Origin of the sequence: Marinobacter gelidimuriae (genome assembly GCF_000372805.1) — a bacterium.
Classification (GTDB): domain Bacteria; phylum Pseudomonadota; class Gammaproteobacteria; order Pseudomonadales; family Oleiphilaceae; genus Marinobacter; species Marinobacter gelidimuriae.
Genome location: NZ_KB889876.1, coordinates 1 through 55053 on the forward strand (window position 1 = coordinate 1; position 55053 = coordinate 55053).

At 56.2% G+C, this 55053-nt stretch carries 57 protein-coding genes and 4 pseudogenes; 24 read left to right on the forward strand and 37 right to left on the reverse strand.

From position 1 onward, the window contains the following. The 3 genes from A3OI_RS0107030 to A3OI_RS0107040 all read right to left on the reverse strand — a co-directional run. Positions 1–667 (reverse strand): YeeE/YedE thiosulfate transporter family protein (locus tag A3OI_RS0107030; protein WP_018403593.1); only part of this gene is annotated, 667 nt, incomplete at its 3' end. Positions 668–678: 11 nt separating this feature from the next. Further along, positions 679–1635: a sulfurtransferase gene (locus A3OI_RS0107035; RefSeq protein WP_018403594.1), complete on the reverse strand. Its 957-nt coding sequence runs from the start codon at positions 1633–1635 to the stop codon at positions 679–681. Positions 1636–1738: 103 nt separating this feature from the next. Beyond that, on the reverse strand, positions 1739–2374 hold the full coding sequence (locus A3OI_RS0107040; protein ID WP_018403595.1) for a YbhB/YbcL family Raf kinase inhibitor-like protein: 636 nt from the start codon (positions 2372–2374) through the stop codon (positions 1739–1741). Between the two features lie 162 nt (positions 2375–2536). Here A3OI_RS0107040 and A3OI_RS0107050 point away from each other — a divergent pair, with 162 nt between their 5' ends. Together A3OI_RS0107050 and A3OI_RS0107055 are read left to right on the forward strand one after the other, a co-directional pair. Next, positions 2537–3280 (forward strand): spermidine synthase, encoded by a 744-nt coding sequence (locus A3OI_RS0107050; protein WP_018403597.1) that lies wholly within the window; start codon positions 2537–2539, stop codon positions 3278–3280. A 211-nt stretch (positions 3281–3491) separates the two neighbouring features. Continuing rightward, positions 3492–4829 carry an NAD(P)/FAD-dependent oxidoreductase gene (locus A3OI_RS0107055; protein ID WP_040474964.1) on the forward strand — a complete coding sequence of 446 codons (1338 nt, stop codon included), beginning with the start codon at positions 3492–3494 and terminating at the stop codon, positions 4827–4829. On the opposite strand, the gene A3OI_RS0107060 is transcribed toward A3OI_RS0107055, so the two are convergent. Both A3OI_RS0107060 and A3OI_RS0107065 read right to left on the reverse strand, forming a co-directional pair. Continuing rightward, entirely contained in the window at positions 4792–5205 is a 414-nt protein-coding gene (locus tag A3OI_RS0107060; protein ID WP_228702920.1) for an EAL domain-containing protein, read from the reverse strand. The two genes, A3OI_RS0107055 and A3OI_RS0107060, sit on opposite strands and share 38 nt — an antisense overlap. A 537-nt stretch (positions 5206–5742) precedes the next feature. Then, a complete protein-coding gene (locus A3OI_RS0107065; protein WP_014869454.1) occupies positions 5743–5970 on the reverse strand; it encodes a formate dehydrogenase subunit delta in 228 nt (75 codons plus the stop codon). Between the two features lie 339 nt (positions 5971–6309). Between A3OI_RS0107065 and A3OI_RS24620 the strand changes: the two are divergent. Continuing rightward, a pseudogene (locus tag A3OI_RS24620) lies at positions 6310–6471 on the forward strand (IS1595-like element ISUnCu23 family transposase); the annotation flags it as partial. A gap of 2 nt (positions 6472–6473) precedes the next feature. Here the strand turns inward: A3OI_RS24620 and A3OI_RS0107075 are convergent. Beyond that, a pseudogene (locus A3OI_RS0107075) lies at positions 6474–6689 on the reverse strand (MFS transporter); the annotation flags it as partial. A gap of 351 nt (positions 6690–7040) precedes the next feature. Between A3OI_RS0107075 and A3OI_RS0107080 the strand changes: the two are divergent. From A3OI_RS0107080 to A3OI_RS0107090, 3 genes are all read left to right on the forward strand, one after another. Continuing rightward, positions 7041–8807, forward strand: a complete 1767-nt coding sequence (locus A3OI_RS0107080; RefSeq protein ID WP_018403601.1) for a potassium/proton antiporter — start codon at positions 7041–7043, stop codon at positions 8805–8807. 65 nt (positions 8808–8872) lie between these two features. Continuing rightward, positions 8873–9436: a L,D-transpeptidase family protein gene (locus A3OI_RS0107085; protein ID WP_026224054.1), complete on the forward strand. Its 564-nt coding sequence runs from the start codon at positions 8873–8875 to the stop codon at positions 9434–9436. A gap of 263 nt (positions 9437–9699) precedes the next feature. Further along, positions 9700–9981, forward strand: coding sequence for an Lpp/OprI family alanine-zipper lipoprotein (locus A3OI_RS0107090; RefSeq protein WP_018403603.1), 282 nt, complete (start codon positions 9700–9702; stop codon positions 9979–9981). Between the two features lie 282 nt (positions 9982–10263). Here the strand turns inward: A3OI_RS0107090 and A3OI_RS0107095 are convergent, their stop codons facing one another. After that, positions 10264–11175, reverse strand: coding sequence for a LysR family transcriptional regulator (locus A3OI_RS0107095; protein ID WP_018403604.1), 912 nt, complete (start codon positions 11173–11175; stop codon positions 10264–10266). Between the two features lie 139 nt (positions 11176–11314). Between A3OI_RS0107095 and A3OI_RS0107100 the strand changes: the two genes are divergently transcribed. Continuing rightward, positions 11315–12238 carry an acyltransferase gene (locus A3OI_RS0107100; protein WP_018403605.1) on the forward strand — a complete coding sequence of 308 codons (924 nt, stop codon included), beginning with the start codon at positions 11315–11317 and terminating at the stop codon, positions 12236–12238. Here A3OI_RS0107100 and A3OI_RS0107105 read toward each other — a convergent pair. The 19 genes and pseudogenes from A3OI_RS0107105 to pilG form a co-directional block, all read right to left on the reverse strand. Beyond that, entirely contained in the window at positions 12186–14162 is a 1977-nt protein-coding gene (locus A3OI_RS0107105; RefSeq protein ID WP_018403606.1) for a ribonuclease R family protein, read from the reverse strand. The genes A3OI_RS0107100 and A3OI_RS0107105 overlap by 53 nt on opposite strands. A 312-nt stretch (positions 14163–14474) precedes the next feature. Next, the gene (locus A3OI_RS0107110) at positions 14475–14924 is read right to left on the reverse strand and encodes a DUF411 domain-containing protein (protein WP_018403607.1); all 450 of its coding nucleotides are present in this window, start codon (positions 14922–14924) and stop codon (positions 14475–14477) included. A 100-nt stretch (positions 14925–15024) separates the two neighbouring features. Then, positions 15025–17634, reverse strand: coding sequence for a heavy metal translocating P-type ATPase (locus A3OI_RS0107120; protein ID WP_018403608.1), 2610 nt, complete (start codon positions 17632–17634; stop codon positions 15025–15027). A gap of 3 nt (positions 17635–17637) precedes the next feature. Then, positions 17638–18069, reverse strand: coding sequence for a MerR family transcriptional regulator (locus A3OI_RS0107125; RefSeq protein ID WP_018403609.1), 432 nt, complete (start codon positions 18067–18069; stop codon positions 17638–17640). Between the two features lie 80 nt (positions 18070–18149). Next, on the reverse strand, positions 18150–18458 hold the full coding sequence (locus A3OI_RS0107130; protein ID WP_018403610.1) for a hypothetical protein: 309 nt from the start codon (positions 18456–18458) through the stop codon (positions 18150–18152). 12 nt (positions 18459–18470) lie between these two features. Further along, a pseudogene (locus A3OI_RS21755) lies at positions 18471–18719 on the reverse strand (EAL domain-containing protein); the annotation flags it as partial. After that, positions 18696–18869, reverse strand: a complete 174-nt coding sequence (locus A3OI_RS24625; protein WP_407635517.1) for a hypothetical protein — start codon at positions 18867–18869, stop codon at positions 18696–18698. The gene A3OI_RS24625 and the pseudogene A3OI_RS21755, both read right to left, overlap by 24 nt. A gap of 109 nt (positions 18870–18978) precedes the next feature. Beyond that, positions 18979–19401, reverse strand: a complete 423-nt coding sequence (locus tag A3OI_RS0107150) for a CoA-binding protein (protein ID WP_018403614.1) — start codon at positions 19399–19401, stop codon at positions 18979–18981. Positions 19402–19485: 84 nt separating this feature from the next. Next, on the reverse strand, positions 19486–20058 hold the full coding sequence (gene folE / locus A3OI_RS0107155; RefSeq protein ID WP_018403615.1) for a GTP cyclohydrolase I FolE: 573 nt from the start codon (positions 20056–20058) through the stop codon (positions 19486–19488). A 41-nt stretch (positions 20059–20099) separates the two neighbouring features. Next, positions 20100–20351 (reverse strand): diguanylate cyclase domain-containing protein, encoded by a 252-nt coding sequence (locus A3OI_RS24420; RefSeq protein ID WP_018403616.1) that lies wholly within the window; start codon positions 20349–20351, stop codon positions 20100–20102. A 198-nt stretch (positions 20352–20549) separates the two neighbouring features. Next, positions 20550–21356 (reverse strand): iron chelate uptake ABC transporter family permease subunit, encoded by an 807-nt coding sequence (locus A3OI_RS0107165; RefSeq protein WP_018403617.1) that lies wholly within the window; start codon positions 21354–21356, stop codon positions 20550–20552. Next, positions 21349–22131 carry a zinc ABC transporter ATP-binding protein ZnuC gene (znuC, locus tag A3OI_RS0107170; protein ID WP_018403618.1) on the reverse strand — a complete coding sequence of 261 codons (783 nt, stop codon included), beginning with the start codon at positions 22129–22131 and terminating at the stop codon, positions 21349–21351. The genes A3OI_RS0107165 and znuC overlap by 8 nt, the downstream gene beginning before the upstream one ends. After that, positions 22128–22631, reverse strand: a complete 504-nt coding sequence (locus A3OI_RS0107175) for a Fur family transcriptional regulator (protein WP_018403619.1) — start codon at positions 22629–22631, stop codon at positions 22128–22130. The genes znuC and A3OI_RS0107175 overlap by 4 nt, the downstream gene beginning before the upstream one ends. A gap of 80 nt (positions 22632–22711) precedes the next feature. After that, entirely contained in the window at positions 22712–23173 is a 462-nt protein-coding gene (locus A3OI_RS0107180; RefSeq protein ID WP_018403620.1) for a chemotaxis protein CheW, read from the reverse strand. Next, positions 23170–29652 (reverse strand): Hpt domain-containing protein, encoded by a 6483-nt coding sequence (locus A3OI_RS0107185; RefSeq protein ID WP_018403621.1) that lies wholly within the window; start codon positions 29650–29652, stop codon positions 23170–23172. The genes A3OI_RS0107180 and A3OI_RS0107185 overlap by 4 nt, the downstream gene beginning before the upstream one ends. Positions 29653–29736: 84 nt before the next feature. Then, on the reverse strand, positions 29737–31797 hold the full coding sequence (locus tag A3OI_RS0107190) for a methyl-accepting chemotaxis protein (RefSeq protein ID WP_018403622.1): 2061 nt from the start codon (positions 31795–31797) through the stop codon (positions 29737–29739). 94 nt (positions 31798–31891) lie between these two features. Continuing rightward, positions 31892–32437, reverse strand: a complete 546-nt coding sequence (locus A3OI_RS0107195) for a chemotaxis protein CheW (RefSeq protein WP_018403623.1) — start codon at positions 32435–32437, stop codon at positions 31892–31894. 20 nt (positions 32438–32457) lie between these two features. After that, positions 32458–32820 carry a twitching motility response regulator PilH gene (gene pilH, locus A3OI_RS0107200; RefSeq protein ID WP_018403624.1) on the reverse strand — a complete coding sequence of 121 codons (363 nt, stop codon included), beginning with the start codon at positions 32818–32820 and terminating at the stop codon, positions 32458–32460. Positions 32821–32852: 32 nt separating this feature from the next. Beyond that, positions 32853–33245, reverse strand: coding sequence for a twitching motility response regulator PilG (pilG, locus tag A3OI_RS0107205; RefSeq protein WP_018403625.1), 393 nt, complete (start codon positions 33243–33245; stop codon positions 32853–32855). A gap of 298 nt (positions 33246–33543) precedes the next feature. Here pilG and gshB point away from each other — a divergent pair, with 298 nt between their 5' ends. From gshB to A3OI_RS0107240, 7 genes are all read left to right on the forward strand, one after another. Beyond that, the gene (gshB, locus tag A3OI_RS0107210; protein ID WP_026224056.1) at positions 33544–34497 is read left to right on the forward strand and encodes a glutathione synthase; all 954 of its coding nucleotides are present in this window, start codon (positions 33544–33546) and stop codon (positions 34495–34497) included. Positions 34498–34540: 43 nt separating this feature from the next. After that, a complete protein-coding gene (locus tag A3OI_RS0107215) occupies positions 34541–35404 on the forward strand; it encodes an energy transducer TonB (protein WP_018403627.1) in 864 nt (287 codons plus the stop codon). After that, complete coding sequence (locus A3OI_RS0107220; protein WP_018403628.1) at positions 35401–35967, forward strand: YqgE/AlgH family protein; 567 nt, start codon at positions 35401–35403, stop codon at positions 35965–35967. Before A3OI_RS0107215 ends, A3OI_RS0107220 begins: the two co-directional genes overlap by 4 nt. After that, positions 35960–36382: a Holliday junction resolvase RuvX gene (gene ruvX, locus A3OI_RS0107225; protein WP_018403629.1), complete on the forward strand. Its 423-nt coding sequence runs from the start codon at positions 35960–35962 to the stop codon at positions 36380–36382. The genes A3OI_RS0107220 and ruvX overlap by 8 nt, the downstream gene beginning before the upstream one ends. Positions 36383–36454: 72 nt before the next feature. Continuing rightward, positions 36455–36958: a bifunctional pyr operon transcriptional regulator/uracil phosphoribosyltransferase PyrR gene (gene pyrR, locus A3OI_RS0107230; protein ID WP_018403630.1), complete on the forward strand. Its 504-nt coding sequence runs from the start codon at positions 36455–36457 to the stop codon at positions 36956–36958. A 58-nt stretch (positions 36959–37016) separates the two neighbouring features. Beyond that, positions 37017–38042 (forward strand): aspartate carbamoyltransferase catalytic subunit, encoded by a 1026-nt coding sequence (locus A3OI_RS0107235; protein ID WP_018403631.1) that lies wholly within the window; start codon positions 37017–37019, stop codon positions 38040–38042. Further along, positions 38039–39373 (forward strand): dihydroorotase, encoded by a 1335-nt coding sequence (locus tag A3OI_RS0107240; protein ID WP_018403632.1) that lies wholly within the window; start codon positions 38039–38041, stop codon positions 39371–39373. The genes A3OI_RS0107235 and A3OI_RS0107240 overlap by 4 nt, the downstream gene beginning before the upstream one ends. 114 nt (positions 39374–39487) lie before the next feature. Here the strand turns inward: A3OI_RS0107240 and A3OI_RS0107245 are convergent, their stop codons facing one another. From A3OI_RS0107245 to rsmD, 7 genes are all read right to left on the reverse strand, one after another. Next, positions 39488–41020: a phosphoenolpyruvate carboxykinase gene (locus A3OI_RS0107245; RefSeq protein ID WP_018403633.1), complete on the reverse strand. Its 1533-nt coding sequence runs from the start codon at positions 41018–41020 to the stop codon at positions 39488–39490. Between the two features lie 180 nt (positions 41021–41200). Continuing rightward, a complete protein-coding gene (gene hslO, locus A3OI_RS0107250; protein WP_018403634.1) occupies positions 41201–42055 on the reverse strand; it encodes an Hsp33 family molecular chaperone HslO in 855 nt (284 codons plus the stop codon). Positions 42056–42092: 37 nt separating this feature from the next. Further along, positions 42093–42503 (reverse strand): ribosome-associated heat shock protein Hsp15, encoded by a 411-nt coding sequence (hslR, locus tag A3OI_RS0107255; protein ID WP_018403635.1) that lies wholly within the window; start codon positions 42501–42503, stop codon positions 42093–42095. Between the two features lie 40 nt (positions 42504–42543). Further along, entirely contained in the window at positions 42544–43233 is a 690-nt protein-coding gene (yrfG, locus tag A3OI_RS0107260; protein WP_007348247.1) for a GMP/IMP nucleotidase, read from the reverse strand. A 99-nt stretch (positions 43234–43332) separates the two neighbouring features. Beyond that, positions 43333–43665: a hypothetical protein gene (locus A3OI_RS0107265; RefSeq protein WP_018403636.1), complete on the reverse strand. Its 333-nt coding sequence runs from the start codon at positions 43663–43665 to the stop codon at positions 43333–43335. A gap of 198 nt (positions 43666–43863) precedes the next feature. After that, positions 43864–44676 (reverse strand): bifunctional DNA-formamidopyrimidine glycosylase/DNA-(apurinic or apyrimidinic site) lyase, encoded by an 813-nt coding sequence (mutM, locus tag A3OI_RS0107270; RefSeq protein ID WP_018403637.1) that lies wholly within the window; start codon positions 44674–44676, stop codon positions 43864–43866. Positions 44677–44748: 72 nt separating this feature from the next. Beyond that, positions 44749–45405, reverse strand: coding sequence for a 16S rRNA (guanine(966)-N(2))-methyltransferase RsmD (gene rsmD / locus A3OI_RS0107275; protein ID WP_018403638.1), 657 nt, complete (start codon positions 45403–45405; stop codon positions 44749–44751). Positions 45406–45549: 144 nt separating this feature from the next. Here rsmD and ftsY point away from each other — a divergent pair, with 144 nt between their 5' ends. The 6 genes from ftsY to A3OI_RS0107305 all read left to right on the forward strand — a co-directional run bounded on the left by ftsY (position 45550) and on the right by A3OI_RS0107305 (position 51661). Continuing rightward, positions 45550–46641, forward strand: coding sequence for a signal recognition particle-docking protein FtsY (ftsY, locus tag A3OI_RS0107280; protein ID WP_026224057.1), 1092 nt, complete (start codon positions 45550–45552; stop codon positions 46639–46641). Between the two features lie 40 nt (positions 46642–46681). After that, positions 46682–47368, forward strand: a complete 687-nt coding sequence (gene ftsE / locus A3OI_RS0107285; RefSeq protein WP_018403640.1) for a cell division ATP-binding protein FtsE — start codon at positions 46682–46684, stop codon at positions 47366–47368. Beyond that, entirely contained in the window at positions 47361–48347 is a 987-nt protein-coding gene (gene ftsX, locus A3OI_RS0107290; RefSeq protein WP_018403641.1) for a permease-like cell division protein FtsX, read from the forward strand. The genes ftsE and ftsX overlap by 8 nt, the downstream gene beginning before the upstream one ends. Before the next feature lie 133 nt (positions 48348–48480). Next, on the forward strand, positions 48481–49341 hold the full coding sequence (gene rpoH / locus A3OI_RS0107295) for an RNA polymerase sigma factor RpoH (RefSeq protein WP_018403642.1): 861 nt from the start codon (positions 48481–48483) through the stop codon (positions 49339–49341). Positions 49342–49530: 189 nt separating this feature from the next. Continuing rightward, the gene (locus tag A3OI_RS0107300; RefSeq protein ID WP_018403643.1) at positions 49531–50211 is read left to right on the forward strand and encodes a response regulator transcription factor; all 681 of its coding nucleotides are present in this window, start codon (positions 49531–49533) and stop codon (positions 50209–50211) included. Further along, positions 50198–51661, forward strand: a complete 1464-nt coding sequence (locus A3OI_RS0107305; protein WP_018403644.1) for a sensor histidine kinase — start codon at positions 50198–50200, stop codon at positions 51659–51661. Before A3OI_RS0107300 ends, A3OI_RS0107305 begins: the two co-directional genes overlap by 14 nt. 8 nt (positions 51662–51669) lie before the next feature. Here A3OI_RS0107305 and A3OI_RS0107310 read toward each other — a convergent pair whose 3' ends face one another. The 3 genes from A3OI_RS0107310 to A3OI_RS0107320 all read right to left on the reverse strand — a co-directional run bounded on the left by A3OI_RS0107310 (position 51670) and on the right by A3OI_RS0107320 (position 52937). Further along, on the reverse strand, positions 51670–51939 hold the full coding sequence (locus A3OI_RS0107310; RefSeq protein ID WP_018403645.1) for a hypothetical protein: 270 nt from the start codon (positions 51937–51939) through the stop codon (positions 51670–51672). Positions 51940–52187: 248 nt separating this feature from the next. Further along, on the reverse strand, positions 52188–52661 hold the full coding sequence (greB, locus tag A3OI_RS0107315) for a transcription elongation factor GreB (RefSeq protein WP_018403646.1): 474 nt from the start codon (positions 52659–52661) through the stop codon (positions 52188–52190). A 15-nt stretch (positions 52662–52676) separates the two neighbouring features. Then, positions 52677–52937, reverse strand: a complete 261-nt coding sequence (locus tag A3OI_RS0107320) for an acyl-CoA-binding protein (protein ID WP_018403647.1) — start codon at positions 52935–52937, stop codon at positions 52677–52679. Between the two features lie 358 nt (positions 52938–53295). Here A3OI_RS0107320 and A3OI_RS0107325 point away from each other — a divergent pair, with 358 nt between their 5' ends. The 4 genes from A3OI_RS0107325 to A3OI_RS0107340 all read left to right on the forward strand — a co-directional run bounded on the left by A3OI_RS0107325 (position 53296) and on the right by A3OI_RS0107340 (position 54820). Then, positions 53296–53589 carry a type II toxin-antitoxin system RelB/DinJ family antitoxin gene (locus A3OI_RS0107325; RefSeq protein ID WP_018403648.1) on the forward strand — a complete coding sequence of 98 codons (294 nt, stop codon included), beginning with the start codon at positions 53296–53298 and terminating at the stop codon, positions 53587–53589. After that, positions 53582–53863 carry a type II toxin-antitoxin system RelE/ParE family toxin gene (locus tag A3OI_RS0107330; RefSeq protein WP_018403649.1) on the forward strand — a complete coding sequence of 94 codons (282 nt, stop codon included), beginning with the start codon at positions 53582–53584 and terminating at the stop codon, positions 53861–53863. The genes A3OI_RS0107325 and A3OI_RS0107330 overlap by 8 nt, the downstream gene beginning before the upstream one ends. 160 nt (positions 53864–54023) lie before the next feature. Further along, positions 54024–54317 (forward strand): helix-turn-helix domain-containing protein, encoded by a 294-nt coding sequence (locus tag A3OI_RS0107335; protein ID WP_018403650.1) that lies wholly within the window; start codon positions 54024–54026, stop codon positions 54315–54317. Between the two features lie 236 nt (positions 54318–54553). Then, entirely contained in the window at positions 54554–54820 is a 267-nt protein-coding gene (locus tag A3OI_RS0107340) for a hypothetical protein (RefSeq protein WP_018403651.1), read from the forward strand. A 99-nt stretch (positions 54821–54919) separates the two neighbouring features. Here the strand turns inward: A3OI_RS0107340 and A3OI_RS22650 are convergent. Beyond that, positions 54920–55053: pseudogene (locus tag A3OI_RS22650) on the reverse strand (IS1595 family transposase); the annotation flags it as partial.

Consider the following 55053-nt stretch of genomic DNA (forward strand, 5'->3'; position numbering starts at 1 on the left):
GCAGTTCATCCCGTTCAATCGAGCCATGGGCCTTGCGCTCAATGCGGTTGACCCACCAGGTAAGCAGCCCGAGCGCGACAAACTGCACCAGGATCGCGCCGCTGACGCCGAAGGTGTTGACCAGTGGCACCGGATCGAACCCTGGCTGATCCAGCCACCAGGGCAGATGAATGGAACCGAGAACGGTACCGGCGATAAAGAACACCAGCGTCACCACCATCCGTATATTACCGGCACCAACGGTGAACAGGGTGCCGGAGCCACAGCCACCACCCAGTTGCATCCCCATACCAAACAGGAAAGAGCCCAAAACCAGAGAGGTACCTACCGGCGCCACCGCACCCACCAGACCTTCCTGGCCACTGTGCAGCATGGGCACCATGATCAGTGAGGTCACGCCGAACAGCAGTAACTGGGCCCGCATGCCGGCACCGCGCTTTTTGACCACCAGATTGCGCCAGCCGGCAGTGAAGCCAAAAGCTCCATGGTAGAGCGCCATACCAAGCACCGTGCCCACCGCAAAAAGTGCCACCATGAACGGCGCCGTTTCCAACCAGATCAGCCCACCCAACAGGGCAATGCCGACCAGAGCGATTGATACGATAAAACGGTCCACCAGCCAGCCCGGTTCTTGAAAACCAGGCTGTAAAACTGCGGAATCAGTCATTGCTTACCCACTCAGTTAAACCAGTCCAGAACTTTACCCAATCCTTTTTTGGCAACCTGCATCGGCCGATCGCTGTCTTGAGACCACTCGGCCATGGAGCCGTCATACAGCGCCACTTCGTCAAATCCGGCCAGTTCACTCAGCACAAACCAGTCGGTGGCGGCCCAGTGGGCGGTATTGCAGAAGGCAATAGCGCGCTTGTCGCGATCCAGACTGGTGCTTTGCAGCTGGCCGGCAATGGTGTCGGAGTTCAGGTACCAGGCTTTGCCCTGTTGGCTGAGAAAGTTCTGATGGGGAAGATTCATCGCACCAGGAATGGTGCCAGCAGCTTTGGTCGCCGATGATTTTTCCTTACCGGTAAAATAGTCCGCCGGGCGGGCATCTACCAGCTGGCCTTGATTCTGGCGGGCGTCGTCCACTTCCTCAAGCGTGGCCAGCAGCTTCGGTTGCAGCTCGCCTTTGAAAGCACCGAAAGGACGCTGGGCGCCTTCACCACTGGCCACTTCAAATCCGGCCTCGTTCCAGCCGGCGAAGCCGCCGTTTAAAATGGTCACCGCATCGTGGCCCAGCACCTTGAAAGTCCAGTACACCCGCGCCGCGCTGCCAAAGTCGGTGGGGCCGGTACCGGCTGGCACGAGTACAACCGTGTCACCATTATTGATGCCCAAACCGCTGATCAGCCGCTCCAGGCTGGATACCGGAGGCATAACGCCGGTTACGCCATCACGGCTTTCGCGCCAGCCGTCGTCGGTGTAGCTGCTGTAAACCGAACCAGGGATGTGGGCTTTGCGGAAACTACTGCGATCGCCGCCATTGTCGATGCCAGAGCGGATATCCAGGATGACCAGTTCAGACTGCTGGCGCTGCTGTTGCAGCCAGTCGGCCTCCACCAGCGGAGGTAAGTCGCGGTCAGCGGCTGTTGCCAGCGAGCTGAACAGTATAAGGAAGGAAACAAGAAAACGGGCCATAACACCACTCCACACAAGGGTTCTAACAGAATGGCATTATGGCTTAGTCAAAAAGGAATTAATACACGTTTATTTATTCCTTTTTAGAATAAGATAATAGTGCTTACCTTTGGCATTCGGGCAAATCCGGGTTCAGGGTATAGGTACCGGTCACTCGCGCGCTGGCCAATACATGCCCTTTCATGGCATTACGCACGGTAGCACCGTCGAATTCTCCGCTAAGCCCCAGAGTTTCTATATCTAGGGCGTGTACCTCGTAGTGGTAATGGTGCAGCAGCTCATCATTCCAGGGCGGGCACGGCCCATCATAGCCAAAGTAGGTGCCAGCCATATCCGGATTACTGGCCAGAAACTGGGTAAAGTTGTTCACACCGCGCACGCCTACCGGGCCGCCGCCGAATTCTTTGCCCTTCGGAGTAACGCCGTCGCTGTCTTCGCCTTCCGGCAGGCAGCGCATGCGAGCAGGAATATCCACCAGCAGCCAGTGGAAGAAGTCCACCCGCGGGATGTCTTTGGAGATGGTTTTACCTTCCTGATTGGCATCGTCTGCGATGCTGGGCACGTCTGGATCAAACATCACAATGGCAAAGCTGCGCGTGCCTTCCGGCACTTGATCCCAGATCATTTCCGGGCTGCGATTAGCACCAAAACTCATGTGATCGTCTTCATTGAACACGCCGAAGGCAAACTTCTCTGATACAGGTTTACCGTCTTCAATTCCTGACACTGTCAGTTTCACGTCAAATCCTCCTTAGCCCTGACCACTTTTGGTCAGTGATTGATCGTCAACGTTTTTCACCACCATTGTGGCAGAATTCCAGCGAATCTGTGATACAAAGGCCAACCATATCGCCTGTGTCTTTTTTATCAACCACTACCGCATGGAATTATTGTCAGCCTTATGTTCAATGAAGGAGAAATTATTCACCACGTACGCGACGCCCTGGGCAGCGTGCTGGTCATCGACGAGCGCAAACACCGTGTTTTGACGTTCAACTCCATTTTTGAACAAAGCAAAATAGATCGCCGCACACCTCATCTGCCCGTGCACGAATACAATCGCGCCATGATGCTGCCCGCCGCCTTCCATATGCCGGCCCGGGTAACCGTTCTGGGCCTGGGTGGAGGCGCGCTGGCGAGTGCTTTTCATCATCTGAACCCCGAATGCACCGTACACGTGGTCGAACTGCGACAGATTGTGGTGGATGTGGCCCGGGAATTTTTCAGCCTGCCGCAAACCGACCGCATGCAGGTTACCGTCGCCGACGCCCGCGTTGCGCTGGAGCAACTACCCGACGCCAGCAGCGATATGATCCTGGCTGACCTGTACAGCGCCGATCGTATGAGCCCTGCCCAGTCGCAGCGGGTTTTTATGGACAGCTGCGCCCGCGTATTAACAGACGACGGCTGGCTGGCACTGAACTACCACCGCCCACCCGTACCCAACGACGCCTGGTTCCGCCAGCTGAAGAAACACTTTCCGGTATTGCTGGTGTTCCGCAGCAAAACCAACAACACCGTGCTTTACGCCAGTAAACAGCCACTTGAAGCCATAAATGCTAAAGATCCGAAGCTGAACGTTCTGGAGCGCACGCTGCCGATTGGCTGGCGGAAACTGATGGCCAAAGTGAGCCGCCTGGAATAAAAATGAGTCGCTTGGAATAATGCGCACCGCGCCTCTGATGTCTTTACAAGTGCAATAACTCAGCAACATTGCTTACACGGTGTTCATTGTTTGCTAGCGCATGGCGCGTTAATATCCCAAGCTTGCCATGGGTCTCAGTAACGACAACAAAGCGCTTTTATACGCCGGCAGCAAGAGCGCTTTGTTCTCTTTTCTGTAAAGGCCCAATGCGATGGTTGCTCCGAGAAATAAATCCCATAATAGTAGTCCTCACCACATAGTCATCGTTGGCGGCGGTGCCGGCGGCCTTGAATTGATCACCAGCCTTGGCAACACATTGGGGAAAAAAGGCAAAGCCCGCATTACCCTGGTTGATGCCGGTCTGACACACGTCTGGAAACCTCTGCTGCACGAAGTTGCCTCTGGCTCCTTGGACGCCAATGCCAACGAAATCAATTACCGCGCCCACGCTCGCAAACATCATTACGAATTTCAGCTCGGCCGCATGAGCGGCCTGAACCGCGCCACCAAAACTCTAGTGGTTGCGCCATTTATGGGTGAAGGCGGCGTAGAAGTGGTGCCCGAAAGGGAAATTGGCTACGACACGCTGGTGATTTCTGTAGGCAGTACCGCGAACGATTTTGGCACCCCCGGGGCTCAGGAAAACTGCCTGTTTCTGGACAGTCTGTTACAGGCCCGACGCTTTCATAACCTGATGTTGAACGCCTTTTTGCGCAAAAACCACGAAGCTCAGCAAGGCCGCCAACACCGCCTGCACATCAACATAATTGGCGCCGGCGCTACCGGTGTGGAGTTGGCAGCCGAATTGCGCCTGGCCTCGCGCGAACTGCCGGTGTACGGCATGAACCACCTGCGTGCGTCTGACGTGTCTATTTCAGTGATTGAAGCGGCCGACCGTATTTTGCCTGCGTTGCCCACACGACTGTCTTCTGCGGCAACTCGCGAGCTGGAACATCAGCACGTAAAGGTGTTGACGGGCCAACCGGTCAGCGAAATAAAAGAAGACATTATTGTGATGAAGGACGGCACCGAGCTGCCGTCCTTCATGACCATATGGGCTGCTGGCATCAAGGCACCTGTGTTTCTGAGTAAACTGGAAGGTATGGAAGTGAATCGTAGTAATCAATTGGTGGTGCTGCAAACCCTGCAAACCACCCATGACACAGATATTTTTGCCCTTGGCGATTGCGCCGCCTGCCCTCAACCAGGCTCGGAGCGCCCGGTGCCCGCTCGCGCCCAGGCTGCACACCAGCAGGCCGACGCGCTGTTCAAAACTCTGTGCAACCGCCTGCAAAGCAAAGCCGCCGTGCCATTTGTCTACAACGACCACGGCTCGCTGATCAACTTTAGCCGCTACACCACCGTAGGTAACCTGATGGGAAACCTGTCAGGCCGTAGCATGTACATTGAAGGCAAGGTAGCGCGACTGTTCTACGTGTCTCTTTACCGCATGCACCAAGTAGCACTGCACGGCTTTCTGCGTACCGGCGTTATCTGGTTGATGGACAAAATCAGTCGTGCGATGCAGCCGCGTTTAAAGCTGCACTAAGATTTTCAGAGACGGATTGTGGAGCCAAACGGGAACCTATTAACGCTTCTGATAAGCCTCGGCCCAGGCCAGAGCAGCATCTGCCGGTAGGGGCTTGCTGTAGACAAAAACCCTGAGCTTGCTCACAACCCATGTCAATCAGCTTGTCCTGCATGGCCTGAGTTTCAATGCCCTCTGCCACTACCCGGCGCTTAAAGTTCTTTGACAGGCTGATGATGGATTTTACGATCATCTCATCGTCCGCATTGGTGAGCATGTCGCTCACAAACGAACGGTCGATTTTGATTTCCTGCGCCGGCAGGCGGCGAAAGTGGTCAAGCGAGGAATAGCCTGTACCAAAATCATCCAGCCTGGCTATCGCTTTCAAACCCGTCACTTATCAACACGTCGTCTGACAGCATTGATGTATCGATCAGGCTATTCAGCCGTTCGAACAACAAACCCCTTGTTTTGCGCTGCTGAGAGCGATCTGCTGATTCCGGGCTCCACGAAATATCGGTTATGGCGCCTACGCGTAGATAAGGGTATCGAGTTCATGACGAAATTATGCGGGAATGTCGCAGGTCGACCGGAGCCCTGATCAGTCGTTGGGCTAACCGGTGCGGCTTATCGATTTCACACAGAAACTACAGAAACTACAGAAACTACAGAAACTACAACAGGCCCGCATAGGAATTGGTATGCCCGTCGACGAAACCGGCTGCAATCCGGCTTCGAGACAGCGGCAAGAAGGCTGATTTTTGGGTACTATTTTGGGTAGCGGCGGTTTATGCCTGGTCGATCCGCGAGGTTAAACTCTTGAAAAAATAGCACTTTCAGCCACTTTTTTTATCCCCCATGACACATCCGAGCTAGAGCCTGGCGCTGGCAAAAGGGGATAGCAACGTACGCGACGTTGTGGTGCAGCAGAAAGCTAAGATACAGCCTGCAGCTTAGCGATGGTTTTTTGCGCCAACGGCGACAACTCCGCTCCTTCGCTGTTGGCATAAGCGATCACCTGCTGCTTCATGCTGCGAGCCCAGAATTTCTGCAGGTGGCCGGCGGCAACGTCGGTCACCTGGTCGTCGTCACCGTGGTGCAGGTTGTTGGCAATAATCTGGTCGATCATTTTGATCAGGTTGGTTATTTGCTGGTCACTCACAAGGTATTCTCCTGAACAGTGTCGTCAACGGGGGCGTAGATGACGTGGCGGCCCGGGCGGGCAAAAGCCGATAAGGTTCATGCCGCTTTCGCGGGCTTCTCGGATAGCAAGCGCCGTAGGGGCTATGTTCTCGTAAAATGTTGAACGTGTACTAGAATTACAGAAACCGTAGCAAACCTTCGGAGGTTTCCGATGAACCAGGCGCAATTTACCCAGCTCAGTACTGTTATCGATTCTCTCAGTCCCAGTCAACGACATCAGCTGCTCGATAGGCTGCAGCACCCGGAAGCTATACCCGATATCCTCGAACACCTTGAACAAAATCTGCAATCCCACCTCCAATGGCTCCGGCGTTTCAACGGTGTCGCAACCAAATATCTGCCCCATTATCTCGGCTGGTTTCGGTGGTTTGATCAGCAAACCTCAGAAATATCACAACCGTCTGATTTTATGAGCGATTTCATTAGCTCTGAAGCTAATCAACATTTAATGCGAACATAGCCCACCGGGTCTCCAGCCGTCACCAAATTGGCCATAGGCAGCCAAAACACCGAAAAGCCGTAGGCCATGCCGATGCAAAGATGAATCGCCAGCGCCGCAGTGGGCACCAGCCAACGATTGAAATTGGGGCCTGCAACCGTGTTTTCACGGTCAAAAAAACCAGGTTTAGAGCGCGCCTCGTCGCCGTTTTGTAAACGGTCTTGTGTTATGCCGTCCATCAATCACCTCTATTTTGTTGTTGTCGTTTTGTTATTTTTTACAGCTTGAAACTGATCACCCAGTACTGACATATGCACGCTAAAACATATATCGTTGACTGATAATTAAACGAAGCTGAGTATTAATGTAATTCTTTAGATAGTCAAACAACAAATAGGTATTTAACGTATGAATTTTTTTGCATATATACGCCTCTCGGCAACCGTCTTTTAAAGCAAAACAACACCCGCGACACACTCGGCGTAACCCGCATCAACTCTGCTTGTTAACCGTGCCGGCTATGGGCAGACTTACAGCAGGCCAACGCGATCCTTGCCTGGCTTGCTTGCCATTCTTGATATGGAGTTGTGATGGACCCGATGCTCACCCTGGTGGGTGCCCTGATGCTGGTGATCAGCATTGTTTTAAGCCCGCTATCCAGCCGGGTGGGGATGCCTGTACTGCTGATTTTTTTGGTGGTCGGCATGATGATGGGCGAAGACGGGCCAGGCGGCATTCGTTTTGATGATTACCAGCTGGCGTTTCTGATCGCCAATCTGGCCCTGGGCGTGATTCTGTTAGACGGTGGTATGCGCACACGTGCTGAAACCTTCCGTGTTGGCCTGCGCCCCGCTTTGGTGTTGGCTACCCTCGGTGTTTTTCTAACCGCTGCCGGCGCAGCCGTAGTCGCTTGGTGGGTGTTTGATTTGCATTGGATGCTAGCGCTACTGATCGGCGCCATTATCTCGTCTACCGACGCTGCGGTGGTGTTCTCGATGCTGCAAGGCAGCGGCATTCATCTCAACGAGCGTGTCAGCGCCACGTTAGAAATCGAGTCTGGCAGCAACGACCCCATGGCCATTTTTCTGACGTTGCTGATGGTCACGCTGATTGGCAACGCAGGTGAGAACAACGTTGGCCCCGCCCTGCTGTTACTGGTGGAACAGTTTGGTATTGGCAGCATTGCCGGATTAATCGGTGGCGTAGCCGTCGTCGCACTGGCCAATCGGATGCGCCTGGCACCGCCGCTTTACCCACTGCTGGTAGCCGCCGGTGGTATTGCGGTATTTTCCGCCACTAACGCTCTGGGCGGCAGTGGCTTTTTGGCGATTTACCTGACCGGTGTGGTCATTGGTAACCGGCCTGTACGCATGATGCCGATGATTCTGCAGGTGCACGACGGTCTGGCTTGGCTGGCGCAGCTGTGCCTGTTTCTTATGCTTGGGCTTTTGGTGGCCCCGTCGGAGTTACTGCCCCTGGCGGGCGGAGGTCTGATATTGGCGCTGGCGCTTATTTTCGTGATTCGACCACTCATTGTAATGGCCACACTCTGGCCATTTGGTTTCAACCGCCGTGAGCTGGGTTTTATCAGCTGGGTAGGCCTGCGCGGTGCGGTGCCTATCGTGCTGGCACTGTTCCCCATTATTGCCGGCCTGCCAGACGCGCAACTGGTGTTCCACGCCGCCTTTTTTATCGTGCTGGTGTCATTGCTGGTTCAGGGCACCACTATGGCGCCTTTGGCGCGCTGGCTAAAGCTGGAAGTACCGGCCGACAACGCGCCGCTTCGTCGCTTTCCTCTGGACGCCCCGGGCGCCGACGATCATGAATTAATGCTGTTTCCATTGCGGGGCAAAAACTGGGAGCTGCCGCGGCGCCTGGACCAGCTCAAATTTCCAGATAACACGGCGGTGGCCGGCGTATTCCGAAACCGATTGTGCCTACAATCACAAGCCGATCTTGAAGTGATTCAGGGCGACATTATCGCCGTATTTGCCACGCCAAGCGTTTTACCGGACCTGAACAAATCACTCAGCGGGGCCTACGCTCCCGGCCACTTGGCCGAACGTGCGTTCTTTGGCGACTTTGTGTTGAACGGCGACGCTCTGCTGGGCGATGTAGAGCAGGTTTACGGCATTGAATTTGATGAACTGCCGCCCGACTTGTCACTCGCTGAATGCTTTGCCCAACGTACTAAGGGCCGCCCGGTTATTGGCGACCTGGTAGCTCTGGGGCCGGTTACGCTGGTGGTGCGTTCAATGAACGGCGACACCGTTGCCAAGGTAGGCCTGAAAATGGACGCCCAGCAAAACGCAGCCGAGGCAAAACATAACAACACCAAAGATGACAAAACCCATTAACAACTGCACCTTCAGTCATGATATAAACATTCTGAATTAACATTAATCATTGGTAAGTCGGTTTTATGAGTATGGGTCGATTGTTTGTTTTATGTTCACTGCTGCTGACTTTGCTCACGCCCCAGGCCCTGGCTTCGGATTTGCTGGCGCGAGCAGACACCCGTCTTCCATTTCCGCATTCGTCAGACATCGACCAGCTACCGTCCATCACCAAAGTACTGGTGCAAAAAGGCGAGCGTTCACTGCAGTTGCTCAGTGGTGAGCAGGTTATCCGCCAATATCGCATTTCACTGGGTGACAATCCCCAGGGCCACAAGCTTTACGAGGGCGACAGCCGCACCCCCGAAGGCGAATACTCCCTGGACTGGCGCAACGCCGGCAGTTCATTTTACAAGTCTATTCACATTTCCTACCCCAGCGCCAAAGACCGTGAAATGGCCGAAAACTGGGGCCTGAACCCAGGCGGCAGCATCATGATTCACGGCCTGCCCAACGGAACCGACGACGATTTTGCTTTTGCTTTTTTTGGGCTTGATTGGACTGACGGTTGCATTGCCGTCAGCAATCAAGAGATTGATGAAATCTGGCAACTGGTAAGCGATGGCACCCCGATTGAAATCCTGCCCTGAGGCCCTTGTTGGAAGTTAAGCTAAGTGCCGACATTAGAATAGTTTTCTGACATGAAACGCCGTGTAAGATTACGTTGTTGTCATAAGCTTCGGACATTTACCTACGCTTAGTTAACATTTGGTGGCAGACTGATTTACACTATCGGCTGCTTCGGTGGTTAATCGCTTATCAGACCTGTATTGGCAGGAGGCGAGTTGACGGGATGTCAGCTACATTGATTATCGGACTTCGGGAAATACAACGACTAATAAGGGGACTTGCAATGCGTAAACTGACGATCGCTGGGTTTGCACTGGCAGCTGCTTTGACTGCTGGTTGTGCCACTACTGATGACGCCGCTATGAGCGAAGCCAATGCTACAGCTAATTCAGCTGAGCAAACGGCTGAAAATGCAATGAACACCGCCAACAGCGCCGCCAGCTCTGCCCGCTCTGCCAAGCAGACAGCTGAACAAGCTCTGGCTGCTGCCAAAGCTGCTCAAAAATCCGCTGACGAAGCCAACGAGCGCGCCAAGCGCATGCTCGACCGGGCCAGCAAGAAGTAAGCTTTGCACTATAAAAAAGGCCGGTAACTCCCAAGCCACTCGCCTTATGGGTGGCTGAGGGTTTGCGCCAAGTGGTGCTAGTAAAAAGCCAGCGATTGAATCGCTGGCTTTTTTATTGCCCCTAAAAACTCAACTACTTTGCTTGAAGACCCCCCAGCTGGAGTTGCGTTAACGTGTTGTACTAGGCATCCATCAGGTCGTAACAATGGGTCACTCGTCGGCTAGTCACTTCTGCCAGTGGAATGGCAACCTGGCTGTCAACCTATGAATGATATCGATTGATTATTGCATCATTCCATCCATGGTGGCCGCCACCGCGTTTATCTGGTTGCGCAACCAGCGGTGGGCAGCATCGTTCTGATAGCGTTGGTGCCAGATCATCAACAGGGTAAAGGGCTTGTAGTCGAACGGCAGTGGCACCCAGGCGGCCCGCGACAACAGCTGCTGAGCCATACGTTCCGGCGCCACTGCCAACATGTCGGTACCGTATAAAAGGCTGGCAAGGGCCGAGAAGTTTGACACGCTCACTCTCTTGGTGCGGCGCAGATTGCGGGCACTCAAGGCTTGGTCCAGCCCCGGCTGTTCGGCGGAACCCAGCATCAGGCTGATGTGGTCGGCTTTGAGGAAATCGGCCAGGGTATGAGGCGGCTCGCGCCGGGCCGGATCATAAAACACCACCATGCGGTCGGTCATCAAGCCACGTTGCATAATATCGCTGGCTTCCGGTGGGTGCGGCGACACAATCAGATCGCAGGTTTCCTGGCGTAACAGCTCGGCGCCGGGAATGCCGGCGGCGATCACCTGCAGGCGAATGCCCGGCGCCTGCTCACGCAAAATAGCCAGCAAGCCGGGCAGCAAAAGGTCGCGCTCATAATCGTTGGCGGCGATGGTAAACACCAGCTCTGCGGTTTGCGGGCTGAACGGCGGGCCGGAGGACAGCGCGCGCAAATCATCCAGCACCTGACGAATGTGCGGGCCGGCCTGCTGGGCATAACGGGTAGGGGTAATGCCACGCCCGGATTTAACAAACAGAGGGTCACCCAAAGCCTGGCGCAAACGCTCCAGGGTGTGACTGACGGCCGACTGGCTAACCCCAAGCGTTACTGCGGCCCGCGATACGCTGCCTTCGTCCAGCACCACCAAAAAAGTGGCCAGAGCGCGCAGGTCCAGATTGAAAGGTTCAACAGGGTTCATCAGCGGGAATCCGGTGTCAGTGCCATAATAATGTCATTACGATACCACGCTGGTAACAGTAGAGGGCATTCGCCTCTGCCCAAGACCCAACGTGGTTGTTATGATTAGCAGTTATGAATTTTCAAAATGGAATGAACCCATGCTCAGTTTTTTACCTGCGCCGGTGATTGGTGTACTGAACTCGTTGCTGTTGTTACTGAATACCCTGGTGTGGTGCCTACTCTTATATATTCCGGCGCTGTTGAAGTTGATTATTCCCCACAAGGGTTTTGGTGTGCTGTGCACCAAGCTGATTATTCGCGTGGCCGAAATTTGGGTAGCTTGTAACAGTGGCTGGATGAAACTCACCCAGGGCACCCGCTGGGAAGTGACCGGGGCCGAAGAGCTGAAGCAGGAAAGCTGGTATCTGGTACTTAGTAACCACCAGAGCTGGGTGGATATTCTGGCCATGCAGCGGGTTTTTCACGGCAAGGCACCGTTTCTGAAATTCTTTCTGAAGCAACAGTTGGTGTGGGTGCCGGTGATCGGCTTGGCCTGGTGGGGGCTGGATTTCCCGTTCATGAAGCGCTATTCGCGCCAGTATCTGGTAAAGCACCCCGAAAAACGCGGTGAAGATATGAAAGAAACCCGCCGCGCCTGCGAGAAGTTCCGTCACACGCCCGTCAGCATTATGAACTTCGTAGAAGGAACGCGCTTTACGCCGGCCAAGCGTGCCGCCCAAAAATCACCCTACACTCACCTGTTACCGCCAAAAGCTGGCGGTGTTGGCTTTGTGTTAGACGCTATGGGTGATTCCGTCAAAACACTGGTGGACGTAACGATTGCCTACCCCGGCGGTGCGCCGACCTTCTGGCAGTTCCTGTGCGGCCAGGTGTCAGAAATTAAAATGGAAATTCACACCGTTGCCATTCCCGACAACCTTAAAGGCCGCGATTACATGGCCGACTCTGAATACCGCCGCAACGTAAAGCTTTGGCTTGCCGAACAGTGGCAAGCCAAAGACCAGCGCCTTACGCGGATGCTGGGACAGGCTCCTGCTTCTGCTCCTGAAACGTCAGATTGATCTGACGGCGTTCGTCATCTACCCCGGCCAGGCGCACCGTAACGGCCTGGTCGAGTTGGAAGATGCGGCCATTTTTGTTGTGAATCAGGCGCAGGGTGATCGGGTCAAAACTGTATTTGCCATCCAGGTCACGGCAGCTGACAAACCCTTCCAGGCCGTTGCAATTTAAGCGCACAAAAAAGCCGGCGGGAATGGTGCGGCTGATAACGCCGCCCATGTCATCATCGCCCAAGGTTTTTGCAAAGTCGCTTTTTAGCCAGTTCTCTACGCTGTTGGCGGCTTGGCGAGCCTGTATCAGAGTCGCCTGAAGCGTGCTAAGGGCGTTGTTATCCAATTCTTCCAACGGCGCCTGCCAGATCAGCGATTTGATCACCCGGTGCACGTAAAAGTCGGTGAACTTGCGTAGCGGTGAGGTGAACGTGGTGTAGGCAGCAAGCCCCATACCCTGGTGTGGTGCGGGGCTGAAGGCCAGCTCGGCGCGGGCCAGTTGGCGCGCGACAATGGATTTTACCGGGACGTCCACGTTCAGGCTGTCGGCGGTTTTCATCAGTGTTTTGAAACTCTCTGCCTGGGCAACGTCCAGCTCGGCAAGCTGTGGCAGGTGTTGTTCCAGCAGCTTGCGGATGTTGTCATGACGGTCGGCGCGCAGGCCACTGTGACAAATAAACAGACCTTTGTTGTGCTGCGACAGAAAGTCGGCGGCGCAGCGGTTGGCCGCGACCATGCACTCTTCTACCAGGCGGTGAGCTTCATTTTGAACCGTGGGTTCAATGCTGCGAATACGGCGGTTTTCGTCCAGCCGCAGGCGGAACTCCGTGCGGTCACCATTAATAAGAGCGTGTTCGACGCGCCAGCGACGCAGCGCGGTAGCGGCCTGGTGCAGCTGGTCCAGGCTGTTAGACACGGCTGGCGACAGAGCTTTAATGTCGTCGTCTTCGCGGCCGTCAATCAAGTTGGCAACCAGTTCATAACTGAGCTTGCCGTGGGAGCGGATGCTGGCCTGGTGAAAACTGTAATCGCCCAGACTGCCATCGTTGTTAACCTGCAGATCGCAAACCAAAGCCAGGCGCGTAGTATCGGGCTGCAGCGAACACAAGCGGGTGCTGGCGGCATCGGGCAGCATCGGCAGCGGCTCGCCCGGAAAGTAAATGGCGGTGGCTCGGCGCATGGCTTCGCGTTCGGTGGCGCTGCCTGGCTCAATCAGTGCGGTGGGGTCGGCAATCGCAATCGACAGCGCCCAGCCGGTGGCATTTGGCACCGCCAGCAGGGCGTCGTCCATGTCTTGGGTGCCCGGGCTGTCGATAGTGACATAGGGCTGCGAGCAGCGGTCTTCTCGCCCTGCGCTGTGTGCGGCTATCGCGTCTTCACTGAGCGCTTGGGCGTGTTGCTGCACTGCCTCTGGCCATGCGTCAGACAAATCAAAACCGGCCATGGTCAGCGCCCGCTCAATACCGGCATCGCCGGCCTGGCCTATTACCCGCAGTACCCGGGCCTGGCCTTTGCCGTCTTTGATCGGGTGGCGGTGCAGGCGGCAATATATGTAATCACCGGGCTGGGCGCCGTTACGCTCTTTTGGCGGTATGAAGATCCAGCGGTTAATGCCCGCCGTTTCCGGCACCACAAAATGGCCTTTGCCCCTGACCTGGTAGCGGCCTACGAAGGTATCCAGCGAGCTGTTTAACAGCTCTTCTACCACGCCTTGGGTTTTGCCTTTCTCAACATCCTGTTCGATGATGTTGATACGGTCGCCGGGAAGCACTTTTTGCATTTCCTCGGGCGGAAGAAACACATCTCTGCCATCGTCCATGGCAACAAAGCCAAAGCGGCCATTGGTTGCTTTTACGGTGCCGGAAAAAACCACTTTGTGTTCTTCGATATCAGATTTCAGCTGGCGCAACTGGCTGAGAGCGTCGGCATTAAGCATGAAGTAACCTGGCTGATAAAAAAATGAATGTTGCCGCGCAGTATAACTGTAAAGGGGCAATGAGTCAGACCCGTTAGGCAATGAGAGCGTCGCTGATGCTTTATTTGTTGGGTCAGGCCGATTTGGAGTTCTAGCGACCTGCTTACCCCAGCGCTCGATACTAAAGGAAATAATTACCAAGCTATATAAAAATGTCGCGGTGCTTTATACGTTGCGCTTGGAGTAAGGGCAGGCTGTCATTGTAATTCATTATCAGCTCGATCGGGGCGCGTTGGCCGGCACGGCGCAACCTCGCCCCGAATCGTGCGGTCATCAGTTGTGTTCGGTGAACACCCGGGTCTGGCCGTTGGTGTTGAATAACAGCACTTGGTACGGATCTTTGCGATCGCCCATTTCCATTCCCGGTGAGCCTGCAGGCATGCCCGGCACGCTCAAGCCACGGGCTTGGGGCGCTTGGCTTAACAGGCGTTTGATGTCGTCCGCCGGCACGTGGCCTTCAATCACGTAATCGTTGATAAACGCGGTGTGGCAACTGGCCAAAGCCGGTGTCAGGCCGGCTTCGATTTTCACCGGCGTGACATTGTCGACTTCGCTGACTTCCACCTCAAAACCGTTGTCCTCCAGGTGTTTGATCCAGTCGGTGCAGCAGCCACAGGTGGGCGATTTGTATACGTGAATGTTGTGCTCAGATTCGGCGCTTGCCAGGGCCGAGCCAAAGCTCAGGCTAGCGCCCAGTAACATGGCTAGAGTACGTTGCTTCATAAGTGTTACCTCTTCGTTTTGGTGTCAGTGGGCGCCAACCAGAACCACCAGACGACGGCGGCCATCAGCGCTAAACCTGTGAGGTTGACCAAAAAAGATGTCATTGGCTCTGTTCCTGTTTGGCGGAGCTGTCTAATTTGCGACTGGTTTTGAACAGTCGCAGCCGGTTAGCGTTGGTAACCACGGTAACCGACGACATCGACATGGCTGCACCGGCAAGGATCGGGCTTAACAGAATGCCCCACAATGGATACAGCAAGCCAGCGGCAATGGGAATACCCAGGCTGTTATAAATAAACGCGCCGAACAGATTCTGGTGAATGTTCTTCACCGTGGCGCGGGATATTTCGATGGCGTCGGGAACCCCGTGCAGGGACCCGCGCATCAGTGTAATGGCGGCGCTTTCAATGGCCACGTCGGTGCCGGTGCCAATGGCAAAGCCAACATCGGCGGCGGCCAGAGCCGGGGCATCGTTAATGCCGTCACCCACCATGGCGACGGTATAGCCTTTTTTACGCATGTCATTAACCACGTCGGCTTTGTCTTCCGGCAACACTCCGGCACGATAATCGTCAATACCGGCACTGGCGCAGATGGCTTTGGCGGTGGCGTCCACATCGCCGGTGACCATCATCACTTTGATGCCGGCTTGATGCAACCGTTCAATGGCGGCCCGGGAGTCGGGTTTGATGGCATCGGCGACGCCAATGACGCCCAGCACCCGGGTGCCCAAGGCTACAAACAGCGGGGTGCCGGCGTTGTCGGTAATACTTTGGGCGGCCTGGTCCAACGGGGTTACATCCAGCCCTTCATCTACCAGCCAACGCCGGTTGCCCAGGCGCAGGGTATCGCCATTGTGTTGCCCGGCTACACCCTTGCCGTTGAGGCTGTCGAAGCCGGTTATGTCGGCCGGTTGAATAGTGTCCTGCCGGACTTTTTCCATAATGGCGTAGGCCAGCGGGTGCTCTGAATACTGCTCAAGACCGGCGGCCAGGGCCAGCAGATGAATTTCGTTACCGTCTACTACATGCACTTGGGTAACCGCGGGTTTGCCGGCAGTGATAGTGCCGGTCTTATCCAGAATGACCAGGTTGATCTTGCCAGCGGTTTGCAGGGCTTCACCCTGGCGGATCAGCGCGCCGTATTCAGCGGCTTTGCCGACGCCGACCATCACCGACATGGGCGTGGCCAGCCCCAAGGCGCAGGGGCAGGCGATGATCAGTACGGTGGTGGCGGCCACCATCATGTGCGCTACTGCCGGGTCTGGCCCCAGATTGTACCAGGCGAGCGCGGCGGCTATGGCGATTAGCATCACACTGGGCACAAATACTGAGGAAATTTTATCCGCCAGGCGGCCTATCGAGGGCTTCGAGCCCTGGGCTTTTTTTACCAGCCGGATAATTTGCGCCAGGGCCGTGTCGCTGCCTACACGGGTGGCTTCGTACACAATGCTGCCACGGGTGTTCAACGTGCCGGCAGACACTTCGTCGCCTTCGCCTTTACTGACCGGCATGGGCTCGCCGGTGAGCATGCTTTCGTCAACGCGGGTGTTGCCTTCGCGCACTACACCGTCCACCGGCAGCTGTTCACCGGGCCGAACGCGAATCTGGTCGCCTTTACGCACCTGCTCTATGGGCAGGTCCTGTTCCTGGCCATCGCGGATCACGCGGGCGGTTTTGGCGCGCAGATCCAGCAGCCGGCGCACGGCTTCGGAGGTTTTGCCTTTGGCGCGCAGCTCTAAGGCCTGGCCCAGATTGATCAGACCGATGATCATCGCCGAAGCTTCAAAATACACGTGGCGCGCCATTTCTGGCAGGGCTGCGGGGAACACCGCCACCACCATGGAATAGATCCACGCGGTGCCGGTACCCAGCGCTACCAGGGTGTCCATATTGGCGTTGTGGTGGAGAAAGGCTTTCCAGGCGCTGGTGAAAAAATGGCTGCCGGTGGCAATCATCACGCCCAGGGTCAGAATGCCCAGATTGATCCAGATGGTCTGGTTGCCGGCATCTATGGTCATCGAGCCGAAACCCAGGCCCCAGATCATCAGGCCTACACCCAGTGACAGGCTGACCGCCATTTTTACCAGCAAGGTGCGGTAGCGTTTGCGATCTTGCTGCTGGCGGCGTTCGTCTGCGGTGTCTGGATCTTCAATCACGCTGGCGCCGTAGCCGGCGCTTTCGATGGCGTTGATCAGTGCTTGTGCGTCTGCTTGACCGCTGGCGCTGGCCGTATTGTCGGCCAGGTTCATGTGGGCGTGGGTAACGCCGCTAACCGACTTCAGGGCTTTTTCGATGCTGCTGACGCAAGACGCGCAGGTGGCACCGGTGACCGCCAGCTGAATTCCGTCGTTACTGTCGTTGCTGTCGCTGGCGGCGCTGGCCGTCTCTGGCGCAGGGGCCTCTGCTTCCTCAGCGTTACCTTTTTCGCTGCGACCGGATGGCGTTATCTTGCTGGCACAGCAGTTTTTGGCGGCGGGCTCGGCATGGAGAATCTTCGACGGGTAGCCCGCTTCGGTGATTCTTCGGGCAGCGTCGGTGGCGTCAATGCCTGCGGGCAAGGTGACGGTTTTCTGCTCGATGTTCACATCCACCGCGGCACTGTCGGTGACCAAAGGTTCTAATGCCACGCGGATTTTACGGGCGCAGCCCTGGCAGGTGGCACCGGCAATGCTGAGCCGATTCTCGGTGTTAGCGGTTGTGCTGTCCATAATTCAGAGTTCCTCCGTCAGGTTAGGTTCGGCCTGATCCCAGTGTTCAATTAAACGGCAGATGGTATGGCCGTCTGGTGTGCCATCGGGCATGTCTCGCCAAGCGTCCAGGGCCTTTTCCATGCGCTGGTGCAGTTGTTGGAGCTCGTTAATCTGGAGTTCAACCTCGGCCAGGCGTTGTTCAAACAGGCCGCGCACCATGGGACAGGGGGAATGCTCGTCGTCGGCTTGGTTCAAAATGTCGCGGATCTCGGGCAGGGAAAAACCGAGCTGGCGGGCCTTACGGGCAAAACGTAGGCGGCGCAGATCATCGCTGGAGAAATGTTGGTAGTTGTTCGCCGGATCGCGGCTGGGTGCCAGCAGTTTTTCGCGGGTGTAGAAGCGTACAGTGTCGGGCGTTACCCCAGCGGCACGGGCCATGTCTTTTACTTTCATAAACTACCCCGTCGCCTTTTACGATGAGTGTAGCTTAAAACCTGTTAGCCGCTCATAGGTCAAATGTTACGAACGTGTTGTCAGCCTTTGGCGCGGAGAAAGCAGCCGCAGTGCTTGCACTGCTCCGGAACCATCAGTTTGGCTTGCCAGCCCAGCTTTTCGCTACAAGCGGGACAGGTCAGCTTTAGCTGCATAGCCACTATTGGCGCCACCAACAGCACCAGAATGATGCCCAGCCCGCGCCAATCATCGCCGCTAGACAACCCCAGTTGGCTGCTGAACACCAGAATGATGATTAACGCCGTAAAGGCGAACAGAAAATAATTGCGGTTCCACCGTTCCCAGCGGCGCAGGCGCGCGTCTTGTTCGGTGGTCAGATAATGTGCCATGGAGTCTCACGGTTAAAGTGGGTTTTCAGCGTATTGCGGCTTCAGCCACTGCTCCAGCTGGTCGGCGGGAATCGGACGGCTGATCAGATAACCCTGAGCCACATCGCAACCATGCTGGCGCAGAAAATTGAGCTGGCTGGTAGTTTCTACGCCTTCGGCTACCACCTGGATGCCCAGATTGTGGGCCAAATTGATAATTGCAGAGGTAATGGTGGCATCGTCCTGGCGTTCGGTTACCTAGGTGATGAATGAACGGTCAATCCACTCGATTGCCTGGTAAATCTTGAAATCTTGCAAATGGTTGCGGACATCCCTGCGCCACTGGGCTTCGCTAATGGCCATTATTTCGGACTCGGTGTCCAGATGCGCCTGAATCTGGCGACTGCCTTGCTGGCTTTGGCCAAATCGCAAACCTAGGGCCAGCAATAAAAATAAAAAAAGATAAACACCGGCAGGACTGGGTGCAAAAGCCCTTTTTCCACAACACGCTGTGTTGAATCGGTGTTTTTCATCGGGCTCTCTAGGGTCGGTGTATAAGCTGGGGTATTTCCATTTTTGGACAGCGGTCCATCACCACTTTCATGCCCGCCTGTCGCGCGCGCTCGGCGCCTTGGTGATTAATAACGCCAATTTGGAGCCACAGGACCGGAATTTTCATGGCGATGGCCTGGTCGATCACCGCGTCGGTGCGTTGCGGAGCCAGGAACAAATCCGCCATGTCTACTGCGACCGGCAGTGATTCAAGGTCCGCATAAACGGTTTCACCCAGCAGCTGCTGGCCGGCCAGACCGGGATTAACGGGTATTACCCGATAACCTTGCTGCTGTAAGTAATGCATGACCTCGTGGGAGGGGCGGTTGGTTTTTTCACTGGCGCCCACCAACGCTATGGTGCGGACCTGCTGCAGAATGTCGAGAATCTGCGAGTCAGACGTCTCGGGCATGATGTAACGCTCCTGTCAAAGAAGAAAATAACAATGTAAGTGCTACAAGTTACCTAGTGTCCCGTCTGGCCAATGTGAGCCTGATCAACGGTTGGTACTGATCAAATTAAAAAATTCCAGGCGGGTGGCTTGTGATTTACGGAACTGACCTAGCATCATTGACGTCTTCATTTTCGAATTCTGTTTTTCGACGCCGCGCATCATCATGCACATGTGCTGGGCTTCGATCACGACGGCCACGCCCTTGGCATTGGTCACACTCTCTACCGCTTCGGCGATCTGTCGAGTTAGATTTTCCTGGATTTGCAGACGCCTTGCGTACATATCCACAATGCGCGCGAATTTGGACAGCCCCAGGACCTTGCCCTGGGGCAGGTAGGCAATGTGGCACTTGCCGATAAAAGGCAACATGTGATGTTCACACATGCTGTACAGCTCTATGTCCTGTATCACCACCATTTCGTCCATGGCGGATTCGAACACCGCGTTGTTGACCAACTTGTTCAGATCCTGCTGGTACCCGCGAGTTAGAAACTGCATGGCTTTGGCCGCGCGCAGAGGCGTGTTTTGCAGGCCTTCGCGGTCACAGTTTTCACCTAAGCCATTAATAATGGCGCGGTAGTGGCCGGCAAGATCGTCTGTCAGGGAATTGCTCATAAATACGGGTCCGATTTTCTGAGTCTGGCGAGGGCAGCAGCTTAAGGCAAATTGGCCATGATCTCTATGGGTAAGCGCCTTAGCGGTTCAGCTGTCGCCCTGAAGGCCAGTATCTCGGCTTCGGGTAGGCTGGTTTCCGGCAGCAGCACCATGAACTCTTCGCCGCCAATACGAAATATGTGGTCGTTGTCACGCAGGCGGTTGCTCAGCAGGCGTGCTATGCCTGTGAGTACAGTGTCACCGGTGTGGTGGCCAGTTCTGTCATTTCCTGCTGCAAGCGCCCCACCAGCCATGCAAAAATCAGTGCGAACAGACAGGTCAGCCCTAACGATGTGCTGATGCGCCAGAACTCTGACAGGGGGAATACGTAAAAAGCCATGAGCGCCTGGGTGATGAATTCATGGAATTGGTGGAAAAGCGCCAGTGGAATTCAGTGATGCAGCCGCTGTAGCCCCTGCGTTTGGATGCGAGAACCCCTCTGTTAAGCCGACTTATGCACGTTGTTTGCCGCCAACCGCGGATATCAGCAGAAAACAGCTGAATGCGGTAACCACCACCGACGGCCCCGCCGGTGTGTCCAGTTCCCATGACAGGGCCAGCCCGCCGGTCACGGCAATAAAGCCGAACAGCATCGCCATGGCCACCATCTGTTCGGGTGTGCGTGCCAGGCGCCTTGCGGTGGCGGCGGGAATAATCAGCAGCGCTGTAATCAGCAGCACGCCGACAATTTTCATGGCCACTGCAATAACAATAGCAAACATCAGAATCAGGGCCAGCCGCAGGCGTTCTACCGGCACCCCTTCAACCCGCGCCAGTTCTTCGTGAATGGTGCTCATCAGCAGGCCACGCCATAGCAGTGCCAGCAGGCATAAAATGGTGGCGGCACCGCCGTAAATCCACCATAGATCGCTGCGGCTCATGGCCAGCAGATCGCCAAACAGCAGCCCGGTCAGGTCCATTCGCACTGAGGGCATAAAGCTCAGGGTGACCAGCCCAATGGCCAGCGCACTGTGGGCCAGTATGCCCAGCAGGGTATCGGTGGCTAAGGTTTTGCTGCGGGAAAACAGCACCAGCGCCAGAGCCAACCCCAAGCAAGTGATAATCACCCCGACATTAATCGGCACCTGAATCACAAAGCTCAGGGCAATGCCTAGAAGCGCCGAATGGGCCAGGGTATCGCCAAAATAGGCTAGCCGCCGCCAAACCACAAAACAGCCCAGAGGCCCCGCGACCAGAGCCACACCCAGGCCACCAATCAGCGCACGCCAGAAAAAATCATCCAGAATGCTGTCAATCATGATGGTGCCCTGAGCCGGTTGGCGCTGCTTTCGCTTCGCTGAGTGAACTGACGTTGCCGTGCAAGTCATGGCGGTGATTGTGATGGTGATGGTAAACCGCCAGTGACTCGGCGACGGCGGTGCCGAAGGTTTCAATAAAGGCTGGGTCGTGGGAGATGTCTTCCGGAAAACCGCTGCAACACACATGCTGGTTCAGGCAGATGACTTTATCGGTGGCAGCCATAACCAGATGTAGGTCGTGGGAGATCATGATGACGCCGCAGTTGAGCTCGTCTCGGAGTTGGCGCACCAGGTCATAAAGTGCGGCCTGGCCGTTGATGTCGACCCCTTGGGCGGGCTCATCCAGTACTAGCAGGCCGGGCTGGCGTGCCAGCGCCCGTGCCAGCAGCAAGCGCTGTTTCTCGCCGCCAGATAGGTGATGCACCGAGGCTGCCGAAAGGTGAGCCACACCGGTGCGCGCTAGCGCCTGTTTACAACCTTTGCGGTCGCAGCCGCTCAGCGCCATAAAGCGCTCTACACTCAGCGGCAACGTGGTTTCAAGGTTCAGGGTTTGTGGCACATAACCGATCACTAAACCCGGTTGCAGGCTAATCGAACCAGACGTGGCCTTCTGGATGCCCAGAATGGTTTTGATCAGGGTGGTTTTGCCGGCTCCGTTGGGGCCGATAATGGTGATGATATCGCCGCGCTTTATACTCAAAGACACCCGATCAACAATCAATCGGTCATTGAGCGTCACCGATACCTTGCTCAGTTCTGCCAAAACCTCGTTCATGATGGCGTCGGCTGATCAGTGCTGTCGCTCTCACAGCGCGGGCACAAGCCGGCAATTTCCAAAGTAATCTGTTCTACCTGAAACGTTTCGGCTGTGGCGGCTTGGTTGATAGCAGCGGTTATGTTCGGGGCGGCTAACTCCAGCACGTTGCCACAGCTGCGGCAGATCAGAAAGGTGCCGCAGTGGTGCTGGCCCGGGTGGTCGCAACCGGTGAACGCGTTAAGCGACGCAATACGGTGTACCAGGCCGTGCTGCTGTAAAAAATCGAGGGCGCGATACACCGTTGGTGGCGCAGCCTTGTGGCCATCGGCGCTTAACTGAGCTAGCACATCGTAGGCGCCCAATGGTTTGTGGGACTGCCAAATCAGCTCCAGCACTCTTTCCCTGACGGGGGTTAGCCGCGCCTCGTTACGCCGGCAGCTTTCCCTGGCCTGGGCCAGGGCCTGATCAACGCAAAGATCATGATTATGGGGGCGATAGGGTAAAGCGCGGGCGGGCATGGCAAGTATCCGATAAAATTTGCAACATTATAACAGTTGCCATCCGTGCTGCCAGAGTTTCCGCACCGTTGAGTGAGGCATCAGCGTAATTGCTGCGCCAGGCTTTCCAGATACTCCAGATTGGGAATCCAGGCGCGCTCGCCGTCTACTTCGACTTCCATCAGGTCGGCAACGCCGGTTGGACTGTCCAGGCGCTGAATCTGGCTTTGATTAATACGATTCTGGCTGGGTATGCCCTGAGTCATCAGAGCAATAAAGGGCTGTTCGCGGTGTTCTTCGACGATGCTGTTAAGAATAACCACCCGGCCGCGGCGATTATTCGGTTGTGCCAATTGGCCGCCGCTGGCTGCGTCGTAGGATATAACCGGCAGCCTTAGCCCGCGCCATTCCAGATGGCCGGCCAGCCAGGCGGGTGCGTCGGCGCTTGAGTTGATGTCGGGGCTGTAGTCCACCACTTCAGCCAGCGATACGTTGGGCAGTAACAGCTGACGGCCGATCATCGGAATCATGACGCAGGCCAGGGTCTGGTTGTTATCGCTCATAAGTTACCTGTCAGCCTGCGGATGGTTTCTAGCAGAGTTGTTTCCTGGAACGGCTTACCCAGATATTCGTTAACGCCAATGGCTAATGTACGCTCACGATGTTTTTCTCCGGTACGGGAGGTAATCATGCAAATGGGTGTATTTCGCAGAACGTCGTCGTGGCGAACAAAGCCGGCCACTTCAAAGCCATCCATGCGCGGCATTTCAATGTCCAGCAGGATGATATCAGGCTGGTAATCCTGCAGCTGGGCTACGGCATCCAAACCATCTTTGGCGGTAATCACTTCCATACCGTTGCGCTCAAGCAGGCGCGACGTCACTTTACGCACGGTTACGGAATCATCGACCACCATCACCAGGGTGGCGCGCTGGTGAAGTCGCGGTTTCTGGCGCGGCTGGCCCGCTTTGCCGCTGGCGTGCTGCTGCTGCTGCTCTGACAGTATGTCGGAGCGGATCATTGCTGGCAGATCAAGAATGACCACTACATTTCCGTCACCCAGAATGGTGCCGCCGGATACGCCACGCACAGAGTTGAACTGAGGCCCGAGAGATTTCACCACAATTTCGCGGCTGCCCACCAGGCTGTCTACCTGCAGGGCCATAGGTTGCTCTGCGCCGCGCACCAAAATAACCGGCAGTGGCAGTGCCTGGCCCTGAAGCTTGGGCTGGTGTTCGCTGTTTAGCAGATTGCCCAGATATTGCAGGCGATACTCCTGACCGGCGTACTCGTACAGTGGCGCATCGGGCTTGTAATATTCTTCCAGCTCGTAAGTGTTCACCCGCACTATGCCTTCAATGGTGTTCAGCGGTATGGCGTAGAAATTGTCGCCGCTGGTGACCATCAAGGCACGGTTAACCGACACGGTAAACGGTAGCCGAACGGTAAATGTGGTGCCGTGGCCGGCGCTGGAGTGAATGTCGAGACTGCCACCCAGCTGTTTGATTTCTGACGCTACCACGTCCATGCCAACGCCTCGGCCGGATACCTGGGTAATCTCCTTGGCGGTGGAAAAGCCTGGTGTCATGATCAGCTGCAGAATCTCGCGCTCGGTCAGCACATCATTCGGGCCGACAAGGCTCTGACTGACGGCTTTGCTGCGCACCTGCCCGGTAGAAATGCCGGCACCGTCATCCCGCATGCGCAGAACAACGTCGCCGCCTTCGCGTTGCAGCGACAGGCTGATTTCCCCTGTTTCTGCTTTGCCTGCGGCCAGACGCTCTTCGGGCGTTTCAACGCCATGGCCCAGCGCGTTGCGCAGCATGTGCTCCATAGGCGCAATCATCCTTTCCAGAACGTTGCGGTCCATTTCGCCTTCGGCGTTGTACACCTCAAAATTGGCTTTCTTGTCTAACTCGGCGCTGATTTGGCGCACAATACGGCGTAAACGCGGCACCACTGAGGCGAACGGAATCATGCGGGTCTTCATCAGACCTTCTTGCAGTTCCGTATTGATACGTGACTGCTGCACCAGCAGGGTTTCGGTGTCGCGAATCCGGTCGGCCAAGGTCTGGCGCAGATCGATCAGGTCGGAAGACGATTCCGACAGAGCCCGCGATAGCTGCTGTATAGACGAATAACGGTCCATTTCCAGCGGGTCGAAGTCTTCACCATAATCGGGTCCGAGTTCTTTTTCGGCGCGGAACAGAATCTGGGTTTCGGTTTCGATATCCATGCGCCGCAGCTGTTCACGCAAGCGCTCAATTGTGGCGGCCATCTCTTCCAGAGTGTGGCTGAAGTCGCTGGTTTGCTGTTCCAGACGGCCGCGGGCAATACTGGTTTCGCCCGCCAGATTAACCAGGTTGTCAAGCAGCGGTGCCGACACCCGAATGGTTTCTTGCGTGGCGCGCAGGGTCCTGCGGGTTTGCGCGCGCGCCGGCTTTGGCACTGCAACAACGGGCAGTTGCTGCTGCTCTGGTGCCGGCGCTGGCGTTTCTTGTGCAGCTTCCTGCTCTACTTTCTGTTCCACTATCGCAGGCTTTTGAGCCAGCGCTGAAGGCTCGGTCTGTTGCGGCGGATGCAGCTGGTGCACCTGCGCGATCAGATCCTGTGCCGGCGGGCAGGCTTTGCCGGTGGCAATTTGTTCTACCATGGCCGCGAGGCGGTCGTGACAGGCAAACAGAGGTTCGTACAACTCTGGCCCGGGCTTCAGTCCGCCCCGCGTAATCAGCTCGAACAAATCCTCCAGAGCGTGTGCCAGATCACCCATGGCGTCTGCGCCCGCCATTCGTGCGCCGCCTTTCAGGGTGTGCACGTCGCGCTGCAATTCGGCGGCAAGCATGCTGTTTTCGGGATTCTCGCTCCAGCTGTGCAGTGCGCTGCCGGTGGCGTTGATCAGGTCATAGGCTTCTTCCAGGAAGATGCCCATCAGTTCCGGGTCGGTGGTTACGCTGTTGGTGTCGTGTGCGTCTGGGCTTGGCTCCGGTTGCAAAGCAACCGAGGAATGATCGGCGCCAGCGCTTGCAGCGTTGCTGGAATAACGTTGTATTTCTGCGATCAGGTCGGGCGCTGAGCGCGGACTGTCGCCATTTTCCAGCGTTTCTACCATGCTGGCCAGACGGTCGTGACAGCTGAACAGCAGGTCAGACAGCACCGGCGATATTGCCAGTTGTTGCTGAACCAGCCCTTCGAACAGGGTTTCCAGTTCGTGGGCCAGATCACCAATACTGCCCACTTTGCTCAGGCGGGCACCGCCTTTGAGGGTGTGCAGGTCCCGTTGCAGCAATCGCAGTAAATCGTGATTGCCGCTGTCCTGACTGAAGCGCTGAAGTGCGTCGGCGGTGCTGTCGATCAACTCGCGGGCTTCTTCCTGAAAAATTTCCAGCACTTCGTGATCTATGTCGTCTTCCGTATCCGGCGTGTAGGGCGGCACGGGTGCTTCAAATGCTGTCTCAGCAGCTGCCGGTTCGTTGTCTATGTTTTGGTTTAGGTCTTCGTCTTCCTGGAACTCGGCAAGGAAGGCGTCGCTGGCCAGAACATCATCGGTAAGATCCATGATTTGCTGGCGCAGCGGATCTGCGCTGTCGATGGTCAGTCCGGCGGCGGCCTGGTCCATCATGTTGATTAGCTGCTCATGGGCCAGGTGCAGGCAGGCCTGAAGTTCGGGTTTTGGCTCGCGGTCGCTGTCAGCCAGAACGCTGTAGCTGCCTTGCAACGCCGCCGATAACGTGGCTATGTCGTCCAGGCCGGTAATTTCGGTAGCCGCGGTCAGCAGCGTCAGTTCGTGACGCAGCTGTTCAAGGGCCTGGCCATTAGCGGGGTTGGCAATCCAGCTGTCCAGTATGCTGCTGGCGTTAAGCACGATGTTGATGTCGTCGCTAACAAAGAGTTCTAGCAAAGCGGAGCGGCTATTGGCCGACGATGGCTGGGTATCATCGTAGCTGGCGCCCGTTAAGGTAGCGCGAGCCAGCTGTGCCAGTTGCTCCAGGAACTCGCGGCTGCCCGGCAATTCTGCCAGTGGCTGGCTGTGAAGTTGCAACAAGCCCTGGTTCAACAATGACACGCTTTGCTCTAGCAAGGAGATAGCATCGCGGTCGCACCGTTTGTTTTCAGCGCGGGCGTCTTTCACAAAGCGCTCAAGGGGGGTAACCAAATCGGCAATGGGCGTTATGCCGGTGGTGTGAGCGCTGCCTTTGAGGGTATGCAGTGCCCGTGTTAGTTCGTCGGTATAGGCCGTGGTTTGTTTGTCTGCGGCACTGGCAATATAGGCTTCCACCGTTTTTAGGTGAGACAGGGCCTCGCTCTCGAAAATGTCCAGCAGAAGCGGGTCTACGTCTGACTCGTCGTCTGGCTCTGGCCCTGACTCGGGCGACTGCAGAACATCGCCCGTGGCGGCTTCGCTTGCGGCAACTGCACCAGAGGCAGCCAGCACGTCTTTGCCGTCGGCCAGTGCATGGGCGCGGGCTTGTGCTTCATGGGTGTCAACGGTTGCGGTGCGGTGTTGTTCAAAATCGCTGACCAACGCCGGCAAAATCGCGATAACATCGCTAAGCAGAGCGGCAACGGCGTCACTCATGCTGCGGCTGCCGTCAAGCACCCGGTTCAGCAGATTTTCCACAGACCATGCCAACTCACCGATCACGTCGGCGCCGACCATGCGGCCGCTGCCTTTAAGGGTGTGAAAGGCGCGGCGCACTTCACCCAAGGCGCTGCGATCGCCATAGTGACGCAACAACATAGGCATGTATTCATCAATACTGGCTAATACTTCACCGGCCTCTTCGATGAAAACTTCCAGGATTTCGTCGTCAATCAGCTCGCTTTGCGGGTTATCGGTGCGGCGAGTGGTAGTGATGGCTTCGGCACGAGCAACCAGGTTGGCAACATCGCCCTCCGGGTTGCCGGCGCGGAACTCATTGATCAGCTGCGGTAGATGCGCGTTGGCGTCAGTGACCAGAGAAAACACGTCATCGTTGGGTTTGACCGTTTGATCAATCAGTTTGTTCAGCAGGTTTTCAACCGCCCAGGCCAGTTCGCTCAGGCTGCTGGCGCCCACCAGGCGGCCGCTGCCTTTAAATGTGTGATAGGCGCGGCGTATTTCGGCCAGCGCTGCACGGTCGTCGTGATTGCGCTGTAAGCGCGGATAGTGTTCGTGGATGGTCGCCAGAACTTCTTCGGCTTCCTCGATGAAAATACCAACAATTTCGTCATCCAACAGTTCGTCTGGGGGTACACCCGTGTCTAAGATGGGCGCTGATACGGCGTCCAGCAGGGGTGCGTCCAGCAATGGCGCGTCCACCAGGGGAATGTCGGCTTCGTTGATGTCAGCTCTGGGGCGCCAGGTAGGCGCCTTGCCTGCCGGGAAGCCCAGGCTTTCGAGGCTGATTTCCGCCACCCGCAACACGCTGTCGTTGTCACGGATCCCGTCATTCAAGCGTTCCAGATAGTACTCGATACTGGTAACAGCATCGGCCAGGGTATCCAGTTCCTGCCCGTTGGGCACCTCGCGACCGCTCAGCAGCACGTCGCTGATGTAGCGTTCCATGGCTTCCAGCAACTCGCTGGCACGCTCAAGCGGTATCAACCTCAGACCACCGCAGATGCTGTGCAGCAGCGCCGGCAGGTGTTCAATCTCACGGGTGTCCCACTGTGAGGCAATAAAGTTGACGACGGCCGATTTGGCCTGTTCCAGAGTGTTGCGGGACTCCTTCAGCAGTGCACCGTTGGCGTCCCCCAGCTCCCGCGAACCGTGGTTCAGCAGGTCGCGCTGGCCGGTATCTTCATGCTGGCCGTCCTGGCCCAGATTAGCCAGACTGGCTTCCACATAAAGCAGGGCGCTGGCGATGTCCATCAGCGTGTTACCGGATACCCGCTGATCCTGACGGGCCAGCTGAGTCACCAGGTCAATCTGTTCATTGACCACTTTACGCGGCACGCCCAGACCAATAACGGCAAGGGTGTTGGCGACCTGCTGCAAACCTGGCAGCAGGTCTTCGAGCTCTTCGTTGCTGCGCAGGTCGGCGCGCACGAACAGGTCCAGCGAATCTTTGAGCTTGGCCAGTTCTTCGTTGAGGGCGAGCACAACAGAATGGATAGCATCGCGATTAGGACCGCTGACCCGTGAACGTGCTGCATCTACATCATCGTCAGAAGGTAATGCCTGGGCTAGCTGGTAATCAGCGCGCAGGGCTTCTATGCGTGGCGAATCGAGTTCGCGGGCGCGGGCTACGTAATACAGTAGATTTTTGAACAGAGCCTCTGGCGCCGGCTGTGCCAGGGCCGTGCCGGGATTTTCTGTGAGTTGGCGAATTTCGCTGTCGAGTTCCCGCAGCAGCGACTTTACCGCCGCGTTGACCGGGTTGGCTTTAAGCTGAAGTGTTTCGACAAAACCAGCGGCGGCTTTCCACAGCTCACCCCGCGGCGTTTTCTGACATAGCCGAACCAAGCGTTTGATTACTTTTTGCATGTAATCAAAGTTGGGGCCCAGGTCGGCTTCCCGCACCACTCCAGCCAGCGCGAACTGATACATTTGCCGCAGTTTGCGTACATGGTCGCGCACTTTTGGCTCTTGCAATCGGTCGTCTTTTATTTCACCGCGGGCGCGCGCCGACGTCATATCGGGCTTGAACAAAGAGGTGTCAGATAACAATGCTTCGCCGCGTGCGGCACGCAGATCATTCAATAGGGGTAGTAGCACCAGCGGGAAATCATCACTGCTTCTGTCAATATGGTCGAGGTATTGCGGCAACTGCAGAATGGCCTGCATCAGCACTTCAACGGCTTCGTTTTCGCTGTCAACCTGGTTGCCCAGAATGGCCTGGGTGAGTTTCTCCATCTCTTCGGTGAGCAGGGCTGCACCGTAGAGCTCAACCATCTGCAATGTGCCGTGTACCTGGTGGAGATAGTTCAGGCAAAAGCGCAAGCGGGCCGTATCTTTACGGTTGTCCACATAACTTTCCAGAGCCTGCTGGCCCTGAGTCAGCGTACTCTGTATTTCACCCCGAACCCAGTCGAGGGCGATACTGTCATGGTTATTGCCCATAACCTCTCCGGTTATTCGTCGTTGCTCTCTGCATTACGGTTGTCTGGAGCATTTGCCATTGCTGCTCCCACCTCTGATTCAGACTCAGCTCACCAGCGGAACCTTGGTGTCTGCTACTTCGTCTTCTTCTGGAAGTTTGAAACCTGCTACCGAGGAACGCAGCTCGAAGGCCATGTCTGCCAGATTACCGATCGAGTAAGCCGTGGCATTGGTGCCCGATGAGGTCTGCGAGGTGATTTCCTGAATGACGTTCATGGTATTGGAAATGTGCGAAGCAGAAGAAGACTGTTGGCGAGCCGCATTGGAGATGTTCTGAATCAGCCCCGCGAGGTTCGTGGAAACGTTTTCGATTTCTTCCAGGGCGACACCTGCGTCTTGCGCCAGGCGGGCGCCACGGACTACTTCGGCAGTGGTGTGCTCCATCGAGATAACCGCTTCGTTGGTATCTGACTGGATGGTTTTTACCAAAGCTTCGATTTGCTTGGTGGCGGCAGAAGACCGTTCTGCCAGCCGTTGTACTTCGTCCGCAACTACGGCAAAGCCACGGCCGGCATCACCCGCCATAGAAGCCTGAATAGCGGCGTTCAGCGAAAGAATGTTGGTCTGGTCGGCAATGTCGTTGATCAGCGACACGATGTCGCCGATTTCCTGGGATGATTCGCCCAGGCGTTTGATGCGCTTGGAGGTTTCCTGAATTTGCTCGCGAATATTGTCCATGCCGCGGATGGTGTTCTGCACCACGTCGGTGCCTTTTTTGGCGATGGCAACCGAGCGTTCCGCTACCGCAGACGATTCTGCGGCGTTAGACGATACCTGGTCGATGGATACGGCCATTTCGTTAACCGCTGCCGAGGCGCCGGCAATTTCCTGTGCCTGGTGCTCGGAAGCGTCGGCCAGTTGCATAGCCGTAGACTGGCTTTCCTGGGCCGCTGTAGCAACTCGCACAGCGGTACCACGGATTGCCTGCACCAGTCCGCGCATCTGGTCGATAGCGTAGTTGATGGAGTCGGCGATGGCGCCGGTAAAGTCTTCGGTTACCATGGCTTCTGCGGTCAGGTCACCGTCGGCCAGGTCGGCCAATTCGTCCAGCAGACGTAAGATGGCGTTCTGATTCTGGTCATTCTGCGCTTGGGTTTTGGTCAGTCGGGTCTGGGATTCGCGATAAACCGCCAAACCAATGAACACGACGGTAGCAATCACTGCGGCCAGCAGCGCAAAGGCAAGAGTAGGGCTGATGACTCGCGCGGCCGAAAGGTCACGCAGTTCTGTGGCCAGTTCGGACAGTTCTGCGAGCAGAATTCCGGAGTTTTCGAAGATGTCGTTAGCGGCGTTGGAGACTTTGAACAGATCGGGAGACGCCTGCAATACCGCATCGGCGTTGCTGGCAATGAACCCGAACAGCTCGGAGACCGCCCCGAGCCCGTAAAGTGCATCTTCGTTGGCAACGCGGGTGATGGCCAGCGCGTTGTTGCCGTCAAGCTGGCCGTTCAGTACGCGGCCAAACTGGGTGGCGTCGGTCAAAAAGCGGTCGGCGGCGGTCACCGCGTCTTCGTCACCGGAGAGCACGTTGTTCACTGAGCGGAACATACGCTCAGCCAGCAACGACTGACGTCGCGCCAGAGCAATCTGGGCTTCCGGGGCACCGCTGTCCTGAAGAACCATAGAGACGTCTTCGTATTCAACCTGCATCTGCGGGATGATTTCACTGAGGGTGTTGGTCACCTCCCGCATGTTCATGACCGAGTCGCGGGTGGCCAGAATAATGTCGGCGTTTTCGCGCACCGAATCCCAGTGCTGCTGCACATTGCTGGCAGCTGCGGCTTCACTGGCGGGCAGGCCAGTTTGCGGGTCGCCCTCGGTCAGATTGCTCCAGAGCTGGCGGAAGCTGTCGCGGGCGTTGCTCAGCTGGTCAAACGCGCTGGCGTTGCCACTGACGGCCTCGGTGGCGTTTTTGGCGATCTGCTGCGACAGCACTCTCAGCTCGGCGGTGGTGTTCGTGTATTCGCGATCGTACTGGCTGTCGCGGTTAACCATGAACAGCACCACAACCAGTAATACGGTGAGGGCGATCAGCACGGTAGTCAGCCCGGCAATCAGTTTGTTGCCACCTTGTCTGCTACCGAGTCTTCCGGCTTTGTTTTTCATCTTCTGGCTCCCGGCCTTTGTTCTGAAATGGACAAGTCTGTTGGTTCGGAATGGGTGCGGTCACAGGCTGATAAGCCTGCCACGGCCGTTGCGATCAACGCTGTGCAACGTCAAGAAAGCGTTCGTCACCGAGCAGCTCGGTAGCCGAGAACACATTCCAGGTTTCCCCGTCGCGCGTATAGCCGCCGGCCACAAAGGGTTGAATACGATCAGGAACACCGCTGGTGTCTGATGTGAAATTCTCTGCGCCGAAATATTGCATGCCTAGAACCGAGTCAACAACCAACCCACTGAACAAGTCGTCTTTTTCAACCACTAGGACCCTTCGTTGGCGTGGGCCGGTGCCGGAGCGGGGCAGTTCAAAAAAAGCGTCAAGATCGACCAGGGGCAATAATCGGCCGCGCACGTTGGCCGCTCCCATCAGAAACGGGCGTACGCCTGGTATCTGGGTAAAACGGGGGACATGCAGTATTTCGGTAACCTCGCCCATAGGCGCAACGTAGTGTTCACCAGCCAGCATAAAACCGATTCCATTCCATTGTTCGGCCGTTTTTTCCTGCTCTGGAAGGCCTGCTGATAACTGACGGCTGCGTAGGGCTATGTTCGTCAGAACAGCAAAGGGGGCAGTCTGGGCAGACATACGTACTCCGTGTTTGAAAATCAGCCAATCAGGCTATTGATGACCTGAATCAGATCGTTCTCATTAACCGGCTTGACCAAATAACCTTTGGCACCCTGCCGAGTACCCCAAACCCGGTCTGTTTCCTGATCTTTGGTGGTCACAATGATGACCGGAATCGATGCCGTTTCCGGGGCGCGGGTTAGCTGGCGGGTGGCTTGAAAACCGTTCAGGCCCGGCATGACGACATCCATCAGCACCAGGTCCGGGGCTTCCGAACGAGCTTTGGCCACGCCATCGGCGCCATTGTCTGCGATCAGCACTTCGTGCTGGTGCTTTTGCAGCATGGTGGTGATTTTTTTCACCTCGGTGGGCGAGTCGTCAACAATAAGAATGCGAGCCATGATGTCCCCAATGAGTTCCGGAAATGTCAGAATTAGTGCTGCGCCTGCGGCACGAAATGACGAATGGTATTAAGCAGTTCGTCTTTGCTGAATGGTTTGGCCAGATACTGATCGGAACCCACAATACGGCCTTTTGCCTTGTCAAACAGGCCATCTTTACTGGACAGCATGATTACCGGCGTTTTCTTGAAAGTGGAGTTGTTCTTGATAAGGGCGCAGGTCTGGTAACCGTCCAGCCGCGGCATCATGATATCAACAAAAATAATGTCGGGTTTGGAGTCGGCAATTTTGGTCAGAGCATCGAAACCGTCAGTCGCGGTTATGACATCACAGCCAACTTTCTTTAAAAGGGTTTCGGCAGTGCGACGAATCGTTTTGCTGTCGTCGATTACCATGACTTTCAAGTTCCCGAAGTTGTCGTCCATTGTCCAACTGCCTTGCGCTCAGCGACTGTATTGTTAGCAAACCGGGGTTCTAGCACAAACACCAATGTTGTCCTATGAACTCCGCTCCTTTATAAAGTATAGGTGCCCGAATAGACAGTACTTGTTCGTCAATAAACGTACTTTTGTCTGCCCCATCACGTTATGGGCTGAGGATTTCTGCAGATGCATTCACGGCTCGGGTACAATACCATCTGAACTGTCAGCATAGCACTATGTGAAAAGCCTGCTTTGCAGACCGGTTCGTATTTTTAAACCCCCGGCAATAGAAAGAGACGTTATGACAGTCCGACTCGGTATCGTGATGGATCCCATTGACAGGATCCAGTTCAAAAAAGACAGCTCGCTGGCCATGCTTTGGGCCGCTCAACAACGGAGCTGGCAGTTGGTTTATATGGAACCGGAGGACATGTACCTGAATGGCGGCCAGGCTCGGGCCCGCAGCCGCAACCTGACTGTGCGGATGGACCCAAACGACTGGTATAGCTTTGAATCGGAAGACGATATTGCCCTGGGCGATCTGGACGTTATTTTGATGCGCCAGGACCCCCCGGTCGATCGTGAATTTCTGATGGCCACCTATATCCTGAGCGCCGCTGAAGTGCAGGGCGCGCTGGTGGTGAACCCGCCGGCTACTCTGCGTGACTGCAACGAAAAGCTGTTTGCCACCCAGTTTGAAGACCTGACGCCGCCGCTGATTGTCACTTGCTCTTCAGCGCGCTTACGCGCGTTTTACGCCGAGCACAAAGACGTCATCATGAAGCCAATCGATGGCATGGGCGGCAGTTCTATATTTCGTATTAAAGAAAACGACGGCAACCTGGGTGTGATCATTGAAACCCTCACTGAACACGGCACCCGGCAGGCTATGGTGCAGAAGTTTGTGCCCGCAATCACACAGGGCGACAAACGCATTCTGATGATTGAAGGTGAGCCCGTACCCTACGCGTTGGCGCGCATACCCTCTGCCGGTGAAAACCGCGGTAATCTGGCTGCCGGTGGCCGCGGTGAAGGCCGCGAATTGACCGACCGCGATCGCGAGATATGTGCCCGGGTGGCTCCGGTGATAAAAGCCAAGGGCCTCATGTTTGTGGGTCTGGACGTGATTGGCGATTACCTGACCGAAATCAACGTAACCAGCCCCACTTGTATCCGCGAACTAGACGCCGCCTTTGGCATTGATATCAGCGCGATGTTGATGGATGCCATTGCCAAACGGCTGCAGCAGCGCTGATTGTTTAAAACGGCATTAATTTGATGGTTCAAGAGCAACGGGAATGGCAGTTCAGGTAAGCGATGTCGATCGGTTTTCGTTCACCCTGTTTATGGCTTTGGCGATTCACGGGGTAATTGTGTTGGGCATTACTTTCGCGCCCGAGACACCGCCGCCATCGGCGCAGACCATGGAAATTACCCTGTCGCGTTTTGCCGATGAAAAAGCGCCGGAAAAAGCGGATTTTCTGGCACCCACCAATCAGCAGGGCAGCGGCACCGAAGAACAGGCGAAAGAACTGACCAGCCCGCAGCCGGTGGAACTGAACCAGACCGAAGTGGCGCCGGTTCAACCCGAGCCTCAGGCGCAGCCCGAACCACAGGCGGTGCAACAGCAAGCGGTGGTGAGTACCAAGGCGCCCAGTGCAAGGCAAGTTGCCAAGCCAGAAATTCGCGCCGAAGCAGTGAAAGAGCTGCCAACAAAGCCAACGCCAAATCTGCTGCAGCGCAGCCTGGAAATTGCCAGTCTGGAAGCCCGGCTGGATGCCCGGCAACAAGCCTATTCACGCAAACCCCGTGTGCTGCGGGTAACCGCGGCTTCAACGCTTCAGTCCAGCAACGCCTGGTATGTTCAGAACTGGGTCAGCAAGGTTACCAGAGTGGGTAACATGAATTATCCCGCCGAAGCCCGGAACAGCGGTCTTTATGGTGACTTGCGTTTGCTGGTCACACTGCGCAAAGATGGCAGTCTTAAGGAAGTTCTGGTGGTGCATTCGTCCGGGAGCACTTTACTGGACGACGCGGCCATTCGCATTGTGAGGCTTGCGGCGCCCTATCCGCCATTCCCCGAGGAAATGAGCCGCAATGTTGATGAACTTGAAATCATACGTACCTGGTCATTCCAGCAGCGGGGGCTGACATCCGGATGAGCGATACTGCCAATACAACGGACAATTTCCGCAATCATTTTCTGGTGGCGTCACCGTGGATGAGCGACCCGCGTTTTCACGGCGCGGTGATCTATGTGTGTGAACATTCCGCCGAGGGAGCGCTGGGTTTGACCGTGAACCAGCCGCTGGACATACACTTGGGGGAAATCCTGGAACAGCTCGACATGCGCGGCGGCGAACTGGATTTGCCGGTGTTTGCCGGCGGCCCGGTGCAGGCCGAGCGCGGTTTTGTGCTGCACAACCCCGGGCAGCGCTGGCAGCATACCGCGGAAGTGACCGCAGACATCTGGCTGACCACCTCGCGCGACATATTGGCCGACATTGGCGCTGCCAAGGGACCGGATGAATTTCTCGTGGCCCTGGGTTACGCCGGTTGGGGTGACGGTCAGTTGGAAGCGGAGTTGGGCGGCAATACCTGGCTGACGTGTCCGGCGAGCCCGGACTTATTGTTTCGTACGCCCTGGAGCCGTCGCTATCAGGCGGTTTTGGCCAGTATGGGCATCGACATTAACCAGCTTAGCGAGACCACAGGCCATGCATGAAGCCGGCCAGCGCCGCGTTATGGCGTTTGATTTTGGCACCCGCCGCATCGGCGTTGCCGTGGGCCAGGAAATGCTCGGCCGCGGCGAGCCACTGACCATGATCGCGGCCCGTGATGGCACGCCAGACTGGACCCAGCTGGGAAAACTGCTGCACGAATGGCGCCCTGACTTGGTGGTGGTAGGCCTGCCGCTGAATATGGACGACAGCGAAAACGAGATGTGCGTCCGCGCTCGCAAATTTGGCAAGCGCCTGCACGGGCGCTTTCACGTAACCGTGGAAATGGTGGACGAGCGCCTGACCAGCTATCAGGCCAAAGGTGAAGTGATGGCCGCCGGCGGTAGCCGCAATTATGGGCGCGATGGTATAGATGATCGCGCCGCGGTGCTGATTCTGGAAACCTGGTTTAATCAATAGCCCTGTCTAACAACCCATGTTGAACTAACGAATGTTAACCACAGTGCCTGCCCGGCGCTGCGACGAGGATCTATGAACGGACAACTTGATATAGAGCCACTACTGGACAAAATGGAAGCTGGTCTGCGCCAGTTGCTGCAGGAACGTGGCGTAAGTTCACCGGCGCTTATCGGGATTCGAACCGGTGGTGTGTGGTTGGCCGCTGAGCTGGCCCGGCGCCTGCAGTTGCAGGAACCGTTCGGTGAGCTGGATATTTCATTTTACCGCGACGATTTCAGTCGTATTGGTCTGAACCCTAAGGTAAAGCCGTCGAGCTTGCCGTTTGATACCGCCGATCGAGACGTAGTGCTGATAGACGACGTGATCATGAGCGGCCGTACTATTCGTGCCGCTATGAATGAAGTCTTCGATTATGGTCGCCCGGCCAGTATTATATTGGCCACGCTGGTTGATTTGGGCGCCCGTGAACTGCCGGTGCAGCCCGATGTGCGTGGCCTTGCGCTGACGCTGGAGACCAACCAGCGCATAAAGTTACGCGGGCCCGATCCGCTGCGTATTGAACTGGAACAGGCCTAGCGTCACTCAAGCCACATCCTAGCCACGCCCCAGCCACCTTTGTTTATACAGGCAACCCATGACCGCAATCGCTACCGGCCCCCATCATTTGCAGCTGACCCGGGAAGGTCAGTTGCGGCATTTTCTGACTCTGGACGGCCTTGGCCGCGAGTTACTGACCGACATCCTCGACACGGCTGACTCCTTTATAGAGGTGGGCGAGCGCACTATTAAAAAGGTTCCATTGCTGCGCGGACGTACCGTGGTGAATCTGTTTTTCGAATCCAGTACCCGCACCCGCAGCACCTTCGAGCTGGCGGCCAAACGCCTGTCTGCAGACGTACTGAATCTTGATATCAGCACCTCGGCGACCTCCAAAGGCGAATCCCTGGCGGATACCTTGTACAACCTGGAGGCCATGGCCAGCGACATGTTTGTGGTGCGTCACGCCCAAAGCGGTGCGCCCCACTTTATTGCCGAAAGCGTGACGCCCAAAGTGGCCATCATCAACGCCGGCGACGGGCGCCATGCCCATCCCACCCAGGCCATGCTGGACATGCTCACCATTCGCCAGCATAAAAAAACCTTTGCCGGTCTGAAAGTGGCCATTGTGGGCGATGTATTGCATTCGCGCGTGGCGCGCTCGCAGATTCGTGCTCTTAACGAGCTGGGTGTGGCCGAGGTGCGGGTGATTGCACCGGGCACACTGTTACCCCGGGATGTAGAAGCGCTGGGTTGCACCGTAGAGTACGACATGCTGCGCGGCATGAAAGATCTCGACGTGGTGATTATGCTGCGCCTGCAAAAAGAAAGGATGGAAGGCGCGCTTCTGCCCAGTGAAGGTGAGTTCTACCGCCTTTACGGTCTTGATCGGGCCAAACTGGCGCTGGCGAAACCGGATTGCATTGTTATGCATCCGGGGCCAATTAACCGCGGCGTAGAAATCGAATCGGCGGTGGCCGACGGGCCGCAGTCGGTTATTCTGAACCAGGTGACCAACGGCATCGCCATTCGTATGGCGGTGATGTCCATGGCCATGGGTGGCCAACTGGCTGAGCGCCAGCAAGCGTTGAACGACATGGCCAAGCAAGAGGTGCGCTTATGAAACTGTCTTCCCGCCCCCCTGCTGGTAGCGTGAAAATCATTGGTGGCCAGTTGTACCGTGGAGCCACGGCGACCAGCGCTGGTGCGCTGGAAGCCAACCCTGGCTTGCTGATAAAAAATGGCCGTATTGCCGCGGTTGGCCCCGACGCCCTGGCGCAAGCGGCCGATGAAACCTTGATGGCGGAAAATTGCATTGTCAGCCCGGGATTTCTGGATCTGTGCTGCAATCTTCGCGAACCGGGCAGTAGCCAAAAAGGCAATATGTCCTCGGAAACACGGGCTGCTGCCCACGGTGGCTTTACCAGCGTGTGCGCCGCACCCGACACCTCGCCGGTGAACGATTCTGGCGCTGTGACCAACCTGATTCGTGACATAGCCGCCAGTCGGGCGTTGGTCCGAGTGCTGCCCATAGGCGCGGTTACCCGTGGCCTGGAAGGTGAGCTGCTCAGTGACATGGCTGGTTTGCAGAAGGCAGGTTGTGTTGCCTTGGGCAACGCCTCACAGGGCTTGCGTAACGCACGGGTTCTACGGTGTTGCATGTCTTACGCCCAGACCTTCGGGTTAACGCTGATGTTCAGCCCGGAAAATCAGGCGCTGGCCGCCGATGGTTACGCCCACGATGGCCTGGTGACCACGCGCCTTGGTCTGCTGGGGATTCCGGAAGTGGCGGAGACCACCGCGGTCATGGAAATGATCCTACTGGCCCAGGAAACCGGTGTGCGCTTGCACCTTAGCCAGCTGTCGTGCGCCCGCAGCGTGGACATGCTGGCGGAAGCGCGCCAACGGGGAATTCAGGTCACCGCTGACGTGGCCATGCACCAGCTGGCCTTTACCGAAGACGCGCTGAGTGGATTTGATAGCCGTTTTCACGTGCGACCGCCACTGCGCTCGGAGCGCGACCGGCAGGCCCTGGTAGCGGGCGTTCGCGACGGTGTTATTGACGCCATTGTTAGTCAGCATCAACCCCATGAAAGCGCGGCCAAGCAGGCGCCCCTAGCCGCCAGCGAGCCGGGTTTATCGAGTATTGAAGTTGTGTTGTCGCTGGGCCTGGAGCGGGTAGCTGCTAACGAGCTGAGCCTACCGCAATTGCTGCGCGCGCTGACCGCTGGCCCTGCCGCCGTGCTGGGCCAGAGCGCGGCAAGCAACGCAGACCTGAGCGCCGGTGCGGTGGCAGATCTGTGTATTTTTAATCCCGATCAGCACTGGCGCCCTGGCCCCGGCACTCTGGTGTCTGCCGGTGGCAACGGGCCGGTGCTGGAGCGCTCAATGCCGGGTGTGGTGCATTACACTCTGGTTGCCGGCCACAAGGCCTGGCCGTCACTGTTGCCTTAATAGGGTTGGTGAACGCCGGTGATTTAAAGGGCCGGCGGCGAATGCCGGCGTTTGAAAGACCATAAAAAAAGCGCCTTGCGTCACCCGCAAGGCGCTTTTTTTGTCAGCTTGGCTTTACTGCCTGGGACCGGCCGCAACGATGGCGTCTGACACGTTAAACTTTTTGAAGTTTTCCACAAACTGGCCGATCAGCTCGACGGCTTTAGCGTCGTAGGTTTCGGTGCTGGCCCAGGTGTTGCGCGGGTTCAGCAATTTGCTGTCAACGCCCGACACACGGGTTGGCACGCTCAGGTTCAGTGTTGGCAAGTGCTCGATTTCAACATCGTCCAGATCGCCGTTTTGAATGGCGCTGATCAGGGCGCGCGTGGTGGGAATACTGAAACGTTTGCCTTCGCCGAAGGAGCCGCCGGTCCAGCCGGTATTTACCAGGAACACCTTGCTGCCGAATTCGTCCATTCGCTTCATCAGCAACTCGGCATAAACACCGGCAGGCCGTGGGAAGAAGGGTGCACCAAAACAGGTAGAGAAGGTGGACTTCAGTTTTGATGAAGAGCCCATCTCGGTTGAGCCCACCAGAGCGGTATAGCCGCTAAGGAAGTGATAGGCCGCCGCTTCTTTGCTGAGGATTGATACCGGGGGCAGAACACCGGTCATGTCGCAGGTCAGAAATACAATGTGCGACGGCTCGCCGGCCAGGTTTTCTGCTACGCGCTTTTCGATGTGCTCGAGCGGGTAGGCGCAGCGAGAGTTCTCGGTCAGCGACACGTCGGTGTAATCCGGCTCGCGCGTTTCTTCGTCAATCATCACGTTCTCGACGATGGCGCCGAAACGGATCGCGTCCCAGATAATGGGTTCGTTCTTCTTGCTCAGATCAATACACTTGGCGTAGCAGCCGCCTTCGATATTGAATACGGTGCCGGGGCCCCAGCCGTGCTCGTCGTCGCCAATCAGATAGCGCTCCGGGTCTGCCGACAGGGTGGTTTTGCCGGTGCCAGACAGGCCGAAGAACAGGCAGGTTTCGCCGTCGTCGCCCACGTTGGCAGAGCAGTGCATGGGCAGCACGCCTTTCTCTGGTAGCAGGAAGTTCTGCACCGAGAACATGGCTTTTTTCATTTCGCCGGCGTAGCGCATGCCAGCCAACAGAACCTTGCGGCGGGCAAAGTTGATAATAACAGCGCCGTCACTGTTGGTGCCGTCACGCTCGGGCACGCACTCAAAATTGGCAATGTTAAGAACTTGCCATTCCTGCTTGTCAGCCGGGTTGTAGGTGTTCGGGCGAATAAACAGGTTGCGGCCAAACAGATTCTGCCAGGCCAGCTCGGTGGTCATCTTGATAGGCAGGTAGTGCTCGGGATCAGAACCCACGTGCACAAGAGACACGAAAGAATCCTGCTCGGCCACGTAAGCTTCAACTCTTTCCCATAGGGCGTCGAACTTGTCGGCGTCGAACGGGCGGTTGATCGGGCCCCAGTGAATATCATCAGCGGTGCTGGGCTCTTGCACGATATAGCGGTCCATAGGCGACCGGCCTGTGCGTGCTCCGGTTTTAACCACCAGCGAGCCATTTGCAGCCAGTTGACCTTCATTGCGCGCCAGTGCTTGTTCAACCAGCTGTGCTGTTCCTAGCTCTTGATAAGATTTGCTCACTGCGATCTCGCCCTCGGGTGTCTTGGTGATTGCCAGGGCCGCACCGGAAGCGGTGGAAAACTGAACAATCGAGTCAATCTAGGCTCGCTATTATGCCAGATGCGTCAGTAAAAAACGACTGCCATCAAGGTCTGCCGGGTGGCCTTTTTGCGGCCGCTGTCGTTACCCGTCAACACCGGCTCAGTGCAGGGTGTGGCCGGTAAATAACTGGTCTATGTCGATGCGGTCAAAACGGTAGTGGGCATGGCAGAACTGGCAGTCCATTTCAATGGAGCCCTGTTCTTCCAGAATGCTATAGCATTCTTCGCTCCCAATCGCTTTCACCGCGCTCATTGTGCGCTCACGGGAACAGCTGCAGCGGAAGGCCACTGGTTCCGCGTCAAATACCCGCACGGTCTCCTCGTTGAACAGGCGGTGAAGTAGTGTCTCGCTGTCCAGTTCAAGCATTTCGCTGGCTTCCACGGTGCGTGCCAGGTGATTGATGCGCTCCCAAAGTTCGTCATCTTCCTGGGTGTGACCGGGAAGGCGCTGCAGCAGAAGGCCGCCGGCTTTGTCTTCGCTGGCAAATAGCAGCAGCGATGTGGCGATTTGTTCGGAGCGCTCAAAGTATTCTTCCAGGCAGCCTGCCAGGCTGTCCCGTTCGCGGGGTACAACACCTTGGTATCGCTGGCCCTGGTCCGGCGTGATGGTAATGGCCATGCGGCCGTCGCCCAGCAACTGCTGAAAATCACCGTCGCCGATGGCCTGATCGTCAAACCGCGCTACTCCGCGTACGAAGCGGTCGTGGCTGCATTCCGACATCAGCGTTTGCACAGGGCCATCACCTTGAGCCTGTAATGACAACGCACCGTTAAACTTCAGCGTGCTGCTCATTAACACGCTGGCCACCAGCGACTGGCCCAGTAACTGGCGCACAGATTCCGGGTAGGGGACCTGGCGACCGATTTGCTGATAACTTTCATCCAGCTGTACCCAGGCCCCGCGGATCTGGCTGTCTTCAAATATAAAGCGCTGGAACTGATCGCCGGACGCCATTGTGTGTCTCCTGAAAAATCGTAAAATAAAGCGGCTGCTAGAGCCCGTTGTGTTCGCGAAACCGGTCGATGTCGCGGCGGTCCTTTTTCGACGGGCGCCGTGCCGGCGGCAGCTGGGAGGTTTGCAGGGATTTGTGTTGCAAGGCCAGATCCTCGCGCTTTTTCACGCTGTCTTCGGTTTCGTGATAGAGCAGAGCCGCTTCCGCTGCCCCGCGGCGGCGGTCGCTGATATCGTCTACCACCACAATTTTTTCCTGCCAGCCCAGCCGTATCGACAGTTCCGCCCCGGCTTCCATCAGTTTGCCGGGCTTGCAACGCTGGGTGTTGTAACGCACTTTGCCGCCTTCCACCGCGCCTTTGGCCAGGGCACGAGTTTTGAAAAAGCGCGCTGCCCATAGCCACTTGTCCAGCCTGACGCGGTCATCGTCGTTTTTGTTGGGTGTAGCCATGTCATCTCACCTTTTGTTGCGCGAGTTGATTATAACGGTGTCATCCCGCAGATGGCAGGGGCCGCCGCTTCTGCAGTTGTGGCAGTACTTCATCGAAGTCATGAATGCCGGTGATTTGCGGGTGAGGGCTATTGGCAGGCTGTTGGCTGTCTGGTGCCAGTACCGCCAGCAGTTGTGCGATACCGGCTTTAGCGGCGCTTTCAAGCACGGCAAAACTGTCGTCTACCATCAGGGTGCGGCTGCGATCGTAGGGAGTCACACGGTTCAGTGATTGCCAAAAGGCAGGGTCTTCCTTGGGTTTGCCAAGCTGATGGCTAGAGACTATATCGTCAACCAGTGTGTCCAGGCCGGTACGCTCAAGTTTCATGGCCAGGGGGTCCGGGTGGCAATTGGTGGCAATCACCGTATACAAGCCGCGTTCGCGCAGGCTGGATAGAAACGCCCGCACATGGGGCCGATAGCCCACACGCTCACCCACCTCTGCTTTCAGTTCATTGATGTCCATGGACAGCTGGTCGCTCCAGTAATCGGTGCAGTACCAGTTCAGCGAGCCACGCTGGGCCATAATCAAAGCCATCAGCTGTTGTTTGGCTACCTGAGGTTGCAGATTGTTCTTTTGTGCGTAGCGCAGCGGCAGATGTTCCAGCCAAAAATGGTTGTCGAAATGCAGGTCCAGCAGTGTTCCGTCCATATCCAGAAACACCGTATCGAGAGTTGACCAGTTCACCATAAACAAAAATAGCCCGTGAAATTTCTCACAGGCTGCCTCAATTGGTTGCGCCTGACAACCCAGGCTTGTGCTGACCCAGAGCCGTTGAAGCGGGCTGAATCAGTTCGCGGGTTGCTCAACGGTATCGTGCTTGCGCCCGCTGCGAGTGCAGCCCAGGCAGCGTGCAAATGTGGCTCTGGCCGGCCCCGCTACCAATACTTCGCCGGCTTCAGCGGTGTTGCCACCCAGCAGTGAAAATGGCAGTGACACCAAGTACACCACGCTGCCCACAATAGTCGTCGCCAACAGCACAGGGCGTACAATCAGTGCATCGGTCGTCATCGCCAGCGCAGAAGGGCTTTCTTCTAACGTGTTGGCGTGGCCGATGGCGGAAAACGAGAGCAGGCTGACGGCCATCATGGTCGTCAAAATTCGGGTCAGCTTGCGGGTCATTCGATGTCTCCTGAGCGAAATCAGCCCTGATGAGTTACAAGAGCTATGATCGGCTGTTTTGTGTGGCTACTTAATTGAACAGCGGCCGCAACGATGGGTGTACTGCCAGTGTTCAGTGTAACAGCGCTGGTCTGTAGCGCTGTTAACTATGAAGCATATTTGCGCTTTTCAAACGATTTTGGCAGATTGAACACGGCCTCAGCGCTGGCAGCGGGTGCAGTATACCGTTGCCCGCTGATTCATGCGGATTTCTCGCAGCGTAGCCTGGCATTCGGGGCAGGGCTGGCCGCCGCGGCCGTACACCAGCAGTGACTGGGCAAAATAGCCGGGCTGGCCATCGCTATTAACAAAGTCCCGCAAGGTGGTGCCACCCATCAGGATAGCGGCCATCAAGGTTTCCTGAATCACCTCGACCAGTCGGTGGTAGCGGCTAAGGCTGATGCGCCCGGCTTGCCGCCGCGGATGAATGCCGGCCTTGAACAGGGCTTCGTTGGCGTAAATGTTGCCCACGCCTACCACCACATGGCCGTCCATAATGAAGGATTTGACCGCGGTGCTTTTGCCCCGGGAGCGGCGAAATAAATAGGCGCCGTTGAATTCGGGTGCCAGAGGTTCCGGCCCCAGGCTTGCGATCAACGGATGGCTGTTGGGGTTGGAAGACCACAACCAGCAGCCAAAACGGCGCGGATCGTTGTATCTCAGGCGTACCCCCGAATGCAGCAACAGCTCTACGTGATCATGGGTTAACGCAATGCTGTCGTCGGTAATGATTCGCAGGCTGCCAGACATGCCCAGGTGAACAATAACGCTGCCGCTGTCGAGATTCAGAAACAGGTATTTGGCGCGCCGCTCCACACTGCGTATCACTTCCCCTTCCAATCGCACAGCCAGATCCTCTGGCACCGGCCAGCGCAATCGACCATTACGAACGCTGACAGAGCGAACGGTCTGGCCTTCCAGGTGGGGGGCTATGCCACGGCGGGTGGTTTCAACTTCAGGCAATTCGGGCAAGGTGATCACTCCGTCATAAAAAGCAGCGTCAGGCTGGTGTTGTGTCGGTAACCTTAAGTTGTGTCGGTAACCTTAAACTGACGTTGTGTCGGTTATCCGAAACAGGCAATAGCATACCTGCCCGGCGCTCTTTTGCCGCTGCAATTGCCAGCCGGCAGGCACCGCTGGGGTAGCCAGTTCACTTTCGTGTTCTAAATAAATCCAGCTACCGGGTTTGACCCAGCCGTTGTCTGCCAGCGCAGGCAGCAATCGTGTCAGCCAGCCCTGACGGAAAGGCGGGTCAATAAATACTATGTCAAAGCTTTCCCCCGGGCCGGCCAGAAAGGCATCGGTGTCCTGGCGCACAACACGGGCATTGTCGGCCCGCAGAAGTGCAAGATTGCTGTTGAGCGCTTTGATCAGTTCTGGCGTGTGGTCCACAAACACGCTGTGAGCTGCACCCCGTGATAACGCCTCTAGCCCGAGCGCACCGGAGCCCGCAAACAAATCCAGGCAGCGAGCCCCGGCCAGATGGAAACGCAGCCAGTTAAACAGGGTTTCGCGGGTGCGCGCCGGCGTTGGCCGCACACCTCCGCTGTCTGGAAATGTCAGCTTGCGGCTGCGCCAGTCGCCGCCGATGATGCGTAATTCGCCCTGGGCGCCCCCATTAGTAGAGGCCGATTTAGGGCGCTGACCATCGGCGGCGTGTTGCTTGGGCAAAGGGCGCGGTGACTTGCGGCGCTGAGGCATGGCATGTGTCCTGAAAGGCGGTGTTTGGGCCGGCCCATGATAAAACAAAAGCGTCGCCGCGTGCGCTACCTCGCTAACCGGCAGCAGTCTGTTAGAATAGCAGCCTAATTTGTCCCGCTTATTTTTGGATTCAATGGTATGACTATAACGGCAGAGTGGATTTCAATTGGCATTGCGGCCTTGGTTGTTTTGTTATTCGTGCTGGATCTGGCCAGCAACCGGCGTAAGATTCCGCGCCCGCGCGCATTCGAGTTGCGCCAGCCAGACTCGCAAGCCGCGCCTGCGCCGCAACCTCTGGCTGAAACAAAGCCAGAGCCCCAGATTAGCGTTCTTGAGCGCATTCGCCGCGGCCTGGGCAAAACCCGCGCTAGTTTTACCGGCGGCCTGGCGGATATGTTCTCGGCGGGCAAGAAAATTGACGCAGACCTGCTGGAAGAAATTGAAACCACACTGTTAATGGCAGACGTAGGCGTAACCGCAACCACCGAAATTATTGAATCGCTGACTGAGAAGCTTAAGCGCGATCAGCTTGAAGATGGCGAAGCCCTGCGCCAGGCGCTGCGCGACCAGCTCCACGGTTTATTAAAAGATGCCAGTAAGCCGTTTGTGCTCGACGCCCAGGCGAAGCCTTTTGTCATTCTTATGGTTGGCGTGAACGGGGTTGGAAAAACCACCACCATTGGCAAGCTCACCAAGAAATTTCAAGACGAAGGCAAATCTGTTTTGCTGGCCGCGGGGGATACCTTCCGCGCCGCCGCCGTGGAGCAGTTGCAGGTTTGGGGCGACCGCAATAAAGTCCCGGTGATTGCCCAGCACACCGGCGCCGACAGCGCGTCTGTTATTTTTGATGCCATTCAGTCGGCCAAGTCCCGCGGCATTGACGTGGTCATTGCCGACACGGCCGGGCGTCTTCAGAACAAAGACAACTTGATGAGCGAGCTGGAAAAAGTCGTGCGTGTGATGAAAAAACTCGATACCGCAGCGCCCCACGAAGTCATGTTGGTGCTGGATGCCGGCACCGGCCAGAACGCATTGAATCAGGCCCAGGTGTTTCAGCAAGCGGTGGGGGTGAGCGGCATTACACTGACCAAACTCGACGGCACGGCCAAAGGCGGTATTGTGTTCGCGATTGCCCGCCAGCTGCAGCTACCGATTCGCTTTATTGGCGTGGGGGAGCAGGTTGAAGACCTGCGCAGCTTTGACGCCCGTGCCTTTGTCGACGCTCTTTTTGACTAACGTTTGACTAACGTTTGAACGCTAACCACCAGGGATTGTGATGATCGAGTTCCGTCAGGTCACGAAACGCTATGGCAGCGATCACACTGCGCTGCGACAGGTGAACTTTACTCTTAACCGGGGCGAACTGGCGTTTTTGACCGGGCATTCCGGGGCGGGCAAAAGCACCTTGCTGAAACTGCTAGTGGTAATGGAGCGCCCCAGCGCGGGCGAAGTATGGGTTGGCGGGCAGTTGCTGAACAGCCTGCCGCGGCGGCAAATCCCCTACATTCGCCGTCACATTGGCGTGGTGTTTCAGAACCATCAGTTGCTGTTTGACCGCACCGTATTTGACAACGTTGCCATGCCGCTGCAGGTCATCGGAGTCGCCCCGGGTGACATTGGCCGGCGGGTGCGCGCGGCCTTGGACAAAGTGGGTCTGCTGAGCAAAGAGAAGATGAACCCCCTGCAGTTGTCCGGTGGCGAACAGCAGCGCGTCGGCATTGCTCGGGCGGTGGTGAATAAGCCACCGGTGCTGCTGGCCGATGAACCTACCGGTAACCTCGACCCGGAGCTGTCTGCCGATATAATGAATCTGTTTGGCCGGTTCAGTCAGGTTGGCGTAACCGTGTTGATTGCCAGCCACGACATTACACTGATTAACGACATGAACCGCCGCACCCTAAGGCTAGACCAAGGCCAGCTGGTGGCTGATGGCCGCCCGCGGACGGAGGCGAACCATGGCTAAAGCACCGGTTCCGCGCCCCGGCGGCGCCCGTCAAAGCGCCTCGCCGCTGAAGCAGGTTGCGGGCAGTTATCTGGATCACCACCGCACAGTAGCCCGCGACAGCATAGCGCGCATGTGGCGCAACCCGGTGTCCAGCATGATGACCTGGGCCGTTATGGGCGTTGCGTTGGCGCTGCCGGTGGCGTTGTTACTGCTGCTGGCCAGTTTGCAGAATGTCAGTGCCGGTTGGGAAAATGGCGCGCGGGTGACGGTTTACCTTGGCCTTGAAACGCCTTTGCCGCAGGCCAATGCGCTGGCTGATCAGATAGACACCGACAGTCGGGTGGCGTTTGTAGAACTGGTAGACCGCGAGCGCGCCCTGGCGGAGTTTCGCGTCAGCTCCGGGCTTGCCGACGCACTGGATTTTCTGCAGGAGAACCCGCTGCCGCACAGCCTATTGATTACGCCGGAGGCGAGTTATCGCAGTACCGACGGTGTGGAGGCTTTAGTGGAGTACCTTCAAGGCCTGCCTGCAGTGGAGCGTGTACAGGTGGACCTGGGCTGGTTGCAGCGGCTGAATGCCCTGGCCGGTTTATTGACGCGGGCGGCTCTGGCGCTGGCAATCTTGTTGGCGGTTGCGGTCGTATTGGTTATTGGTAACACCGTGCGCCTGGCCATTGAAAGCCGGCGCGATGAAATTCTGGTGGCCAAGCTGGTGGGTGGCACTGACGCCTTTGTGCGCCGCCCCTTTCTGTACACCGGCGCCTGGTTTGGTTTGGGTGGCGGTTTAGTGGCCTGGCTGTTGCTGCTCATTACTTTTTGGTGGCTAAGCGCACCGGTAGCAAGATTAGCGGCGTTATATCACAGTGATTTCGTTCTCAGTGGGTTGGGCTTTGAAAACGCAATAATGTTAATTTTTACTGCCATGACACTGGGTTGGCTGGGTGCCTGGGTGGCGGTGCGAAGACACTTGGATGACATGGAGCCCGGAGACCATTAGAATAATCGGCAGGAAGTCTGTAAACACCCGTATTTACCGCGTTTTAATGATGCGTTCAGGAACTTTCAGGGCATTTTGTGATCTTATAGCCCATTGCCTTTTTTTACAGCGTAGAGATTCGGAGGAATAAAGCATGGGCACAAGTTTACAGCTGATGAACAAGCTGGTTCCGGGCGCTAATCTCGAGTCTTACATTCAGGCTGCGAGTCGCATACCCATTTTAACCGTAGATGAAGAGCGCGCATTGTCGGAACGCCTGTATTACGAGGGCGATGTAGACGCTGCCCGCCAGTTGATTCTGTCGCATCTGCGCTTTGTGATTCACATTGCCCGTAGTTATTCCGGTTATGGCCTGAATCAATCTGACCTGGTGCAGGAAGGTAACGTGGGTCTGATGAAAGCCGTTAAACGCTTCAACCCCGAATACGGTGTGCGGCTGGTGTCGTTCGCAGTGCACTGGATCAAAGCAGAAATTCACGAATTCATTTTGCGCAACTGGCGCATTGTGAAAGTGGCGACCACCAAAGCCCAACGTAAGCTATTTTTTAATCTGCGCGGTCAGAAAAAGAAATTGGCCTGGTTGAGCCACGATGAGCTAAACGCAGTGGCCGCAGACTTAGGCGTAGAAGCTCGCGTGGTGCGTGAGATGGAAGGCCGCCTGTCGTCCCACGACACGGCTTTTGACGGCCCTATGAACGATGACGAAGACAGCGCTTACCAGGCGCCGGCGTATTATCTTGAAGATCACCGCAGCAATCCGGCTACCCAGCTTGAACGCTCCGACTGGACCGAAGATTCCAACGGGCGCCTGATGCAGGCTCTGTCCACTCTGGACGATCGCAGCCAGGATATCCTGCGCGAGCGCTGGCTGTCAGAGACCAAATCAACCTTGCACCAGCTGGCTGATCGTTACGGAGTATCTGCCGAACGCATCCGTCAACTGGAAAAAAATGCGATGAAGAAAATACGTCTGCACATGCAAGAAGCGGCCTGACTTTAACCGCTTAAATGCAGTGTTAACAAGGCCCTGGCAATTAACGCCACCGCCGCTTTTGCGCCCGGTGGCGTATGTGTAAGTGTTGCGTCGTCATAGGCGACAGCCTCTTACAAGATGGTAACTGGCCCAGCGGCCGGGTTATTCGTACCCTTGGAGCACTATCATAGGCCAGCGGGAGGTATACCGGTGAAAGCACTGGTCATAGAAGACGATCACGACGTAGCAAGTTACCTGGTGAAAGGCCTGCGGGAATCTGACTTTGTGGTGGATCACGCGGACGACGGCAAAACAGGCATGCTGATGGCAGCCAGCGAAGAATACGACATTATGATTGTCGATCGCATGTTGCCTGGCATGGATGGCCTCGCCATCATCAAAACCGTTCGCGCCACAGGCAATCAGGTGCCCATTTTGATTCTCAGCGCCCTGGGCGATGTGGACGACCGGGTAGAGGGCCTCCGTGGTGGCGGCGATGACTATCTCACCAAGCCTTTCTCGTTTGCCGAGCTGCTGGCCCGCATCGAATCGCTGATTCGTCGTAATCGCCAGGCAGCAGAAACCGAGACTGTACTGCATGTGGCCGATCTGGAAATGGATCTGCTGGCACGCACGGTGAAACGCGCAGGTCAGAATATCGGCGTACAACCGCGGGAATTCCGCCTTCTGGAATATCTGATGCGCAACGCCGGTCAGGTGGTTACCCGTACCATGCTGCTGGAAAAAGTCTGGGACTATCATTTTGACCCCCAGACCAACGTGATTGATGTGCACATAAGTCGTCTGCGGGCGAAAATCGACAAAGAGTTCGATACGCCGCTACTGCAAACCGTTCGCGGTGCCGGATACATGCTGCGTGAAACTGCTTAGCCAGCTCAGAACGTCGTCGTTCCAGCTGGCACTGCTGTATATGGTGGTGTTTGCTACCTCGGTTTTTTTGCTTCTGGCGTTCATATACTGGCGTACGGCCGGTTTTATGACCGCCCAGACAGATGCCACTATTGAAGCCGAAATTGCGGGCCTTGCAGAGCAATATCGTGGGCGCGGCGTGAACGGCCTGATTACCATCATCCGTGAGCGTGTGGCCCGCGAGCCCAACGCAAAGTCTATTTATCTGCTGACCACCGACGAGCATGTCAAACTTGCCGGTAATATCCAGAAATGGCCGCAAAGCACCCCCACGGAAGCCGGCTGGATCAACTTCAAACTCGATGAAACAGTAGGCTGGATGGGCAATCAGCGCCTGGCCCGCGCGCGAATCTTCGAAGTGCAGGGCGGTTTGCTGCTGTTGGTGGGCCGTGATGTGGAAGAGCTGACCAACGTTAAAAAGGTCATTGAAAACACCATCAATTGGGGCATGGGTATTACCCTTGCTCTGGCCCTGCTGGGCGGTTTTCTGATGAGCCGTAGCACCACTCGCCGCATTGAAATCATCAATAACACCTCGCGCCGAATTATGAACGGGCACATGTCACTGCGTATGCCAAATCGCGGAACCGAAGACGATTTCGACCAGCTGGCGGAAAACCTGAACCAGATGCTGGACCGTATTGTGTATCTGATGGAGGGCATTCGCCATGTATCCGACAGCATCGCCCACGATTTGCGCACCCCGCTGACCCGCCTGCGTAATCAGCTTGAAAACACCCTGATGTCGGTCGATAACGACGAAGCCCGTGAGCAGGCCAGACGAGCGGTGGCCGAAGCCGACCAACTGCTAGCCACGTTTAACGCCCTGCTGCGAATTGCCCGCCTGGAAAGTCGTGGCAACGCCGGGGATGTGAAAACCGTGGCAATAGACGCTCTGGTGGAAGACGCTTGCGAACTTTACGAAGCACTGGCCGAAGATAAAGATCAGAACTTCGAGCAAGAGCTGGAACAAAGTGTAAACATTGAAGGCGACCGGGATCTGCTGTTCCAGATGTTCAGTAATCTGATTGATAACGCCATCAAGTACACCCCGGAACACGGCACTATTCGCATTGTTGTGCGCAAAGAAAACGACGAAGCGGTATTTTCGGTGCAAGACAGCGGTATTGGCGTGCCAGACGAAGAGAAGAGCCAGGTATTTCAACGCTTCTACAGGGTGGGTAAAAGCCGCTCTTTACCCGGCAACGGGCTCGGCCTTAGCCTGGTGAATGCGGTTGCGGAAATTCATCAGGCCCGCATCGAGCTGACGGACACTCACCCCGGCGAAGAGTCACCGGGGTTGACTATTACCGTGCGTATGCCGGCGGTGGTGAAAGAGCGCAGAAAGCGGCGTAGAAAAACCATCAACGCTGCTAGCCCGGCGATTGAGGACGACACCAGCATAGTCTGAAGGCGGATTCAGCCCTGTTGTTTATCTTGCTTGACTGGACGTAACAGGCGATTAGCCCTCTGTTCAACCGTTTCACTCAGTCTTTCGAAGCGGGCTTTTTGCAGATCAAAACGAACCTGTAAACTGTCCCACTCGCCTGCCAGCTGTTTCTGCCCGTGCATCAGATAAGCCGCCAGATTATGGCGATTTACCTTACTGGTAATACCGAAACGGTCCAGCTGATAACCCAGGGTGTCGACACCTTGTAGCGCCAGGTCCTGTAATTTTTGACGGTTCATAACAGCCTCCGTTGTGAATGTAACTGCGTTGGCTGAACGTTACGCCGGGCCACTAGAGTGCACAACCTAATTATGGTGAACGGTAGCGCTCAGTAATCAATTCTGACCAACGGGTAACGGCCCCGACACCCATTGGTAATAGTGTTGGAGTATAATAAAATCTATTCAGCAGCTGGGACTCCAGACAGCGCGAACTTTGCCCCGTTCAACGGGGTTTTTTTATGTCTGCTGTCAGCGTTTATGAAACGTCAGCAAGGGTAGTGAATGGTCTCAATGAGCCAGGTTTTTTCGCCGGCCGGCAGTATAACCGCCACTTCGTCACCCACCTCTTTTTTCAGGCAGGCACGCACCAAGGGTGCGTCGACAGAGGCGTAATCGTTGCGGCCGTAGATTTCGTCAGGCCCTACAATGCGGAACGTCAGTGGTTTGTCGTCTTCGTCCAGCAGGCTGACCCAGGCGCCAAAAAATACCTTACCTTCTTGCTCCGGCGAATAGGCAACCACCTTCAATTCTTCAAAACGCTTGCGCAGATAGCGCACGCGACGGTCTATCTCCCGCAGTCGCTTTTTGTTGTATTGATAATCAGCGTTTTCAGAGCGATCGCCAAGGCCGGCGGCCCAGGTTACTTTGCGGGTAACCTCCGGGCGTTCGTGGCGCCAGAGCTGATCCAGCTCTTGCTGCAGCAAATCATAGCCTTCGCGGGTAATCAGATTGGTTTTCATAGCCGGCCCACGACGCTACTTAACCGCAGCGAGTTTGTCGATGTACTGCTGCATTGCCTGGTCTTTTGACGCACCTTCCAGTTTGGCCCAGGCGTCGTACTTTGCCCGACCCACAAAATCCATCATTCCAGGGCGCTTACCGCTGGCATCGCCGACGGTTGCCTGCTTGTACAGCGCATAGAATTCGAGTTTCATTTCCGTCGAAGGCTTAAAATCTCCGTCGGCGTTCTGTACCTCATTCACGGCTTCATCAAATTGGGCTTTTAAATCACTCATGGTGGCTCTCCTGTGGCTGATGCGGCGAGTATAGCGGTCGCGGTGGTTGTCGTCACAGTTGCGAGCTGGCTCCGATGTTTATTTAACTTCACCGAGCGCTATATCCGGTGGTAGAAGGTTTCCTGCTCATCTCTGCTCGACCTTTTCTGGCAGAAATGAAAAGCTTGGATAATACCTGTAATCAAAGCCTCATTTTCTATAGCGGGCAATATTGGTGTCTAAGTAACGGTCGTTTTATGGACGATCGACGGTATATAAAATACTGACATCTGACCAAACGTAGTGATTTAGGCACGGCTTGATCGTATCTCATTTGAGATACATAATAGCGTCACGCATAACAATCGGAGAACTCATCATGGCTCACACTTCAATGCTACACGTTCGCGTGGACGACGAGTTGAAGGTTGATGCAGCGGAAAAACTCGCCAGCTTCGGTCTGACGGTATCAGATGCCGTCCGTATCCTTCTAACCCGCGTAACCAAAGAGGGCGGGTTGCCCGTTGGATTAACGGCTGATCCGGAAGCCCATGACGCCTGGTTCCGCGACAAAGTGAAAGAGGCCCTAGCTGACGCGCAACCAACCGTTCCTCATCAACAGGTAATGGATCAGGCACAAGCGTTGATCGACAGGAAGCGCCGTAGTGCCTGAACGGGTATGGCTAGAACTGGCTCGTACCGACCTGCTGGGGATAGTTGATTACATCTCTGATGACAATCCCGATGCAGCACAGCGCGTAAAAGATGACATCGAGATGAAAGCTAAAAAGTTGTCGGAATTCCCCAAAATAGGGCGCCTTGGCCGAGTTGAAGGCACCCGTGAACTCATCGCCTGGTCAAACTATATCCTCGTGTATCAAGAAGATGCCTTGACGGTGCGACTACTGCGCGTGTTACATGCTGCGCAACAGTGGCCACCAACCTAACAGCCCCTATTGCCGTTTTCATGGGGGGATTTTATACCCCCTTGTTCTTAGCGTACGTTTTCGTACCGCTGGACTTCAGACCCCCATCATGGGCGACCTGGCAAAGCTGACGCGATAGCGTCGGCTCGCCGCCTTCATGGAACCTAACCAGGTGACAGACATGGCAAACGAACGATTCGAAAGTGTGTGGGATGCGATTGAAGACACCCCTGAAGAAGCCCTGAACATGCGCCTGCGCTCCGATCTGATGATTCAGATCACCAGGCGCGTGAAGGAGTGGGACGTCACTCAGAAAGAGGCGGCGCAGCGCCTGGGTATCACCCAACCCCGCCTGAACGACCTGCTGAACGGCCGCATCAACAAGTTTGGCCTCGACGCCTTGGTCAACCTGACCGGTCCGGCGCACTTCCACGTGGAGCTGACGCTGGAGGACGAGGAGGCGGCTGTGGCCTGAGGCCATGCCTCCCGGGGATATTCCGCAAACCATTAACCGAAGGGGTCACAGCCGATGTGGCCCCTTTTGCGTTATTACGTTAAATAACGCACAAACGCATTCCTCGACCGAGTCAGCTACGACGACAGCCAGTACCAGGGCGGCACCGTCTTCGATGCCAGAGAAGATCAAAAAGCGATTGACGAAATGGAGCGGGTTTTGAAATCCCTGCTTAGAAAAGAATAACCGGAGTGAAAATGGTCAAGCCAAACTACGAAATCGAGAGCACGGATTCGTTTATCGCGGGCGCTGAGGAAAGGGCGAACCGCAACGCGGTGAAGCCCGACAATCTGGTCCAAATAGGGAATCGAGTTCCGAAGGAATTACGACGCCAACTCAAGCAGGCGGCACTCGAAAACGACACCACGATCAACGCCATTCTGATTGACGCATTGGAAGCGTGGCTGGCCGACAACGATACAAAGCGACTCAGAGGCAGCGCCCTGGACGATGATGGGCTCTGATAACAAACGGTCGTTTTCTGGACGCGCTGACTGAACCCTCAATTTTGCCACTTTTACCATTGTTTTATGATCAACAATCACGTACAAAAAACTACCTGATTACGCATAAGAGTCAGCCATCTTTAGCAGCCTATAGGGCATAGGCGGTGTCCGGGCTGCTACTGTCAGGAACCGCGGAAGCATGGCTTTGAGATCGTAGCGCCGATTGAAGCGGTATTCGAACTCAGCGAGGT

What these genes read in the sequence shown, in the direction of transcription:
- A3OI_RS0107175 (WP_018403619.1), bottom strand. Translation starts at nt 22,631, where the DNA reads ATGCCCGCCCGCGCTTTACCCTATCGCCCCCATAATCATGATCTTTGC.
- A3OI_RS0107240 (WP_018403632.1), top strand. Translation starts at nt 38,039, where the DNA reads ATGAAACTGTCTTCCCGCCCCCCTGCTGGTAGCGTGAAAATCATTGGT.
- A3OI_RS0107235 (WP_018403631.1), top strand. Translation starts at nt 37,017, where the DNA reads ATGACCGCAATCGCTACCGGCCCCCATCATTTGCAGCTGACCCGGGAA.
- A3OI_RS0107150 (WP_018403614.1), bottom strand. Translation starts at nt 19,401, where the DNA reads ATGCCCGAGACGTCTGACTCGCAGATTCTCGACATTCTGCAGCAGGTC.
- A3OI_RS0107130 (WP_018403610.1), bottom strand. Translation starts at nt 18,458, where the DNA reads ATGGCACATTATCTGACCACCGAACAAGACGCGCGCCTGCGCCGCTGG.
- pilH (WP_018403624.1), bottom strand. Translation starts at nt 32,820, where the DNA reads ATGGCTCGCATTCTTATTGTTGACGACTCGCCCACCGAGGTGAAAAAA.
- A3OI_RS0107265 (WP_018403636.1), bottom strand. Translation starts at nt 43,665, where the DNA reads ATGACCCGCAAGCTGACCCGAATTTTGACGACCATGATGGCCGTCAGC.
- A3OI_RS0107190 (WP_018403622.1), bottom strand. Translation starts at nt 31,797, where the DNA reads ATGAAAAACAAAGCCGGAAGACTCGGTAGCAGACAAGGTGGCAACAAA.
- A3OI_RS24420 (WP_018403616.1), bottom strand. Translation starts at nt 20,351, where the DNA reads ATGGCTGGTGGGGCGCTTGCAGCAGGAAATGACAGAACTGGCCACCAC.
- A3OI_RS0107125 (WP_018403609.1), bottom strand. Translation starts at nt 18,069, where the DNA reads ATGAAAGTAAAAGACATGGCCCGTGCCGCTGGGGTAACGCCCGACACT.
- ftsX (WP_018403641.1), top strand. Translation starts at nt 47,361, where the DNA reads ATGGCTAAAGCACCGGTTCCGCGCCCCGGCGGCGCCCGTCAAAGCGCC.
- A3OI_RS0107335 (WP_018403650.1), top strand. Translation starts at nt 54,024, where the DNA reads ATGGCAAACGAACGATTCGAAAGTGTGTGGGATGCGATTGAAGACACC.
- A3OI_RS0107035 (WP_018403594.1), bottom strand. Translation starts at nt 1,635, where the DNA reads ATGGCCCGTTTTCTTGTTTCCTTCCTTATACTGTTCAGCTCGCTGGCA.
- hslR (WP_018403635.1), bottom strand. Translation starts at nt 42,503, where the DNA reads ATGGCTACACCCAACAAAAACGACGATGACCGCGTCAGGCTGGACAAG.
- A3OI_RS0107100 (WP_018403605.1), top strand. Translation starts at nt 11,315, where the DNA reads ATGCTCAGTTTTTTACCTGCGCCGGTGATTGGTGTACTGAACTCGTTG.
- A3OI_RS0107215 (WP_018403627.1), top strand. Translation starts at nt 34,541, where the DNA reads ATGGCAGTTCAGGTAAGCGATGTCGATCGGTTTTCGTTCACCCTGTTT.
- A3OI_RS0107090 (WP_018403603.1), top strand. Translation starts at nt 9,700, where the DNA reads ATGCGTAAACTGACGATCGCTGGGTTTGCACTGGCAGCTGCTTTGACT.
- A3OI_RS0107220 (WP_018403628.1), top strand. Translation starts at nt 35,401, where the DNA reads ATGAGCGATACTGCCAATACAACGGACAATTTCCGCAATCATTTTCTG.
- pyrR (WP_018403630.1), top strand. Translation starts at nt 36,455, where the DNA reads ATGAACGGACAACTTGATATAGAGCCACTACTGGACAAAATGGAAGCT.
- znuC (WP_018403618.1), bottom strand. Translation starts at nt 22,131, where the DNA reads ATGAACGAGGTTTTGGCAGAACTGAGCAAGGTATCGGTGACGCTCAAT.
- A3OI_RS0107095 (WP_018403604.1), bottom strand. Translation starts at nt 11,175, where the DNA reads ATGAACCCTGTTGAACCTTTCAATCTGGACCTGCGCGCTCTGGCCACT.
- A3OI_RS0107180 (WP_018403620.1), bottom strand. Translation starts at nt 23,173, where the DNA reads ATGAGCGATAACAACCAGACCCTGGCCTGCGTCATGATTCCGATGATC.
- A3OI_RS0107055 (WP_040474964.1), top strand. Translation starts at nt 3,492, where the DNA reads ATGGTTGCTCCGAGAAATAAATCCCATAATAGTAGTCCTCACCACATA.
- A3OI_RS0107105 (WP_018403606.1), bottom strand. Translation starts at nt 14,162, where the DNA reads ATGCTTAATGCCGACGCTCTCAGCCAGTTGCGCCAGCTGAAATCTGAT.
- A3OI_RS0107320 (WP_018403647.1), bottom strand. Translation starts at nt 52,937, where the DNA reads ATGAGTGATTTAAAAGCCCAATTTGATGAAGCCGTGAATGAGGTACAG.
- A3OI_RS0107185 (WP_018403621.1), bottom strand. Translation starts at nt 29,652, where the DNA reads ATGGGCAATAACCATGACAGTATCGCCCTCGACTGGGTTCGGGGTGAA.
- gshB (WP_026224056.1), top strand. Translation starts at nt 33,544, where the DNA reads ATGACAGTCCGACTCGGTATCGTGATGGATCCCATTGACAGGATCCAG.
- A3OI_RS0107110 (WP_018403607.1), bottom strand. Translation starts at nt 14,924, where the DNA reads ATGAAGCAACGTACTCTAGCCATGTTACTGGGCGCTAGCCTGAGCTTT.
- ruvX (WP_018403629.1), top strand. Translation starts at nt 35,960, where the DNA reads ATGCATGAAGCCGGCCAGCGCCGCGTTATGGCGTTTGATTTTGGCACC.
- A3OI_RS0107310 (WP_018403645.1), bottom strand. Translation starts at nt 51,939, where the DNA reads ATGAACCGTCAAAAATTACAGGACCTGGCGCTACAAGGTGTCGACACC.
- A3OI_RS0107325 (WP_018403648.1), top strand. Translation starts at nt 53,296, where the DNA reads ATGGCTCACACTTCAATGCTACACGTTCGCGTGGACGACGAGTTGAAG.
- A3OI_RS0107050 (WP_018403597.1), top strand. Translation starts at nt 2,537, where the DNA reads ATGTTCAATGAAGGAGAAATTATTCACCACGTACGCGACGCCCTGGGC.
- A3OI_RS0107120 (WP_018403608.1), bottom strand. Translation starts at nt 17,634, where the DNA reads ATGGACAGCACAACCGCTAACACCGAGAATCGGCTCAGCATTGCCGGT.
- hslO (WP_018403634.1), bottom strand. Translation starts at nt 42,055, where the DNA reads ATGGCGTCCGGCGATCAGTTCCAGCGCTTTATATTTGAAGACAGCCAG.
- A3OI_RS0107085 (WP_026224054.1), top strand. Translation starts at nt 8,873, where the DNA reads ATGAGTATGGGTCGATTGTTTGTTTTATGTTCACTGCTGCTGACTTTG.
- A3OI_RS0107080 (WP_018403601.1), top strand. Translation starts at nt 7,041, where the DNA reads ATGGACCCGATGCTCACCCTGGTGGGTGCCCTGATGCTGGTGATCAGC.
- ftsE (WP_018403640.1), top strand. Translation starts at nt 46,682, where the DNA reads ATGATCGAGTTCCGTCAGGTCACGAAACGCTATGGCAGCGATCACACT.
- folE (WP_018403615.1), bottom strand. Translation starts at nt 20,058, where the DNA reads ATGAGCAATTCCCTGACAGACGATCTTGCCGGCCACTACCGCGCCATT.
- A3OI_RS0107165 (WP_018403617.1), bottom strand. Translation starts at nt 21,356, where the DNA reads ATGATTGACAGCATTCTGGATGATTTTTTCTGGCGTGCGCTGATTGGT.
- yrfG (WP_007348247.1), bottom strand. Translation starts at nt 43,233, where the DNA reads ATGGTGAACTGGTCAACTCTCGATACGGTGTTTCTGGATATGGACGGA.
- rsmD (WP_018403638.1), bottom strand. Translation starts at nt 45,405, where the DNA reads ATGCCTCAGCGCCGCAAGTCACCGCGCCCTTTGCCCAAGCAACACGCC.
- rpoH (WP_018403642.1), top strand. Translation starts at nt 48,481, where the DNA reads ATGGGCACAAGTTTACAGCTGATGAACAAGCTGGTTCCGGGCGCTAAT.
- A3OI_RS0107340 (WP_018403651.1), top strand. Translation starts at nt 54,554, where the DNA reads ATGGTCAAGCCAAACTACGAAATCGAGAGCACGGATTCGTTTATCGCG.
- pilG (WP_018403625.1), bottom strand. Translation starts at nt 33,245, where the DNA reads ATGGACGACAACTTCGGGAACTTGAAAGTCATGGTAATCGACGACAGC.
- A3OI_RS0107195 (WP_018403623.1), bottom strand. Translation starts at nt 32,437, where the DNA reads ATGTCTGCCCAGACTGCCCCCTTTGCTGTTCTGACGAACATAGCCCTA.
- greB (WP_018403646.1), bottom strand. Translation starts at nt 52,661, where the DNA reads ATGAAAACCAATCTGATTACCCGCGAAGGCTATGATTTGCTGCAGCAA.